The 56,499-nt window shown below is 42.9% G+C and carries 64 protein-coding genes (1 of these 64 only partly in view); 8 read left to right on the forward strand and 56 right to left on the reverse strand.

The features are described from left to right. Positions 1-349: 349 nt before the first annotated feature. From bshC to rpmB, 6 genes are all read right to left on the reverse strand, one after another. Positions 350-1,993 (reverse strand): bacillithiol biosynthesis cysteine-adding enzyme BshC, encoded by a 1,644-nt coding sequence (gene bshC / locus WC743_RS10225; protein WP_373011875.1) that lies wholly within the window; start codon positions 1,991-1,993, stop codon positions 350-352. A 193-nt stretch (positions 1,994-2,186) separates the two neighbouring features. After that, positions 2,187-3,521 (reverse strand): 30S ribosomal protein S12 methylthiotransferase RimO, encoded by a 1,335-nt coding sequence (gene rimO, locus WC743_RS10230; RefSeq protein WP_373011876.1) that lies wholly within the window; start codon positions 3,519-3,521, stop codon positions 2,187-2,189. A gap of 125 nt (positions 3,522-3,646) precedes the next feature. Next, positions 3,647-4,609 (reverse strand): signal recognition particle-docking protein FtsY, encoded by a 963-nt coding sequence (ftsY, locus tag WC743_RS10235; RefSeq protein WP_373011877.1) that lies wholly within the window; start codon positions 4,607-4,609, stop codon positions 3,647-3,649. A gap of 185 nt (positions 4,610-4,794) precedes the next feature. Further along, positions 4,795-4,959 (reverse strand): DUF4295 domain-containing protein, encoded by a 165-nt coding sequence (locus WC743_RS10240; protein WP_373011878.1) that lies wholly within the window; start codon positions 4,957-4,959, stop codon positions 4,795-4,797. 81 nt (positions 4,960-5,040) lie between these two features. After that, positions 5,041-5,223 carry a 50S ribosomal protein L33 gene (gene rpmG / locus WC743_RS10245; RefSeq protein ID WP_067063463.1) on the reverse strand — a complete coding sequence of 61 codons (183 nt, stop codon included), beginning with the start codon at positions 5,221-5,223 and terminating at the stop codon, positions 5,041-5,043. Positions 5,224-5,308: 85 nt separating this feature from the next. Then, positions 5,309-5,542, reverse strand: a complete 234-nt coding sequence (gene rpmB / locus WC743_RS10250) for a 50S ribosomal protein L28 (protein WP_373011879.1) — start codon at positions 5,540-5,542, stop codon at positions 5,309-5,311. Between the two features lie 291 nt (positions 5,543-5,833). Here rpmB and acs point away from each other — a divergent pair, with 291 nt between their 5' ends. Next, the gene (acs, locus tag WC743_RS10255; RefSeq protein WP_373011880.1) at positions 5,834-7,735 is read left to right on the forward strand and encodes an acetate--CoA ligase; all 1,902 of its coding nucleotides are present in this window, start codon (positions 5,834-5,836) and stop codon (positions 7,733-7,735) included. 134 nt (positions 7,736-7,869) lie between these two features. Next, positions 7,870-8,055: a CsbD family protein gene (locus WC743_RS10260; protein ID WP_373011881.1), complete on the forward strand. Its 186-nt coding sequence runs from the start codon at positions 7,870-7,872 to the stop codon at positions 8,053-8,055. Between the two features lie 88 nt (positions 8,056-8,143). Here the strand turns inward: WC743_RS10260 and WC743_RS10265 are convergent, their stop codons facing one another. Next, on the reverse strand, positions 8,144-9,001 hold the full coding sequence (locus WC743_RS10265; RefSeq protein WP_373011882.1) for an SDR family NAD(P)-dependent oxidoreductase: 858 nt from the start codon (positions 8,999-9,001) through the stop codon (positions 8,144-8,146). Between the two features lie 137 nt (positions 9,002-9,138). Beyond that, positions 9,139-9,726, reverse strand: a complete 588-nt coding sequence (locus WC743_RS10270) for a Crp/Fnr family transcriptional regulator (protein WP_373011884.1) — start codon at positions 9,724-9,726, stop codon at positions 9,139-9,141. A 125-nt stretch (positions 9,727-9,851) separates the two neighbouring features. Here WC743_RS10270 and WC743_RS10275 point away from each other — a divergent pair, with 125 nt between their 5' ends. From WC743_RS10275 to lpxB, 5 genes are read left to right on the forward strand one after another with little or no spacing between them, the layout of a single operon-like run. Further along, positions 9,852-11,213 (forward strand): alpha/beta hydrolase-fold protein, encoded by a 1,362-nt coding sequence (locus tag WC743_RS10275; protein WP_373011885.1) that lies wholly within the window; start codon positions 9,852-9,854, stop codon positions 11,211-11,213. Positions 11,214-11,251: 38 nt separating this feature from the next. Then, on the forward strand, positions 11,252-12,403 hold the full coding sequence (locus WC743_RS10280) for an acyltransferase family protein (protein WP_373011886.1): 1,152 nt from the start codon (positions 11,252-11,254) through the stop codon (positions 12,401-12,403). A gap of 48 nt (positions 12,404-12,451) precedes the next feature. Then, the gene (surE, locus tag WC743_RS10285) at positions 12,452-13,228 is read left to right on the forward strand and encodes a 5'/3'-nucleotidase SurE (RefSeq protein WP_373011887.1); all 777 of its coding nucleotides are present in this window, start codon (positions 12,452-12,454) and stop codon (positions 13,226-13,228) included. Continuing rightward, on the forward strand, positions 13,206-13,487 hold the full coding sequence (locus WC743_RS10290) for a hypothetical protein (RefSeq protein ID WP_373011888.1): 282 nt from the start codon (positions 13,206-13,208) through the stop codon (positions 13,485-13,487). The genes surE and WC743_RS10290 overlap by 23 nt, the downstream gene beginning before the upstream one ends. Continuing rightward, positions 13,484-14,596, forward strand: coding sequence for a lipid-A-disaccharide synthase (gene lpxB / locus WC743_RS10295; protein ID WP_373011889.1), 1,113 nt, complete (start codon positions 13,484-13,486; stop codon positions 14,594-14,596). Before WC743_RS10290 ends, lpxB begins: the two co-directional genes overlap by 4 nt. A gap of 75 nt (positions 14,597-14,671) precedes the next feature. Here lpxB and WC743_RS10300 read toward each other — a convergent pair whose 3' ends face one another. From WC743_RS10300 to WC743_RS10325, 6 genes are all read right to left on the reverse strand, one after another. Continuing rightward, positions 14,672-14,833, reverse strand: coding sequence for a hypothetical protein (locus WC743_RS10300; RefSeq protein ID WP_373011890.1), 162 nt, complete (start codon positions 14,831-14,833; stop codon positions 14,672-14,674). A gap of 45 nt (positions 14,834-14,878) precedes the next feature. Next, complete coding sequence (locus tag WC743_RS10305; RefSeq protein ID WP_373011891.1) at positions 14,879-15,022, reverse strand: hypothetical protein; 144 nt, start codon at positions 15,020-15,022, stop codon at positions 14,879-14,881. A 32-nt stretch (positions 15,023-15,054) separates the two neighbouring features. Beyond that, on the reverse strand, positions 15,055-15,246 hold the full coding sequence (locus WC743_RS10310; protein ID WP_373011892.1) for a hypothetical protein: 192 nt from the start codon (positions 15,244-15,246) through the stop codon (positions 15,055-15,057). A 389-nt stretch (positions 15,247-15,635) separates the two neighbouring features. Beyond that, complete coding sequence (locus tag WC743_RS10315) at positions 15,636-16,391, reverse strand: SDR family oxidoreductase (protein ID WP_373011893.1); 756 nt, start codon at positions 16,389-16,391, stop codon at positions 15,636-15,638. A gap of 70 nt (positions 16,392-16,461) precedes the next feature. After that, positions 16,462-17,034, reverse strand: a complete 573-nt coding sequence (locus WC743_RS10320; protein WP_373011894.1) for a Crp/Fnr family transcriptional regulator — start codon at positions 17,032-17,034, stop codon at positions 16,462-16,464. Continuing rightward, positions 17,031-17,687 (reverse strand): Crp/Fnr family transcriptional regulator, encoded by a 657-nt coding sequence (locus tag WC743_RS10325; RefSeq protein WP_373011895.1) that lies wholly within the window; start codon positions 17,685-17,687, stop codon positions 17,031-17,033. The genes WC743_RS10320 and WC743_RS10325 overlap by 4 nt, the downstream gene beginning before the upstream one ends. A 359-nt stretch (positions 17,688-18,046) precedes the next feature. On the opposite strand from WC743_RS10325, the gene WC743_RS10330 reads away from it, so the two are divergent. Further along, positions 18,047-19,324 (forward strand): tyrosine-type recombinase/integrase, encoded by a 1,278-nt coding sequence (locus WC743_RS10330; RefSeq protein WP_373011896.1) that lies wholly within the window; start codon positions 18,047-18,049, stop codon positions 19,322-19,324. A 50-nt stretch (positions 19,325-19,374) separates the two neighbouring features. Here WC743_RS10330 and WC743_RS10335 read toward each other — a convergent pair whose 3' ends face one another. The 42 genes from WC743_RS10335 to WC743_RS10540 all read right to left on the reverse strand — a co-directional run. Beyond that, positions 19,375-22,269 (reverse strand): TrlF family AAA-like ATPase, encoded by a 2,895-nt coding sequence (locus tag WC743_RS10335; protein WP_373011897.1) that lies wholly within the window; start codon positions 22,267-22,269, stop codon positions 19,375-19,377. Continuing rightward, the gene (locus WC743_RS10340; RefSeq protein ID WP_373011898.1) at positions 22,266-22,823 is read right to left on the reverse strand and encodes a hypothetical protein; all 558 of its coding nucleotides are present in this window, start codon (positions 22,821-22,823) and stop codon (positions 22,266-22,268) included. The genes WC743_RS10335 and WC743_RS10340 overlap by 4 nt, the downstream gene beginning before the upstream one ends. Before the next feature lie 89 nt (positions 22,824-22,912). Next, a complete protein-coding gene (locus tag WC743_RS10345) occupies positions 22,913-23,179 on the reverse strand; it encodes a helix-turn-helix domain-containing protein (protein ID WP_292945258.1) in 267 nt (88 codons plus the stop codon). A gap of 504 nt (positions 23,180-23,683) precedes the next feature. Next, on the reverse strand, positions 23,684-23,899 hold the full coding sequence (locus WC743_RS10350; RefSeq protein WP_292945253.1) for a GDCCVxC domain-containing (seleno)protein: 216 nt from the start codon (positions 23,897-23,899) through the stop codon (positions 23,684-23,686). A 15-nt stretch (positions 23,900-23,914) separates the two neighbouring features. Further along, on the reverse strand, positions 23,915-24,514 hold the full coding sequence (gene merTP / locus WC743_RS10355; protein ID WP_373011899.1) for a mercuric transport protein MerTP: 600 nt from the start codon (positions 24,512-24,514) through the stop codon (positions 23,915-23,917). Beyond that, the gene (locus WC743_RS10360; protein WP_373011901.1) at positions 24,511-24,873 is read right to left on the reverse strand and encodes an ArsR/SmtB family transcription factor; all 363 of its coding nucleotides are present in this window, start codon (positions 24,871-24,873) and stop codon (positions 24,511-24,513) included. Before WC743_RS10360 ends, merTP begins: the two co-directional genes overlap by 4 nt. Before the next feature lie 190 nt (positions 24,874-25,063). Then, the gene (locus WC743_RS10365; protein WP_373011902.1) at positions 25,064-25,342 is read right to left on the reverse strand and encodes a hypothetical protein; all 279 of its coding nucleotides are present in this window, start codon (positions 25,340-25,342) and stop codon (positions 25,064-25,066) included. Between the two features lie 57 nt (positions 25,343-25,399). Further along, positions 25,400-25,858 carry a PH domain-containing protein gene (locus WC743_RS10370; protein ID WP_292945242.1) on the reverse strand — a complete coding sequence of 153 codons (459 nt, stop codon included), beginning with the start codon at positions 25,856-25,858 and terminating at the stop codon, positions 25,400-25,402. Further along, positions 25,842-26,438 carry a hypothetical protein gene (locus tag WC743_RS10375; protein ID WP_373011903.1) on the reverse strand — a complete coding sequence of 199 codons (597 nt, stop codon included), beginning with the start codon at positions 26,436-26,438 and terminating at the stop codon, positions 25,842-25,844. The genes WC743_RS10370 and WC743_RS10375 overlap by 17 nt, the downstream gene beginning before the upstream one ends. Before the next feature lie 5 nt (positions 26,439-26,443). Next, a complete protein-coding gene (locus WC743_RS10380; RefSeq protein ID WP_373011904.1) occupies positions 26,444-27,214 on the reverse strand; it encodes a DUF4099 domain-containing protein in 771 nt (256 codons plus the stop codon). Between the two features lies 1 nt (position 27,215). Next, the gene (locus tag WC743_RS10385) at positions 27,216-28,394 is read right to left on the reverse strand and encodes a zincin-like metallopeptidase domain-containing protein (protein WP_373011905.1); all 1,179 of its coding nucleotides are present in this window, start codon (positions 28,392-28,394) and stop codon (positions 27,216-27,218) included. Next, a complete protein-coding gene (locus WC743_RS10390) occupies positions 28,339-28,815 on the reverse strand; it encodes a M23 family metallopeptidase (protein ID WP_373011906.1) in 477 nt (158 codons plus the stop codon). The genes WC743_RS10385 and WC743_RS10390 overlap by 56 nt, the downstream gene beginning before the upstream one ends. Beyond that, a complete protein-coding gene (locus tag WC743_RS10395) occupies positions 28,812-29,219 on the reverse strand; it encodes a hypothetical protein (protein ID WP_373011907.1) in 408 nt (135 codons plus the stop codon). Before WC743_RS10395 ends, WC743_RS10390 begins: the two co-directional genes overlap by 4 nt. A 19-nt stretch (positions 29,220-29,238) precedes the next feature. After that, positions 29,239-29,625: a hypothetical protein gene (locus WC743_RS10400; protein ID WP_373011908.1), complete on the reverse strand. Its 387-nt coding sequence runs from the start codon at positions 29,623-29,625 to the stop codon at positions 29,239-29,241. Between the two features lie 75 nt (positions 29,626-29,700). Further along, positions 29,701-30,120, reverse strand: coding sequence for a hypothetical protein (locus tag WC743_RS10405; RefSeq protein ID WP_373011909.1), 420 nt, complete (start codon positions 30,118-30,120; stop codon positions 29,701-29,703). Next, positions 30,117-32,117, reverse strand: coding sequence for a type IV secretion system DNA-binding domain-containing protein (locus WC743_RS10410; RefSeq protein ID WP_373011910.1), 2,001 nt, complete (start codon positions 32,115-32,117; stop codon positions 30,117-30,119). The genes WC743_RS10405 and WC743_RS10410 overlap by 4 nt, the downstream gene beginning before the upstream one ends. 126 nt (positions 32,118-32,243) lie before the next feature. After that, positions 32,244-32,864, reverse strand: coding sequence for a hypothetical protein (locus WC743_RS10415; protein ID WP_373011911.1), 621 nt, complete (start codon positions 32,862-32,864; stop codon positions 32,244-32,246). An 18-nt stretch (positions 32,865-32,882) separates the two neighbouring features. Further along, entirely contained in the window at positions 32,883-38,342 is a 5,460-nt protein-coding gene (locus tag WC743_RS10420; protein ID WP_373011912.1) for a helicase-related protein, read from the reverse strand. 1 nt (position 38,343) lies between these two features. Beyond that, positions 38,344-38,598 (reverse strand): hypothetical protein, encoded by a 255-nt coding sequence (locus WC743_RS10425; protein ID WP_373011913.1) that lies wholly within the window; start codon positions 38,596-38,598, stop codon positions 38,344-38,346. Then, positions 38,576-39,370: a DUF4138 domain-containing protein gene (locus tag WC743_RS10430; protein ID WP_373011914.1), complete on the reverse strand. Its 795-nt coding sequence runs from the start codon at positions 39,368-39,370 to the stop codon at positions 38,576-38,578. The genes WC743_RS10425 and WC743_RS10430 overlap by 23 nt, the downstream gene beginning before the upstream one ends. Positions 39,371-39,441: 71 nt before the next feature. Further along, positions 39,442-40,647, reverse strand: coding sequence for a conjugative transposon protein TraM (gene traM, locus WC743_RS10435; protein WP_373011915.1), 1,206 nt, complete (start codon positions 40,645-40,647; stop codon positions 39,442-39,444). A gap of 5 nt (positions 40,648-40,652) precedes the next feature. After that, positions 40,653-41,066: a hypothetical protein gene (locus WC743_RS10440; protein ID WP_373011916.1), complete on the reverse strand. Its 414-nt coding sequence runs from the start codon at positions 41,064-41,066 to the stop codon at positions 40,653-40,655. After that, a complete protein-coding gene (traK, locus tag WC743_RS10445; RefSeq protein WP_373011917.1) occupies positions 41,044-41,658 on the reverse strand; it encodes a conjugative transposon protein TraK in 615 nt (204 codons plus the stop codon). The genes WC743_RS10440 and traK overlap by 23 nt, the downstream gene beginning before the upstream one ends. Positions 41,659-41,740: 82 nt before the next feature. Then, on the reverse strand, positions 41,741-42,898 hold the full coding sequence (locus WC743_RS10450) for a plasmid transfer protein (protein ID WP_373011918.1): 1,158 nt from the start codon (positions 42,896-42,898) through the stop codon (positions 41,741-41,743). Beyond that, the gene (locus WC743_RS10455) at positions 42,895-43,677 is read right to left on the reverse strand and encodes a hypothetical protein (protein WP_373011919.1); all 783 of its coding nucleotides are present in this window, start codon (positions 43,675-43,677) and stop codon (positions 42,895-42,897) included. The genes WC743_RS10450 and WC743_RS10455 overlap by 4 nt, the downstream gene beginning before the upstream one ends. Before the next feature lie 58 nt (positions 43,678-43,735). Next, a complete protein-coding gene (locus WC743_RS10460) occupies positions 43,736-44,401 on the reverse strand; it encodes a hypothetical protein (RefSeq protein WP_373011920.1) in 666 nt (221 codons plus the stop codon). After that, positions 44,398-45,063, reverse strand: coding sequence for a hypothetical protein (locus tag WC743_RS10465; protein ID WP_373011921.1), 666 nt, complete (start codon positions 45,061-45,063; stop codon positions 44,398-44,400). Before WC743_RS10465 ends, WC743_RS10460 begins: the two co-directional genes overlap by 4 nt. 4 nt (positions 45,064-45,067) lie before the next feature. After that, complete coding sequence (locus tag WC743_RS10470; RefSeq protein ID WP_373011922.1) at positions 45,068-45,598, reverse strand: MT-A70 family methyltransferase; 531 nt, start codon at positions 45,596-45,598, stop codon at positions 45,068-45,070. Continuing rightward, positions 45,595-46,272, reverse strand: coding sequence for a hypothetical protein (locus WC743_RS10475; protein ID WP_373011923.1), 678 nt, complete (start codon positions 46,270-46,272; stop codon positions 45,595-45,597). The genes WC743_RS10470 and WC743_RS10475 overlap by 4 nt, the downstream gene beginning before the upstream one ends. Then, the gene (locus WC743_RS10480) at positions 46,269-48,692 is read right to left on the reverse strand and encodes a TraG family conjugative transposon ATPase (protein WP_373011924.1); all 2,424 of its coding nucleotides are present in this window, start codon (positions 48,690-48,692) and stop codon (positions 46,269-46,271) included. Before WC743_RS10480 ends, WC743_RS10475 begins: the two co-directional genes overlap by 4 nt. After that, entirely contained in the window at positions 48,670-48,957 is a 288-nt protein-coding gene (locus WC743_RS10485; RefSeq protein WP_373011926.1) for a plasmid transfer protein, read from the reverse strand. Before WC743_RS10485 ends, WC743_RS10480 begins: the two co-directional genes overlap by 23 nt. Before the next feature lie 2 nt (positions 48,958-48,959). Continuing rightward, the gene (locus WC743_RS10490; protein ID WP_373011927.1) at positions 48,960-49,265 is read right to left on the reverse strand and encodes a DUF4134 domain-containing protein; all 306 of its coding nucleotides are present in this window, start codon (positions 49,263-49,265) and stop codon (positions 48,960-48,962) included. Between the two features lie 225 nt (positions 49,266-49,490). Then, complete coding sequence (locus tag WC743_RS10495) at positions 49,491-49,781, reverse strand: DUF4134 family protein (RefSeq protein WP_292945167.1); 291 nt, start codon at positions 49,779-49,781, stop codon at positions 49,491-49,493. A 3-nt stretch (positions 49,782-49,784) separates the two neighbouring features. After that, positions 49,785-50,069 (reverse strand): hypothetical protein, encoded by a 285-nt coding sequence (locus tag WC743_RS10500; RefSeq protein WP_292945164.1) that lies wholly within the window; start codon positions 50,067-50,069, stop codon positions 49,785-49,787. Further along, the gene (locus tag WC743_RS10505; protein ID WP_373011928.1) at positions 50,066-50,482 is read right to left on the reverse strand and encodes a hypothetical protein; all 417 of its coding nucleotides are present in this window, start codon (positions 50,480-50,482) and stop codon (positions 50,066-50,068) included. Before WC743_RS10505 ends, WC743_RS10500 begins: the two co-directional genes overlap by 4 nt. Beyond that, the gene (locus WC743_RS10510; RefSeq protein ID WP_373011929.1) at positions 50,479-50,841 is read right to left on the reverse strand and encodes a hypothetical protein; all 363 of its coding nucleotides are present in this window, start codon (positions 50,839-50,841) and stop codon (positions 50,479-50,481) included. Before WC743_RS10510 ends, WC743_RS10505 begins: the two co-directional genes overlap by 4 nt. After that, the gene (locus WC743_RS10515; protein ID WP_373011930.1) at positions 50,829-51,455 is read right to left on the reverse strand and encodes a ParA family protein; all 627 of its coding nucleotides are present in this window, start codon (positions 51,453-51,455) and stop codon (positions 50,829-50,831) included. The genes WC743_RS10510 and WC743_RS10515 overlap by 13 nt, the downstream gene beginning before the upstream one ends. Positions 51,456-51,494: 39 nt before the next feature. Next, positions 51,495-52,487: a relaxase/mobilization nuclease domain-containing protein gene (locus WC743_RS10520; protein WP_373011931.1), complete on the reverse strand. Its 993-nt coding sequence runs from the start codon at positions 52,485-52,487 to the stop codon at positions 51,495-51,497. A gap of 321 nt (positions 52,488-52,808) precedes the next feature. Further along, positions 52,809-53,219: a plasmid mobilization relaxosome protein MobC gene (gene mobC / locus WC743_RS10525; protein ID WP_292945151.1), complete on the reverse strand. Its 411-nt coding sequence runs from the start codon at positions 53,217-53,219 to the stop codon at positions 52,809-52,811. A gap of 376 nt (positions 53,220-53,595) precedes the next feature. After that, complete coding sequence (locus WC743_RS10530) at positions 53,596-54,537, reverse strand: toprim domain-containing protein (protein WP_373011932.1); 942 nt, start codon at positions 54,535-54,537, stop codon at positions 53,596-53,598. A gap of 531 nt (positions 54,538-55,068) precedes the next feature. Beyond that, positions 55,069-55,743 (reverse strand): hypothetical protein, encoded by a 675-nt coding sequence (locus tag WC743_RS10535; protein ID WP_373011933.1) that lies wholly within the window; start codon positions 55,741-55,743, stop codon positions 55,069-55,071. A 130-nt stretch (positions 55,744-55,873) separates the two neighbouring features. Then, positions 55,874-56,499, reverse strand: partial view of a response regulator transcription factor gene (locus tag WC743_RS10540; RefSeq protein ID WP_373011934.1) — the 3' portion only. Its footprint extends 289 nt past the window's final position; 626 of the gene's 915 nt are visible here — the last part of the coding sequence; its start codon lies off the right edge, out of view; the stop codon is at positions 55,874-55,876.

Consider the following 56,499-nt stretch of genomic DNA (forward strand, 5'->3'; position numbering starts at 1 on the left):
ACCGCAACCGGGAAACGGCGCAGAGCTATGACCGGCTGGGGCTGGCCGAATACGCCGCCATGGAAGCGTTCGTGAGGTATCATTATTAAAAGATAAACCGCGTAGAGGCGCAATATTTTGCGCCTCTACTTAAATAAAAATAAAAACCATGTCATTGCGAGCGATAGCGTGGCAATCCCGTCGCAGGACAAGCGGTCATGCACTGGCTACGGGATTATTAATGAGTTTGATTTTCCTTATGGAATTAATGAGCTCCCTACGGTCGGTTGTCCACGTCGCTGCGCTCCTCGCAATGATATGGTTTAATAAAAATGACACGGTTTAATAAGACGTGGGTACTTGGTGACTTTTACTCCGTCAGCACCGTGAATTTAAATTCAAGCGGTTCAAAATTGCGGATGAGTTCGTCTATAAACAGTTGGCCCCATTTTACGTAGCTGAGGCCAAAGTTTTCGGTACGTTCCTGCAGGCTATCTTTAGGGAAAATGTCGGCTTTGATGTGTTCTATCTGCTCCAGACGGGTATGGTAATTTCGCTTTTCGGCTTTTACCAGTTTCTTTTGCAAGTTATCCATTGCATGCTTTAAACGTGCCTGTACCGCCGTTGCCGATGGTTCCAGCGTCCTGTCAATTTTATGGGCGCGGAGCTTTATCTTTTCAAACACACACTCAATTTCACGCCATTCTTCGTTAAGGGTAAGATCATGGCTGCTATGTTTTTTTATCCAGTGGTTCTTGATCTCGTCTGTACTTTTAAAAATATCAACCGGGCCTAATTCCATACTGTTGATTTTGGCGGCAGTTTCTTTTTTAATGATGAGGCCGGAGTTACGCAGGATAAGGATAGGGAAATCGATGTTATAATGGTCGAAATTTGATTTCAATTCCAGCCAGTAAACTACTTCGGCACCACCGCCTATATAGGCAATATTGGGCAAAATACATTCCTGGTACAGCGGCCGCATCACCACGTTAGGGCTAAAGCGTTCAGGTGCATTTTTTATTTCCTGTTTCAGTTCTTGTTCCGTAAAACTGATGTCGGTATTCATTACACTGTAGCGATCATTCTCAAAAACCAATCGCTCGCGCAGATTATCTATCAGGTAAAAAAAGTTGATCTCGCGCGGGTTAACCTGTATATGTACACCCAACTGTCGCAATTGCTCATTAGCAGCACTGATATTTTTGAAACTGTTTTGCTCAATAATATCGCGCTCCATAATAGGGGCAAACTGCTGTTTAAGGCGATGGTCGTCGGCATCAATAATAACCAGTCCGTATCTGCCAAAAAGGGCATTTACCAGATAGCGGGTAGCATCGGCCAGTTTATCAAATTTGGTATAGGCGGTTTCAACCATTTCACCCAGTTCATCGGCATGGCCATCAATACCCAAAACACCTTTGTACTGGTTTATTGCCTGGCGCATAGTATCTGGGTTGATACGCCCGGTAGCGCCCGAAGCCTCGTACCACCAATGCACTTTTTTACCGCCAATGTTGGTGTAGTTGATCTCGGCAAAATCATGATCTTCTGATGCCATCCAGTAAACCGGCACAAAATTTTTATCGGGAAAAGAATCTTTTAGCTGGCGGCATAGTTTTATGGCCGTAACTATCTTGTAAATAAAATAGAGCGGGCCGGTAAATATATTCAGCTGATGGCCGGTAGTAACGGTGTAAGTATTATCAGATTTTAACAGATCTATTTTTTGCCTTATAAAATCAGAAGCATCTAATTCAATTTGGGATGAGCTTTCAATGTCTGATTTTCCATTTCTCCGGTTTCCGGACTCATGGAAATACTGGCTTTGCAGAACTTGCACCAAAAGTGCCCTGTCGGCAACAACCTTTTTGTTCTCAAACAATTCAGCAAAGCCTTTAAGGGTGGGGCGGTAGCTATAAAACGATCTTAATTCCGGAATATTCTCCAGGTAATCTATTACGGTTTGGGAAAAGTACCCGGTGTCTTTATAGTCAATACAGGCTGCGTCCATTTTATTTACGATTGTAGATTAATGACTAAAGACAAAGTCGTTAAGATATGTCTCGCAAAGACGCAAAGGCGCTAAGTTTTCAAATAATGATTCTTTGCGTCTTCGCGAGAGTTAAATAACTTAGCTTAAGCATTTACATGTCGAATTTAGATTTTATAATCTAAAAACAAATAGGGAGCTGTTAAGATTGGGTTTATTTTACAATTTGTCCATAAAGATCAAAGTCCTCGGCGCTGTTAATTTTAACGTTAACAAAACTGCCAACAGCCGCATAATCAATAGCCGCATCAATCAGCACCTCGTTATCCACCTCGGGCGAATCATATTCGGTACGGCCAACAAAGTAACCACCGTCTTTTTTATCAATCAGCACCTTATAGGTGTTGCCAATTTTTTCCTGGTTCTTATCAAAAGAGATGCCCTGTTGTATCTCCATTATGGCATCGGCGCGTTCCTGTTTTACTTCTTCAGGTACATCATCAACCAAAGAATGGGCATGTGTTTTTTCTTCATGCGAGTAGGTGAAACAGCCCAGGCGGTCAAATTTGGTATCTTCAACCCATTGTGCCATTTCTTCAAAATCCTGTTGCGTTTCGCCGGGGTAACCGGTTATCAGCGTGGTACGCATGGCAATGCCCGGTACTTTATCGCGGATCTGGTTCACTACATCAATGGTTTTTTGTTTTGTTAAACCACGGCGCATTGATTTAAGCATATTATCGCTGATGTGCTGCAAAGGCATATCCATATACTTGCAAATGTTATCGCGCTCATTCATCACATCCAAAACCTCCATTGGGAAGCCGGCAGGGTAGGCGTATTGCAGCCTGATCCATTCTACACCGTTTACATCAGATATGCGGCGAAGCAATTCGTCTAAATTACGTTTTCCGTATAGGTCAAGGCCATAATAAGTAAGGTCTTGTGCTATCAGTATCAATTCTTTAGTGCCGTTCTTAACCAGGCTTTCGGCGTTCTTAACCAGTTGGTCAATAGGCGTACTCACGTGCTTGCCACGCATTAAAGGGATAGCGCAAAAAGAACACGGACGGTTACAGCCTTCGGCAATTTTAAAGTATGCAAAATGCGACGGGGTAGTTAACAGGCGCTCACCAATTAATTCGTGGCGATAATCGGCACCTATATTGGTAAGGATATTTTGCAGATCGTTAGTGCCAAAGTAAGCATCAACATTAGTGATCTCGGCTTCCAGCTCGGGTTTATAACGCTCGCTTAAGCAACCGGTAACAATTACTTTCCCAACTTTGCCTTGCTCTTTTAGCTCGCTATACTGCAAAATGGTATCAATAGATTCCTGTTTGGCATTATCAATAAAGCCGCAGGTATTTATCACAATGATATCGTTACTACGCAACTTATCTGTTTCATGCACCACATCATAGGCATTGCCTTTAAGCTGGCCCATGAGCACTTCACTGTCGTAAATATTTTTTGAACAGCCCAAAGTCACCACATTTACGCGTGGTTTAAGAATCTTTTTTGGCTGATAAATTTCTTTTGTTTTCATTGTATTTCCCAACGCGTCATTGCGAGGAACGAAGCAATCTCAAAACTATGCATATTGGCTATGCTTATCGGAGATTGCTTCGTTCCTCGCAATGACGCTTTATTAACGGAAGCCTGGCACTCTTTCTATTTAAACAGGCTATCAACAAACGCTTGCCTGTCAAAAAGCTGTAAATGGTCCATGCCTTCGCCTACACCTATATATTTTACCGGTATTTTAAACTGGTCTGATATTCCTATAACTACACCGCCTTTTGCCGTACCATCAAGCTTGGTTAGGGCCAGGGCATTAACCGCGGTGGCTTCTGTAAACTGTTTGCACTGCTCAATAGCGTTTTGCCCGGTTGATGCATCAAGCACCAACAGTATTTCATGTGGTGCGCCGGGGATTACCTTTTGCATCACATTTTTAATTTTGGTAAGCTCGTTCATTAAGCCTACCTTATTATGTAAACGGCCGGCGGTATCAATAATTGCCACATCGTCGCCATTGGCCACTGCCGAACGCAGCGTATCAAAGGCTACCGATGCCGGGTCTGATCCCATTGGCTGGGCTACTACCTTTACATCAACACGCTTACCCCAAAGCTGCAACTGATCTACCGCTGCTGCACGGAAGGTATCTGCTGCACCTAATACTACCTTGTTGCCCGCCTGTTTTAATTTATGGGCCAGCTTACCAATGGTTGTGGTTTTACCCACGCCATTTACGCCAACTACCATTATTACATAAGGCTTTTGGGTACCATATTCAAACGTGCGGAAATCGTTGCTGTTATTTTCGGCAAGCAGCTGTTGTATCTCATCCTTTAAAAGGGTGTTCAGCTCAGATGTGCTTACGTATTTATCTTTTGCAACGCGTGCCTGGATGCGTTCAATTATCTTTAAGGTGGTGCTTACACCAACGTCAGATGTTACCAGTACTTCTTCCAGGTCGTCAAGCACATCATCATCAACGGTTGATTTACCGGCGATAACTTTGGTGATCTTTGAAAAGAAATTGTCCTTGGTTTTTTCCAGGCCGGTATCAAGCGCCTGCTGTTCTTGCTGCGTGTTTTCTTTTTTCTTGAAAAAATCAAATAATCCCATAAGTGATCAGAATTCTCAGAATTTTTGAATTTTCTGAATTAATTTATGATGTTCAGAACTACATGCAATGAGTTGACAGCCATTTTGTCAATTCTAAAATCCTGTAAATTCTGTTTCAGACTAAATCTAACAAAAAAAGCCCTCTCGTTTAAACAAGACGGCTTTAATATTTTCAGCAAAAGTAATTACAGGGTTTTACCTGCAAGAGCATCCTTGATGTTGTCGTTAGCTACGATCAACTCTTTGAATGAGTAAGCACCGGTACGTGCTGATTTGCTCATTGTTATTACTTTTGAAAATTCTTTTCCTTTACCTGCTACTTTCAGGGTTGCAACTACTTTCTTTGCCATGTTGTTTAATTATTGAATTAGTGATAGTGTAAATTAGTGATTTAGGAAATTCTTAAACCGCTGATAAACCTTAACCAATTGTTATTTAATTTCTTTATGAACAGTTACTTTTCTTAAAACCGGGTTGAATTTTTTCATTTCCAGTCTCTCAGTAGTGTTCTTTTTGTTTTTGGTAGTAATATAGCGAGACATACCCGGCATGCCGCTGGTTTTATGCTCTGTGCATTCTAATATTACCTGAACCCTGTTACCTTTCTTAGCCATCTTATATATTGTTTTGAGTTTTGGGTTTTGAGTTGCCGGTTTTAAAAATTAAAACCCGTAGCTCATTGCTCAAAACTAATTTTTATTAAATAGATCCTTTTTTAACAAACTTGTTGATACAAGCAGTAATACCGCGTTTGCTGATAGTTTTAACAGCAGAAGTAGATACTTTCAAAGTGATCCATTTATCTTCTTCAGGGATATAAAACTTTTTCAGCTGTAAGTTTGGATAAAACTTACGTTTGGTTTTAGCATTTGAATTAGAAACGCTATTACCGTTCATGTAGCCTTTTCCTGTTAAATCACAAATTCTTGACATGACAAATATTTTTTAAATCTTCACTCTTTTCCTAAAAAGAGTTTGCAAATATCAGGTTTTTAAAGCAAACAGGCAATAGTGTTTTCAAATATTTTTCAAAAAGATTTAATAACACAAAAATATAGGTTTTTGGATGATAAAACTGGCCCGGCAACCCACCTTTTCATACCCGGAAACCGGCTTTATAAGCACGCCTGTAATGTTCAAATAAACATTATCAACCTAAAATAGTATTTAATTATAACGCCTTATAGGAAAATTACTAATTTACACCATCATTTATAACCTATTATGCAAGTTAAATCAATTGAAGAATACAACCAGGTTTACCGCAAAAGTGTAGAGCAGCCAGAAGAGTTTTGGGCAGAAATTGCGGATAACTTTTTATGGAAAAAAAAGTGGGATAAAGTACTGGAATGGAATTTTAAAGAGCCCAGCATCAAATGGTTCCAGGGGGCAAAACTAAACATTACCGAGAATTGCATTGACCGCCACCTGGAAAAGAACGGCGATACCCCGGCCATTATCTGGGAACCAAACGACCCAAGTGAAGATCATCATATATTAACGTATAAGCAGCTGCATAGTAAAGTTTGCCAGTTTGCAAACGTGTTAAAAAACAACGGCGCCAAAAAAGGCGACCGGATATGTATTTACATGCCAATGGTACCTGAGCTGGCCATAGCTGTATTGGCATGTGCAAGGATAGGGGCTATTCATTCTGTAGTTTTCGGCGGGTTTTCGGCACAATCAATTGCAGACAGGATAAAAGACGCGGAATGTAATATAGTAGTTACTGCCGATGGGAGTTTTAGGGGGACAAAAGAAGTGCCTTTAAAATCAGTTATTGATGATGCACTGGTACAATGCCCATCTATAAAAAAAGTAATTGTGTTAACCCGCAGCCATACACCTGTATCAATGATAAAGGGCCGCGATGTATGGTGGGAAGATGAGATCAAAAAAGTGGAGACCCAGGGCAACCCTGATTGCCCTGCCGAAGAAATGGACGCGGAGGATATGCTGTTCATCCTATATACATCAGGCTCTACCGGTAAGCCTAAAGGTGTAGTGCATACCTGTGGCGGCTATATGGTTTACACGGGTTACACATTCAGTAACGCGTTCCAATACCAACAGGGAGAGGTTTATTTTTGTACGGCTGATATTGGCTGGATCACGGGCCACTCCTATATCGCTTATGGTCCGCTGAGCCAGGGGGCAACATGTGTATTGTTTGAGGGCATCCCTACCTGGCCTAATGCCGGGCGCTTATGGGATATTGTAGAAAAGCATAAAGTAAACATACTATATACCGCCCCAACAGCTATTCGCTCGTTAATGAGCTTTGGTGATGATGTGCTTAAAAACAAGGATTTTAGCTCGCTGAAAAAATTAGGTTCGGTAGGCGAACCTATTAATGAAGAAGCGTGGCACTGGTTTGATGAAAAAATTGGCCAGGGTAAATGCCCTATTGTTGATACCTGGTGGCAAACCGAAACCGGTGGCTTTATGATATCGCCAATTGCGGGTGTTACCAAAACCAAGCCAGGGTATGCAACCCTGCCTTTACCAGGTGTGCAACCTATTTTGGTTGATGAGAGCGGTAAAGAACTTGAGGGCAACGGTGTAAGCGGAAACCTCTGTATCAAATTCCCGTGGCCGGGTATGCTGCGTACCACTTATGGCGATCATGAGCGTTGCCGCACTACCTATTTTACCGCCTATCCAAACCTGTATTTTACAGGCGATGGCTGCCTGCGCGATGAAGATGGTTACTATCGTATAACCGGCCGTGTAGATGATGTGCTGAATGTATCTGGCCACCGTATTGGTACTGCCGAGGTAGAGAATGCCATAAATATGCACAGCACCGTGGTAGAATCTGCCGTGGTAGGTTACCCGCATGATATTAAGGGACAAGGGGTATACGCCTTTGTGGTATGCCCTAATCAGCATGATGACCCTGAACTTACACGCAAGGATATTATGATGACGGTAGCCCGTATTATAGGTGCCATAGCCAGGCCGGATAAGATCCAGTTTGTAAGCGGCCTGCCCAAAACCCGGTCAGGCAAAATCATGCGCAGGATCTTGAGAAAGATTGCTGAAGGCGATACCTCGAACTTAGGCGATACATCTACCTTGCTGGATCCGGGAGTGGTTGAGGAAATTAAGGCAGGAGCTTTGTAAGAGAATCAAGAACTAAGAATCAAGAGACAAGAAGCTACAATTTTTCCTGTCTTGATTCCTGATTCTTGAATCTTAAGAAAACCAAACAAGTCCCGGTCTGTTATTCTATTACATCTAAATAGGAGAAACATATTATGGACAAATTAGAATTAAAAGGTGGTTGGAATGAGCTGAAAGGGAAAATAAAACAAGCCTATGGCGATTTAACCGATGACGATCTGAAATACGAAGAAGGTAAAGATGACGAAACATTGGGCCGCCTGCAGCAAAAAACGGGCAAAACCCGCGAACAGCTGGTAAAATGGATAAACAGCTTATAACAACAAAAAGCCTCAATTTAATTGAGGCTTTTTGTTTTAAAATATTTTGTCTAAGGAACTGCGTTCATAGGCTTAAAAGCCTCTCAAATTAAAACCCATAATTAGCTCTCCATTTTGCCTTGATATCTGCACGGGCTTTTATAAACTCATGGTCGGTGCCCCGAGCTATGGCATCAATAGGATAACGCAAAGGGAGTTCGCCTTTTTCCATTTCAATCAGTTTTAATACACCATCGGCAATTACCTGCGGATCCATTTTATATTCGGCCATTTTACCAAACATAGCAGCACCCATAGCATTAAACTGATCAGTCGCGGCATTGCCGTAGGCGGCTATAATATCTTCTTTATCGGCATTTATCCCTGTTTTAACACCTGTATTCATTTCTGTTGGATACACTCCCGGCTGAATGCTTACATTGTCTATTCCATAATCTTTAAGTTCATCCTGCAAGCCTTCGGTAATAGCTTCCACCCCAAATTTAGAAGTTAAGTAAGGTATCATAAACGGAACAGTGAAGCCGCTTGCGCCAGATGTAATATTAATAACCAAGCCATTTTTTTCGGCACGCATTGATGGCAGCACAGCTTGATATGTACGTAATACGCTATACAGGTTTACATCCATCATTTTTTGGAACTGCGCTACCGAATAACCTTCCAGCAAACCATAACCCGCCATTGCTGCATTGTTTACCAGCACATCTATTTTACCGTATTTATTAACAGAATTATGGATGGCCGTATTTACCGACTCATCATCTGTGATCTCAATTTCGGTTACTTCAACATTAGGTAATGCGTTAAGCTCTTTTGCTACACCTTCGTTTTTACCGGTGGTGCCGCGCATGCCTGCAATTATTATATGGCCTGCTTTTGAAAGGGTTTCTACCATTAGTTTACCAAAACCTGTGCTGGTACCGGTAATAAAAATTATCTTTTTCATGTTATTGACTTTTGTGCGGATTATTGTTTTTTGTTCGCATCAAAGGTGCAGTAACCGCATGGCGTGGTAAATGACATATAGCAAGAAATGCGCTTGATATTTATCAAGCGAAAAAGTTATAATATACTGTAAATATGTTATTTAAGTATGTTGTTTTTGCGGATGCGGCTCAGCGTCTCCGGCGAAATGCCCAGGTAAGAGGCAATCATTGTTTGCGGAAAACGCTGAAAAAATATCGGGTGGGTTTTAAAAAGGTCAAGATATTTCTCTTCGGCAGTAAGGCTTATGGCGGCAGTTATTCGTTTTTGGGCGGCAATATGCCCGCGCTTGTCCAGGGCAGTAGTGACCTTATTCATCCCCGGAAAGCGCTCTTTCAGTTCAGTTAAATTTGCCAGTGTTACCTGCAAAACCTCGGTTTCTTCCCAGGCATCAATATTATAAATGGTGGGGGTTAAAAGCTCAAAGCTTTCGCGATCTGCCATCCACCAGTTCTCAATTCCAAAACGTACAATATGCTCGTTACCTTTTTCGTCTACCGTATATTGCCGCATGGCGCCTTTTACTATGAAGGACAGGTACTTGCATACGTCGCCCTCCTGCAATAAGTATTGTTTTTTCCTGATCTTTTTTGGAACAAATGCCCGCCTCACAAGTTCAAACTCATCGTCGGTCATGGTATCGCCGGTGTATTGGTCAATATATTTACGGAAAGACGGGTACATCATTATATTACTGAGCGAAAGTAAGAAGTATATTTTATATTGCTAATTTACAATTTCAGGCTAAGGTAATATCATTATGCAACGCCGGGATAAATACCACGTCTTTTCTATTGCACCAAAATCTTACCATGAAACGAATTTTATTTAACGTATTCATTATTCTGTCCGGCTTATTTTGTCAGTCTGAATTATTTGCCCAAAGCAAAGCGCCTGAATTATTAGCCACAAACAACCCGGATATCCTGCTCAAACAGATTAAAGCAAACATGAAAATTGATGCGGATTCTACCCTGATGCTTTTAAGCAACTGGTCAGACTATGAACCTGTTAAGGACGTGGGGCGCGATTATAAATTTTATTATACCGATGCTGATTATGGTAAGATACCGCTTCGTGTATATATCCCGGCAAACTATCAAAATACAAGGAAAACGCCCTGCGTATTGCAATTACATGGTGCCGTAGGGCAAAGTAAATTCAGCGATATTGATAGCCTTGCAGATAGTGATGAGGGAATACTTACGGACCCGCTGAAAGCTAACAACTACATTATTATACAACCATTGGGCGATAAAAGCAAAGGCTTTACCTGGGGCGGTAACAAATGGCTTGGGAGTGGGCAGGCCTATCACTTTAACCTTACGTATAAAAAACTGACTGAAATTATTACTGCGCTTAAGCAGGTTTTAAATATTGATGATAACCGGGTGTATGCGTTCGGGCATTCTGATGGTTCTGACGGAGCCATTGGCCTGGCGGTTTATAAGCCCGATCAGTTTGCCGGGGTGGTGGCTTATAATACCATGTTTAAGAATTTATTCACGCATGATTATTATATCCGGAACGTTCAAAACCGGCCACTTTACGAGGTACATTCAGATAAAGATAAACTACGCAGAATAGGAATGAACCGGCAGATCATCGATTCGATAAAGAAATTTGATAAAAGGATAACCTACAAAGAATATACAGGCTACGAGCATTGGGATAAGCATTTAGGTATTGATGCACCCTATGCAGATAAATTCATGAAAGGGGTTATACGCAACCCATACCAAAGTAATATCTACCTGGAAACCACACAAAATAGCCCCTATAATTCGTGCGACTGGTTAACTATTACCAAACCCGACACAAGCCGTAAAAGTGCAGCCTGGTATAACGTTTTTGACGTTAGATATAAGGAATATTTAGAAACGAGGCAGCTTTGGATTGAAGGGAACTATTATGAGCCATTAAAAAGCGCCGTAGTACAGGCGAGCTATAAGGATAATGTATTTACCCTGCAAACATCAGCAACTAACGAAGTCGAATTGAAAATAAGCGCCGAAATGGTAGACCTAAATAAGCCAATAACTGTAATGGCTAATGGCAAACAAGTATTTAAAGAAAAAGTTAAAGCTGATAAAAGCTTTTTATTGAATGGCTTTCAAAAAACATTTGACAGACAGGCCTTGTGGGTGAATTCCATAAAAATAAAGATTGATTAAAAGTTTCGCCTATTTTTATCAGATCAATACCAATCACAATGTCAACCCCTGAATCTCAACCAGCCCTTATTCAACCCAAAAACAAGATCAATTATTTAGATCACCTCAAGGTGGTGTTAACTGTTCTTGTAATACTGCATCATGCTTTTATTACCTATGGCGCACCCGGCGGCTGGTATTATTCGCAAAAGACCACGCTGGCAGGGGCAATAGTGCCTATGACCATGTTTGTGGCAGTTAACCAGGCATTTTTTATGGGGTTCTTTTTTTTCCTTTCAGCATTATTCATTCCTTCATCCTATGATAAAAAGGGCCCTGTTAAGTTCGTTACCGACCGGCTGCTTCGGCTTGGCATACCGTTGGTCTTCTACTCGCTTATCCTGTCGCCTTTTTTAAGTTTCATGGTGTATTATGTTGCTGAAGGGCATCATATTACTTACCTGCAGTATTTAGGTGGGTTTGATGGCTGGATAAGTTTTGGCGTGTTATGGTTTGTAGCTGCATTGCTGATATTTACCTTATTATATGTGTTGTTCCGCATAATCGTGAAAAGGCAAAGCCGGATAAAGTCATTACCATCCGGAACTGTTATCCTGTTGTTTGCTGCGGGTATTGGCGTAATAAGTTATTTTGTACGAATTGTTTTTCCGGTGGGATGGGTGCTAAAGCCACTTGGCTTTCAGTTAGGGCATTTTCCGCAATACATAGCCATGTTTATACTGGGATTGATAGCATCACGCAGTAAGTGGTTGAATCAGGCAGATTATAGCATGGGTAAAAGAATGAGGACTATTGCTTTGTGCCTGGTGTTTATTGGCTTCCCGCTATTTTTTGTGATCCAAAAAGCGTTGAATTTTCCTGTGGAGTACTTTAATGTAGGGGGCCACTGGCAATCATTATGGTACGCGGTATGGGAGCAACTGGTGGGCTTTAGTATAGTTACAGCCTTGCTTTGCATCGGCAAAACCCGCTGGGGCGGGGCTTCGGCTTTTATGAGCAAACTGTCGCGCTGCACATTCGCGGTTTATATTTTTCATCCCCTGGTGCTGATAGCGTTATCGGTCGCCTTACATAGTTGGACTATTGAACCTGCACTGAAATTATTGATCGTAGCACCACTGGCCGTTACATTCAGTTTTTTATTAGGGATGATAATAGTGAGGATACCGGGAGTGAATAAGATAATTTAGTGCCTGATTGAACAGGCAGCTTAATTCAATTATATCTATTTTTGCCTGATGACAAAACTTAAGCAGCCCACCATATTAGTAGTAAACGATGATGGCATAACCGCCGAAGGTATTAAGGCCCTGATGCATGTAATGAAGGAGCTTGGCAGGGTAGTGGTAGTAGCGCCAGATAGTCCGCAATCGGGCATGGGGCACGCCATAACTATTGGTAAGCCATTGCGTTTAGATAAAGTTGAGGTGTATGAAGGTATTGAAATGTATAGTTGCAGCGGTACCCCGGTTGATTGTGTAAAGCTGGCCGTTAACTCGGTTTTAAAAGGTGTAAAGCCCGATCTTTGTGTATCGGGCATAAATCACGGGTTAAATAACTCTATCAACGTATTGTACTCCGGCACCATGTCGGCAGCTGTTGAGGGAGCTATTGAGGGCATCCCGTCAATAGGTTTTTCTTTAGATGATTATACGTTGCAGGCCAATTTTGAGCATTGCTTAAAATATGTAAAGGAAATTGCCCAACAGGTTTTGGCCAACGGCTTGCCGGTTGGTACAGTGTTAAATGTGAACTTCCCCGCAGGGAGTAATATAAAAGGTATAAAGGTTTGCCGCCAGGCAAACGCTAAATGGGCAGAAGAGTTTGATATGCGGCATGACCCATACAAACGCCCTTATTACTGGCTAACAGGTGTTTTCCAGAATAATGATCACGGCGAGGATACCGATGTTTGGGCGCTTGATCATAACTACGTATCGGTAGTGCCGGTTCAGTTTGATATGACCGCTCATCACGCTATCCCTGTATTAAATGGCTGGAAGTTTAATGTTTAAAAAGGATAGCTTACCATTGGGGATGCTTTATGGCTGCATTGCGCCTGCCATTGCCTGGGTAGTTTTTGGCTACATTTTGCATGACGAAGTTGTATTATTAGATAAGCCTGCTATGCCTTATCTGGTAGCTATTGTGTTAAACCTGTTGCTGTTAAGATATGTTTTTAAAAAAGATATGGGTAAAACAGCTAATGGTATAATGATAGTTACCTTTACTTTTATGCTGTTAGTGTTTATGTTTAAAATGCATATCAGATGAAGTATTACCTGGTAGCCGGCGAAGCATCCGGCGATTTGCATGGGGCCAACCTGATGAAAGCCTTAAAAGAGCTTGACGGGCAGGCAGAGTTCCGCTTTTTTGGCGGTGACCTGATGCAGGCTGAGGGTGGTACACTGGTAAAGCACTATGCCGATATGGCTTTTATGGGTTTTGTAGAGGTAGTTTTAAACCTGAATACAATTCTTAAAAACCTAAGCCTTTGTAAAAAGGATATTGTAGCCTACCGGCCTGATGTTTTAATACTGATTGATTTCCCCGGCTTTAACTTAAAAATAGCAGAGTTTGCCAAAACACAGGGCTTGCTGGTTTGCTATTATATCTCACCCAAAGTTTGGGCCTGGAACCAGAAGCGAGTACTTAAAATAAAGAAAGTAGTAGACCACCTCTTTTGTATCCTGCCTTTTGAGGTTGATTTTTATAAAAGCTGGGGCATGGAAATTGACTATGTAGGTAACCCACTTTTAGATGCTGTTGATGCCTTTAAGCCCGATCCCAATTTTCTGCAAAACAATAGCCTCGCCGGTAAAAGGATAATAGCCTTGTTGCCCGGTAGCCGTAAGCAGGAGATAAGCCGCTTATTGCCGGATATGCTGGCTGTTACCCATCAGTTCCCGCATCACCAGTTTGTGGTTGCAGGCGCACCGTCATTTAATATTGAATATTATCAGCAATTCCTCCTTAATAAAAGCATTCCTGTGATATTTAACGCTACGTACGATCTTTTGAACGTAGCCGAAGCTGCTGTTGTTGCATCGGGCACAGCTACTTTAGAAACCGCTTTATTTAACGTGCCGCAAGTAGTGGTTTATAAAGGTAACGCCATAACCATTGGCATTGCGAGGATGCTGATAAAGATCAAATTTATATCACTGGTAAATTTGATAATGGATAGCCAGGTAGTAAAAGAGCTGATACAGCAGGATTGCAATCCCCCCGGGATAATTGCGGAGCTGGACAGGTTAGTAAACGATAAAGCTTATCGCCAAAAAATGCTTGCTGATTATGATGTGCTCGATGAAAAGATGGGCACACCCGGGGCATCAGTCAAAACTGCCGCCCTGATAGTAAAATATGCTTCAAAAAAATAAGGCCCGCTACCAAATAGCGGGCCTTGCCTTTCTCAAAGGAATGTTTCAGATATAGATGTAATAGAAATATAATGATCAGGCAGCTTTTAACTGTTGTTGTGCAGTTGCCTGTTTGTTGCTTGTTGAAAATTGGTTACGTTCCCTGAAAGACTTCAGATCTTCCATTAGCAAGTTTTTTAATTCGTTATCAAAACGGGTAACTAATTTGCTGGTAGCTGTTTTTGTATAAGTCTTCATAAGTAGATAATTTGTTGTGAGCTTCTGTAAATGTTTTAGCTGTTACTAAGCTGCATTTAAGTTTTGGCTGTTCATTAACTGATTTTTAATCGCTTTAACAGCTTTTAAATCGGTCATTAAAATGTTTTTCAACTCTTTATCAAAACGAGCTACTAATTTACTTACTGATTGTTTTTGATAGGCTTTCATAGTTAATATTTTTAAATGTTTTAATAGTTTGGTTAGTTTTTGTCTTCTTCTTCTTCTTTATTGTCTTCCTGGTTCTCGCTAAGGTTATCATGTCTGCGTTTTGCTTCTTTGTATTGCCTAGCCAGTTGTTCCCTGTCTCTTTCATCAGAGGTGTTTTCTGGTGCTAATGGGTTTTCCCATTCTTTCTCTTCGCCAGGTTTTTCAGTTTTCTTTCCGATTACCATTTTATCTCTGTTTGATATGTGTTATTCCAATTCAGTGCCAAAAAAGCTATCGCCGCCAAAAAAAATTACATTCCGTTCAATATTTTTTTACACAATAAACATAAAGCGCCAAAAATCAACCTCTTATGTTTTTTTTAACATAGTTATGGATTGAAAATGTACAAGAAAAATATACAACGTGTTGTAAAGGGTGGTCAATATTGTGTACGTTTTTGTTTAGAGTGTTCGCTTTTTATTGAAATGCTGACAAATAGCGGCCTCACAGATCTAACGTGTTTATGTTTTATAAGAAAAGAAAAAGGCTTTACGATCTTCCGTAAAGCCTTAATAATCATTATGAGATACCTAATATCCTAATTACAGCTACTAAGCTCCGATTTGCCCAGCCCTTACCGCTGATTCTGAGGGATAGCAATCCATTCCGCGTAGTTTGTTGGGCCCAGGTAAACGGCTCTTTCGGGCGCTAAGGTATCGGCATCAAGTGGCGCGCCAGAATATAAGGCGTTGGCATCAGGCCCTATTTCATAGTTTTTACTGGTAGCCTGTGCATATTCTTTGACCCATGCAGTAATATTGAATTTCTCGGGTCCGCCTATTTCCAGGATGGTATTGGCTGGTTGGGCAACTGCTGTTTGCGCTACGAAGGCAGCCACGTCTTTACTTGCGATAGGCTGAATGTTAGCATCGGGTAAGCGTACTTTCCCATCTACTATACTCATTTGAAGAATACTCCCTGCAAATTCAAAGAATTGTGTGGCGTGAACGATAGTATAAGGAATGCCCGATGCTTTGATCATATCTTCCTGCACTTGTTTGGCCCGGAAATAACCACTTGCCTGTAATTTTTGCGTTCCTACTACCGACAAGGCAATATGGTGTTGCACACCTGCTGCTTTTTCGGCCGTCAGCAGGTTTTCGTTAGAGGTTTTGAAAAAGTTCATTACGGCCGTATCTTCAAAAGAAGGCGAATTGGATACATCCACCACCACATGCGCGCCCTGTAAAACTTCAGACAAACCTTCGCCGGTGAGGGTGTTTACACCGTTATTAGGTGAAGCAGCAACAATTTCGTGCTCTGTTTGCTGCAATAAGTTAACTACCTGGCTACCAATAAGGCCGGTACCGCCGATAACTACTATTTTCATTTTGTAAATTTTTTAAGTGATTTGATAATACAAAGATGAGCAGCGTTATACCGGAAAAACTTAAGCTGGTTTAAGAAATATAGGTATCCTTTAAGGTTTGTAAAGTTTCGGGCGAAACACCCATATAGGAGGCAAAAATGGGATCTGGAATCCTTTGGATCAGTGCGGGATAAGTGTTACGGAAATGGCGGTAAAAATCTTTTTTGGATAGGGTGGCAAATGTTTTTTGTTTGAACAGGGCCGCTCCATAGGCACGCTCATGAATTTTATTGAAATACAAGGCCATGAAAGGGAATTGCAACAGCAGGGTTTCATAATTTGTCCTGCTGAGGCAGGTAATTTCCGAATCTTCCATAGCGGCAATGGCATACACAGCAGGTTTGCTATCACAGAAGGTTTTGTAGTCTGTTAGCCACCAGTTTTCGAGTGCAAAATGGACAACCTGTTTTTGATTATTGTGGTTATAAAATAAGTACAGGCATCCTTTATTGACAAAGTAAATGCTGTCGCAAATTTCTTTCTCATTTAACAGCAGGGCATCTTTTTTTATTGATATTGTTTGAAAGAAATGGGCCATTTGTTCCTGCGGTATCGTAAAGCCGGGAAGGAGTTGTTGAATATGGAGGTGTAACTGTTCGGTCATACGTGTTTATTTTCCACCCTTTTTTTGCGCAATTCGCTCAAATATTCTGGTGTAAAACCCAAAAAAGAGGCCAGTATTTTTTGTGGGATGCGCTGTAAGAGTTCGGGGTATTTGGATTCGAAGAGCTCGTAAAATTCGTTTTTGGGCATTCTTGATATCATCCGTACGCGATGCAGGGATGCGGCATAGGCGCGCTCATACACCAGTCGGAAATATTTTTCCATTAAAGGGATCTCCTCCAGTAATAAAGCATAGTTTTTGGTCGTAAGAACCAGTACTTCTGTGGCTTCGAGTGCCTGAATGGTATACACTGATCTTCGCCCAAACCGGAAAGCATCAAGATCAGTCATCCACCAGTTTTCCAATGCAAGTTGCAGCGTTTGTTCCAAGCCATTATCATCGGTAAAAAACAAACGGAGGCAGCCCTTTACCACAAAAAAGTAGGAGGTACAAAGTTTGCCTTCTTCCTGTAACAGGTCTTTTTTCCGGGAGCATCGGGTATCAAAAAACGACAGGACATTTTCTTCGTTTATCTCCCGGCTGGCCGTCATTTTCTGGATATGTTGTATCAGCGGATGCATGTAAGGCAAAAATACAATATATTGCATAAACCACACTTCATTGGTCCATCCCGCCATATTTAAAATGACCACTACCGCTATCTGTTATCAATGACTTATTTCGAAGATGAAGGTTGTTAAATGGGGTCTTTAAAATACAGGCAATGAAACTAAATGGAAATGACAGGAAGTGTTGTCTATAAAAAAAGTCAGGCTTTTAGAACCTAATCTAAAAGCCTGATATTATTAAGTGGAGAATATCGGAGTCGAACCGATGACCTCTTGCATGCCATCAGTGATTTTAGAAATTATCAATAGTTATAACTTTCATCCAACTACCTAAATAACAGTATATTATGTTGTTTTTTCGTATTTTAATTCTTGTTTTTACAAGCGCACTTAAGTACTTTTGTGTTACCTGAGTGTTACCCGGGCAAAAGTAAAAAATTAAAATGAAAATAGGCATAACATCATTTCTTTGGATTTATAAAGAAATTCAGGAAAATGAAAAGAATCAAATTGCAGGTGAGCATGAGGTTAGAATCAAAATGACCCACAACAGAGTGCGGACTTATATGGCAACCGGCTTTAGTTCGTCTGTCGAGAACTGGGATAGCGAAAAAGCTTATCCATTGACCAGTCACCCCAGATATAAAGAATTAGCCGCGAGAATTGACGTAATGTTGGAAGACATTGGCTTTGAAATAAAGCTTGCGGAGAAAGGAGGACGGAATATCACTCCTATAGAAATCAAAACAACCCTTAACAGCAAGGAAAGAATAATCGCTGTAGCAGATAAGCCAAATAAAATTATGGCTTATACGAAAATGATAGAGGATAATTATCGGGGAGTTGATAATCATGGCTATGCGGATGTTTTTTATAATTTTAATCTTACTTTAAAAAAGCTGTTGAAGGAAAAGGATAAGATGTTTCTTGCTTTTACTAAAGCCGACCATGAAGCTTATGAGAAACAATTAACCGGTAAAGCAGAGTCAACAATCAGTAATTATTTAAGGACATATTATAGAATTTGGAATCTGGCCATTCTTGACGGGCTTTGTACAAAAGACCATCACCCTAAGCAATATATTAAGTTCAAAGCATACAAGAAAATACGGACCAAGAAAAGGTCTATCAAAGCTGATTATTGGCAAAGACTCCTGAATTTAAAACCTGCCAAGGAAACCAGGATCTACAAATCTCATTTGATAATGCAATTCATGTATTATGCTCGTGGAATGAACTTTAATGATATAGTGAGGCTAAAGTGGGATGATATTCAAAACAATGGCTTGACATACAAACGGACAAAAAATAAAAGACATTATGATTTTGAACTTCATCCTGTCGCGTTGGAGATTCTTGAAATTTTTAAAAAACTGCCAAATCAATCAGATGCTGGTTATGTATTCCCATTTATTTTGAAGGAACATGATACCTCGAAAAAAATTGATGCCAGAATTGATTCCGCATTAAAGGACTTTAACGAAGATTCAAAAGCGATGGCTTCAGCAATCGGCTGGCATAAAAAATTCACATCAAATGCGCTTCGTCATGGCTTTGCTAGCCACTTAAATGAAGCTGATGTCGATATCAAAATAATTCAGGAAGCTATGGGCCATGAAACCGAAAAGCAAACAAGGACTTATCTTGACGATATCGAAGACAGTATTATTACTAATGCAATAAATTCAGCTTTAATTGTTAAAAAAAGCAGCCTAAAATAAATTACCTTCTAACTTGAAATGTCATGTTTTGTCAGCGGAGATGTTAATCATTACTTTAAATTGTACTTTAATTCTCTTTCCATAAACGCATCACTGCCACCTTCCAAAATATCACATACGTGCTCTTTAACTCCCATTTGATTTAGTATACCAATTGCTGAAGTATTTTCAAATGAGTTCTCCAGAGAGCCCGTTATATATTCAAATCGATATTTTTCATTGTCCTTACTGTTATCCTGACCATTCTGATTTGCTATTATAATATTTTCAGCATCGGTAGGAACCACCAAATTCGCGTTATGGGTAACAATAATGATCTGTCGTGTTATCTTTTTTTCTTTTATAAACTCTTTTAATTCCTTGTATACCGTGCGGTTATCCAAGTTATCTTCTGGCTGATCAATTAAAATCGGATATGCGGCATTACTAAGATGCAAAATTAAAAAGAGCAAAATCATTCCCTTTTTTCCGGGAGACATTTTAAGGATGCTTTCTTGATTTTGAGACAATTCATATTTGACTATAAAAAAGTCCTGAAATAATTTTTTGGCAACAGTCGGCACGTCACCTCCTGCATTAAATTTGATACCGCTTGACTCATGGTCTAATATTTTTTCAAAAAACAACTCTATGCTTTGAAGATGGGTTGCTTCATCATAGATAAAGTCATTGTCGCCGTTAATGAAAGTACCAATCTTACTACTTAAATAGCCCTGGCTATTAATTAAACTAATAATGTTTTCACGAAATTTTGAAATATTGAAAACGACTTTTGATGATAGGATAATGCCTTTTTCAATGCTTATATTACTAAAATCAGGGTTGGAATTTACGGTATCGGCAATAGCTTTATAAGATTCAAAGATATTTTCGTATGCCTTTAAAAAATCTTTTTTTGCCGTTACCTGGCTATCCAATAAAGTGCTTCTTGTCGTCTCGAAACCCGCAATTTCATCCAACACAAGTTGCTCCTGGCTTATTACCTCATTGAGCTCATCAAGTTTCTCCTGGTTTTTAATTCTTTGAAGATAGGGAGATACCAAACCCCTAAAGTAGGCCAGCCTCTCATCGTTTAGAACCAAAAGATCATCTACCTTTTCTATTCTTCGCCTTGCCTTGGCAATCAATTCATCTAATAGGTCATTGATGCGCTTATTATCACTTAAAATCTCTTTGCTGATGAATTCACCAAGGAAACTTACTCTGAGAAATTTAGCAACCGTGTTAATATGAATATTATTTAAAGATGGTCCAAGATTAGTTTTTAATGTTGTTAGATGGTTTACATAATCACTTTCATACGTTTGTTTAAAGCCGGTGAGGTTTGTAAAACGGGAATTATAAATGCTTTGCAAAGTCCTTAGTTCCTGATATCTCGTTTCCTCCTCAGGCGTAAACCCCGAGCTTTTGCGAAGCGCGTCAATTTCTTCAATTTTTTGCCTAATATTTTCTTCCCTTGCTTTTTTGTCGCCCTTAGAGCGGATACTCGCTGCGTTTGCTTTTAACTGTTCCCTAATCTGAAAATAAGTTTCAATCGCCGCCGTCAACTTTACTTTGTTTTCAGTTACAATTACTACTTGAGCGTCATAGAGCACCTTAAATTCGGGTTTTTGCTCCAGGATTTCCTGAATCAATTTCCGAAGCTCAGATTGGCCGCCTTTCTCAGCCAGGTAATTGATATACATCTGCGGTACGTAGGTGATCTGGCGAGACTTTTCCTGTGTGTTATTTTTTAGTGTAAAGGTTTCTCCATCTTTCCACTTTACCTCAAAATCAAATTCCGGTTCTTTTTCAAAATCATAGGCCAGATCCAATTTAGAATCCGCAATTTTATGACTAACCTGTTTAGAGTCAATCGTTTTAGCGATATAATAAAGTAAGATGGATTTTCCAGACGACTTACCTCCAATAATAGCGTTCAGTTTATCGTTAACCTCAATCTTAGCTTGGGGAAAAGTTATGTCGGTTGCCTTACCAATAAATCTAACGTTGTCAATTACCAAGTAATCCTGTTTATCTTCCGGCCGCTCTTTTTCAATACGTACTCTCGACGTAGGCTCATATAAAATCTGTTTGAAGCCGTTAAAAGTAGGGTCTGCTTTGATCCATTGATAGTTGCCATCTTTATCTGCTTTACCATATTCATTGAGACATCTGGCGTCAGAGGCCGTAGTAAAAATGGCTTTAGATTTAAATAGGGAGGGATTGGTGGCAATATAATTAGCTACTTTTTCTATACTTTCCTTATTGTTACTTTGCAGGACAACGGCAGGCAAATGATTGAAGATATTAGATAACAAAGTCCTATCTGTTCTCGGGCGCTCCTGAAAAAGCCCATTGTCTGAATTGCAATGTGGATAAATGAAGATACCATCGGAGACTTGTATTTCCTTTATAACATCCTGTGGTGCTTTATTACAAACATTTAAAACATTACCTGTTTTGGGTGCATCTACTCCAATTTTTGAAAGGAATGTCTTCACACCTTCTGAAAAGGTTGTTTTACTATATGGAGGTGCGGCGAAATAAACCAGCATATGAATACCGCTAACATTAATTTCAACACCACACAATACCTGACATGTTGCATTTTTCGCTTTTGAAGCGAATTCATCCAACAACATTTCGTCATGATAATTGTGATCTGTAATACCAATTAAGCCAAGATGTGGTTTATAAATTTCAAGAAAGGCAAAGACTGTGCTGACATGATTTACGCAACGCTCCTTTTTAGGAATTGTGTCGTTACCGAAATAGCCTTTACTATCATAAAATAAAGCATTGCTTTCACCGCCAACCCTGCTAACGAAGCTCCCCCATTTTTCGGCATCAAGTTCTTTAAGTTGCTCATAATAGGATGCCAGTGATTTGTAGCCATCGTCAAGAATAGTTTGAATCTGAAGATCCCAGATTCTCCATGCAGCACCTTTCTGATAAGGGTTCATATGACGCCATCCTCCTTAAGACCCTGAATTATAATGAGCATCGATTCCCGGAACTGATCATAAAAATTAATAGCATCCATTTTTGATTGAAAATTGCTATCATTTAGCTTATTAAATATATTAATGATGACTTTCTCAAGCAGTGAAGCATTCCACGAAACAGTAGACATATAGATATTGGCAATAGGAAAGTAATTGCCTTCAGACTTTAGCGCGGTACTATAATCATTTAATATCTTGCCAAACAAGTATCCGCGAATGACCATTCCTTGTCCGAGATCAGGAAAATACCCTCCCCATTTGCTGATATTTCTAAAACTATTTAGTAAACCATTCGAAATATAAATGAATCCTGATCTAATCAGTTCACCTTCTTTTGTGGGCTGATGCAATTCCTTTTCAATTTCCTGCAATTGCATTTTTAGGGAGGCGTTCCGCTCATGTTCTAAAACTAATTCCTGAGCTTCATTCGGAAATTTAGGCAAAAATGATATTCGGTAATCGCTCACCTGTATATCGCTCAATAAGTTGAAGTAATCACCAATTCTCGTCATTTATAATCAATAAGGTTATAAAGTAAAGATATCAAAAAAATCAGCCGATTTGCCTTTACTTACTTTTCTGAATATTGCAGATTATACGCCTATAACTTAGTATATTTTGATTTAGTTAAGTAGTCATCAATTTCCTCGGCACTATAGAGGCAAGTGCCTCCTAATTTCCTAAAGGGGATTTGACCTCGGTTGCGCAGATGTTGAAGGGTAACTTCAGAAATACCCAGCAGCTCCATTACTTCATGGGTTTTAAGCCATTTTTTTGGATGTTTGGTGTTAAGTAGGTTTTCAATATCGGTCATTAGCTGCACCCGGAATTTCTCCAAGTCGTCAGCCGTTAATACCTGTATTCCCATAATATTTTAATAAAAAATTTATAGAGGTGCTCCCGATTTACAGGAGCACCCGCAATGAACTTGCGTTTATTGCCTCAATGGAGTTTGAGGTTTTAGAAGTTTTTACCGACTATGTTTTGATCGAGTTTCATCGCTCGATTGTTGCTGGTGGAGAATATTATTTTCAATCAGTCAACAGGATCGAGATGTAGTTCATTTGGTATTTCAAGAACCACGACATCTTCCGGCAATTCCATTAAATCATCCGGTGGCATGTAAAGTTCATGTGTTTCGGTATTAAAGCAAGCTAAAGCAGCTTTATATCATAAGGCCCATCTATCATGGCCAAACACCAATGAAATTTAACGAACTAAAAGGACGGAAAAGGTAATAGATTAAAAAGTCTGAAACCTAAGCTGCCAAACTGTAGATAGCGCCCAGGCTTGTTCCATGAGAACGCAGAGGAAACTTATTTTTATACTATGATCCTGTGTGGGATTTAGTTTTATAGAATGCAGCATATAGTTAGCGACAGCATGAAGTACCTTGTTGTATAGGGGGACATTTTACCGTTCCATAACTGCAAAATACACAGCAGTCACCAGCAAGTGGTTTTAAGTTTGAGTGACACATTTCACATTCATAAAAGTACTGGCAGGAATCTGTAGGCATTGTTTCTTCCTTTTTATGACCGCATTTCGGACAGGTTAGCACAGATTGTAACTGAATTTCTTTGACCATGGTATTTCTTTGAGTTTATTTAACAGCGGTAACCTGATAACCTATTTGGGCAATTTTGTTTTTCAGGCTGTCTGCTGATGTTTTTTTAGGATCGTAATTAACCGAAGTCTGCGCTTTCTCAAAGGAGGTAGACACTTTAACTACACCCGGAACTTTGGATAATACCCCATCGATATGTTTGGTACAGTCAGCACATCCCATGCCTCTAACGGTCAGTTGCACCCATTTCAAATCGCTTTGTTGAATGGTTAGTGCAGAAGATTGTTTTGGTGCACCATACAAGACTGATGAATAGTAAGGGAAGGCTATCAATATGGCGGATAACACAGTAACAATCAGTAAAAACTTTTTTGATTGCCAAAAGGAAACGGGTTTCACATCACAACAATCATTAGTTTGCGCTTTTGAGTTATACTGCCGATACCATGCAAATGCGAAGACGAGAACCGTAAAACCAATTAGGTAAGGTCTTGCGGGTTCAATCCATGAAAAAGATGAAGCTAAACCGCTAACGCCTCCTAATAGAGCAACCATCGGCGTAATACAGCACAACGATGCTGCTAAAGCAGCAAGTAAACCTGGTATCCAACTTTTATTTGTATTAGTGGTAATCATATTGATTCTGTTGTTAAAGGAGTTTGCAATAGATTAAACAAAGGCAGCAATTGACTTGTATTGCAAAGCGAGTAGAAAATGGTCTGGCCGCTTTTACGGAATTTTATAATATTGCCATCCTTAAGTTTGCGAAGATGCTGGGATATGGCAGGAATAGTCATACCCAATATGTCACTCAGGTCGCAAGGGCAAAGCTCATTTTCCTGTTGTAACAGGAAAAGTATTTTTAGTCGAACCTCATTACCTGATAGCGACAAGACTTGAGCAAGCTCAGTGAAAATAGGTTGCTTTATTTGAAGTGATGCTTTGCAGATATTAATCTGCGCTGCATCTGCAAATATTCGGCTACATATACTCATAATTGAATTAAAATACAAATATAAGTATTTAAGCAATTACTTAAATAAGATTATACCCTTTTCTTATTTAAGATATAATCTTATTTCCATGTGGCTTTATTTTTAGAGGAAACCTTATCACAATTAACCGGCAGATCGCCGGTATTTTGATTTTGCAAATTAATAAAAAATTAAACTAATCGACGGGTTTTCAATAATGCCTGTTAAAGGCCGAGTTGCGCATGTATTCATTGAACCTGCGCTGGTACTCCCGTTCTTCATTCATTCTTTTATAAAGAACATTACACCTCCAAGCACAGGCACCGCAAGCTATGAAAGCAACAGCTAAACAGGTTAATGTTTCCTTCCTTGCCTCCGCCCTTTGAGCTTCAGTCATTTCAGCCTTAGTATGCTTCCTTCCAACAGCGCCAAAAAAGGCAAACATGGAAATAATACAGGCTAATAAAATGTTACGTATGATGGCTTTCATGGCGTTAAATCAATTAATTAAAATTACTAATTAAATTAGTAACTTCCAAGTGCTTAGTTAATTTAATTCGTAAATATTATTGTTTTTACGGGCGTTCAAAACCCTATCACGAATGGTATCAAGGATGCCGGATTCAGGAATACCCTCAAAGCGGATAACCTTATTTTCTTCATCTGTACTTTTTAAGGTGAGGTACATCAGTTTGCATATTTGCAACATAAATGGCTGGGTAATAATGTAATCTTTCACCCTAAACATTTCCACCTGGTCAATGCGTTTAAAGAATATTCCCTTTGTGATCAGGATGTATTCTGCACTAACCAGATATTTATAACTACGGATGTATAGCAGCCGGTACCAGGCCACCCCGCATACTGCAAGGCTAAACAGTATAAAATAAGGAGAGAGGTACCAGGCCAGCATCAGAAACGTCAGCGCTAACAGGATAAGCGGGAATGCTTTGAAAAAGGCGAACAGCATGGCCGGCCTCAATAAAATATCATCGTTCTGCGTCATATTGTAATTGTTCTAAAAAGGTTAATGATCGAGCCGGCTTGGCGGTTCGGAAACGGGGACGTACGCCAAAAGATTCCTGGAAGGCATGAAGGGAAATTTGCTCCTGCGTAAAAATCTGCAGACACTTACCACGATAAATATGGATCTCGTTATCTTTAGATATTATCCTGAGCGATATACCTTTGATGGCAGCAGCCAATTTGATATCGGTAATATGCCCGATTATATCTTTGCCAAATACCAGGGTAATTTTGCGACTGGGATAATTCTGCATGATCCAGTCTCCTTGTTCAACATGCAGCCTGTTGCCGATAGCTACAAACGCCAGTTGCTCCAGCCGTGGAAAACGATGGCGGTTAAGCGTGATAAACGCCATCGCTTCCATAACTGAATAAGTAATGATCAGATGTGTTGCATTTGGCAGCCCGGCCACCCAAAGGTTTTGGGTGGAGGGCACGATATGATAGCCAGTACCATAGCGTTCAAACTGATCGCCATAGCTAAAGGTTAGTTCGGTTGCTGCCCCAAAAAAGGCCTGGATCTCCAAAGAAATGCCAAGCCCTGTTAAAAGGGGATTCATAGTGCTTACCGCCCTTTTCGGGATTGCGAACGCTCAAACTCGTGCGGTTTGAATCCGTGCTGGTTCTCAATATCCTTAATCGCCTGGTAATAACCGGGGCTCAATTTCGCAGCTGCTGCCGGATCACGTTTCTTATTGAACAGGGCATTCAGCCCTTTAAACACCATATAGGATAAACCACCGTCCATCAGGATGGATGCCACCAGGGCCAGTTTATTGGAACGGATGCCGTGCTTATCTGTTGCCGAATAGCTGAAGCGGGTCCCATCCGGTATCTGTACTTCCTTGCCCTTCCGGTATTGCTCCTTTTGAGCCTGGGTAAGAAATTCATTATTGACCATATCAGGAGCCAGGATTTTCTCCGTATCCGAAACAATAAACTCTTTTGTTTCCGGATCGTACTCGACCAGCATTTCCTTTTTTTGGCCATGGTTATCGAGTGCGATCCGCAGCACGCTGCCTACTTCACCCTTTTGTAATTGCAGGGCTTCATTATTGGTCAACAGGTCGGGGATTTCGGCATCGCGGTAAATCGGGTGGATCAAGAGATCTAACTGTCCCTTTTCATTTGGTTTCAGTGATATCTTTGCATTGATGGATTTAATTTTGATCGTATCCGTTTCCAGGTCATGCAATTCCATTAAGCTTGTGCGGCGACCTGAAAGCAGAGCTTTCAGGTCATCGACGTTTAACAAGAGCTGACCGCCTGAAGCCAGCCCGATAGTCTCCAGGTCCTTGACCGGGAGATCATTCTCGTGAAATGTTATCGGGTTCATGTTAACGGCCTATTTTCTGATTTTGCCCCTGTTCCTGGGATTGATCCTGTTCTTCTTCTAAAACCAGTTCCGGTTCACGGGGTTTGGTTTTTGCCTCCAGCAAAGATTTGTAAAGCCCGTATTCCGGTTTTAGAACCTTGCGGGTACCTTCGGCATCTTCTACTTTGATGCTTTTGGTTTTATAGGTTTCCAGTACCTTATAGGTGGTATCTATATAAGCGATCTCATCACCTTTATTAAATCCTATGGTTTCGGCACCCTGTTTTTGTTCCCGTTTTTGAGAAACGCCCAAAAGCAGGTTGGCTATTTTTTGTGCGTCACGGGATGCTTTTACAATTTCAAAAGGTTCGTCCTTTAGGATCTTGGCAAAGTTGTTCATGTAGGCAGCTTGCTGCCCAAAGTTATGGCCGACCTTTAATTCACCACCGATCAGGATACCGGCAATGGCGGCGCGCATTTCTTCGCGCGCATAATCAAGTGAACCAAATTTACCCTCCATCGGACGGTTAAGACGGCTTTCATGGCCACTCCAGTGCGCCAGTTGGTGAATGGCAGCCTGCAGGTATTTGGTTTCGTTCTCAAAATGTTCCGGCTCGGGCATGATGATTGCGTCGCGAACCTTGTCATAGTAAGCCTCCTGACCACCATGAATGATTACCGCTTTGCTATCATCGATCAATTTTGCGGCCCTATCGATGGGTGATAAGGTTTGGCCTTCATTTTGTTTGGCCAAAAACTCTTCCAATGGTTCGAGGTCTTTCAGCTGGCTGCCATTGAAAAGGAAAGCCTGGCCCCGCTGCGGTTTATCAAATTCTACCTTTTTGGTTTGGGTAACACCCGCATCATCCTTGATGACCTTACCCTCTGCGGTGCGGATAGCCTGAATGTCGCTGGTTTTTGGGAACTCGATCAGGGTACCGGTTTCATCCTTTTTTACCCAATTCCCTGCATAACGCGCGGCGTCAGCCGACATCCAGCGTGGGTCTTCATGGCGCTGCATACCGAGGATCAGCGCATTCATGGCGCTATAGCCTTTCCCGGTTGTCGGATTGATCGGTTTAACAAAGGCAGGCATGCCATTTTCTTTAACCGGTTTTTGAAACAGGGAGTTACCCTCTTTGATTTCAGCGATCAGCTTGTCTGAAAGCTGGATCGGCAGTGGTTTGAAATTTTTGCTCATTTTCTTGTTTTTTAAGCAGTTCGTATAAAAATTTGATTGGATTGATGTTTTTATGCCTGTAGCAAATGCTCAAGTGCAGATGCTCGCCGGTCACGTGCCCGGTAGCTCCGGTGATGCCGATAGGCTCACCGGCGGTTACGCTATCGGTGGGTATTACAAAAATTTGGCTGAGGTGACCGTATATGGATTCGACCGCGCCATGAGCCAGCCGAATGTTTATGCCCAGGCCATTATCATAGCCAGTCGATCTGACCAGACCGCTAAGGATAGCATAAACGGTATCATGGCGGGCTTTGAGATCGACACCCTCATGCATGGCGTATTTGCCGGTAAGCGGGTGGATTCGGTAACCGTATCCGGAATTTATTTTTAGATGTTTAAGGGGCAGGCAGACCAGGCAGAAGCTGATCAGTAGTTTCATCGGCTATATGATTTCGCCAATTCCTGTTTTTGAGCAGGGCTGATAGAATCCAGTACTTTTTCCTGTAAACCGGGATGATCGTTAGCGATAGCTAATGCGGAGTATAAAGCCTGGGAAGTGCCCCTGTCCTGCAAAAGCATGATCTTGTACATAGCCTTAAAGTCATCGAGTGGCATGGACGAGCCGTTGCTGGTCAGGTCATTGAAGATCTCCTGTTTATCTTTCAGCATCATGACCTGCGCAGCAGGGTAAAATGCTTCCCCGCCCGCAGGGAACCGTACGTAATTTTCTGTTTCAGACCTGGCGTAGGTTAACACGCCGATCTGGCCCCGTTTTGCTTCAGGGTCAATTTCTAAATCCGGCTTCACCAAAACGAGTGTGCCGGCTAAAGTTTGATTTTCCATGATGTTTATTGTTAAATGTTTACCTGCCAACTTTTCGTGTTGGCGTTAATTCGATGACCTCGTTCAACCGGATGGTAGCTTCGCGATGAAGTTCCGGATCGTCCTGTATGAGGATATAGGCCTTTTTCAGTTGGTCGGGCGATCCGGATTCCTGCAGCAATACCAGTGTTTGCAGATTTTGAGCTACCGGCGGCCATTGCACGGACTTGAATTTTTCCGCCAATTCCTTTAACTCTTCGGTGGTTTTCAAGACAAACAGTGTTTTAGCGCTGAAGGAATCTACCTCCTCGTCCTCAAATCCCACTCCTATTTTATCAGCCTCAAAGTCTGTAAATTTAATGAGGCCGATTTTGCCACAATGGTCAGAAGTCCAGAGTACCGGGCTGACCATGACCATTAATCCCATTGTTTCTTCCTGTTTCATGTTGATTGCTTTAAATGTTTGTTTGAATTTATAAATGGCTGTTCGTCATGTAAGGGCTTATCTTTTCAAACCCCTGGTTTGATCTATTCCAAGAAACTGGTCTAATCCAATGGTCACTGCATCACGAATGTTGCCGTTCTTTTTTACCAGTTCCATTGCGGTTCGAATATGTTTTTCCGTTCCATGATCCAGTAAGAGCGCGATGTTTTTCAAGTCTTTAAAATCATCAACTGATAGCCTGAGCGCATTTTCATGCATATAATCATAGATGTCGCCGGGTTCTTTGAAGGTGAGCAGGGCATCAGCGCCGTAAAAGCCGACTTCATGGTCGTCAAAACCCACATAAAATTCATCGGTATTGAGAATTGCGGCTGTTATAAAACCGATCTCGCCCTGTTTATTTGCCGGGTCATCTTTCAGGTCAGGGTGTACCAACAAATAGTGGGGCAACTGTATTTCGTTTGCTTCTTCTTTCATTTTCTCATGGTGGCTTTAACTGGTGTAACCGGTGCTGGCGGTTTGAATGCCAATACCATTTCCTGTATTTCCTGGCTGATATGGTTAAAGTTCTGCCGGAGTTTTTCATCGAGCTTCCCGCCGAAATCATAAAAGGATGGCAATGGCTTGTAGCCTTTTTCTTCCCGCTTGATGGCATCCATATCGAGATTGATCCGGCAATTAACAGCAGAGGTTTCAAATTGCCCGGTAAACTTTTCCTGCGCATCGGCAGCGATGACACCAACCATCTCACCGGAATTAAGCGATGCGATCTTACCTGCCGGAATTAGTGCTTCCAGTTTTTCATTCAAGGATGTAGAAGTTTTATTGCGGTCGATGGACAGGCCTTCACCGATCTGTTTGGATTTACCAAAGAGGCGCTCCAACCATTCCAACGTGTCTTTATTTCTGACCGAACCGGAAAGCACAGTACCTACTACAGCCGTTATCGTCGCAGCGGTATCTTTTCCGTATTGCTGGTTGAACTGTGGCAACTCCTGTAAACCCATCAACACGGCTACCTTATTCGACCTGGCAGTTGCTATTAGGTTTTCCACGCGGTGAACGAATAAGGTGGGTACTTCATCCACGATCAGTGCAGAAGGCAAATTGCCTTTGGTATTGATCAGCTTGGTAAGGCGGTTGATGATGATGGAATAGCAGGCCGAATTAATATTTTGGGTATTCGGGTCATTTGCCAGTACGAGCATCCCCGGATTTTCTTTTGCTGATATTTTCAGGTCAAAATCATTGCCGGAGAATACCCAATAGGTTTCCTTTGTGGCCAAACGGCTGATAAAGATCTTCAGCGTACCGATCTGCCCCTCTAACTGGTCGAACGCTTTTGCATTATAAGCGGTCATAAAAGGTGACAGCAACGAACGCAGTTCCGGCTCTGAGGTCAGGGCATTAAATATTTCCTCGTAAGAGCGGTTCAGCAAAGCCAATACATGGGGGAAGCTGGAATAGATGCCGCCTTTGTATTTGCTCATGAAATAAACACAGGATGCCAAGAAGTTAATAGCAGATTGCGTAAAGAACTGGTCGCTGCCACCGGAGCGGTCACCTTTTTTTAATGCCTCTACCAATGCCTCGGCTGTTTCCGCTGCATCGGCCAATGACTTGATATAATCCGCCCGCCAGGGGTTGATCCTGCGGCTTCTTTCAATATCGTTGAGATTGATAACATGAAAGGCAAAGCCTTTTAGTTTACCGTTCTGCTTGGCCAGAAGGTAATGGTAGTAAGCGATATGCCCAAGGTCGGGGAACTTGAAATCATACAGACATACCGCGAACTCTTTAGCGATCAACTGACGGATAAAGGGATTAACGATACTAAACGATTTACCCGAACCGGGTGTACCGATCACCATGGTGCCCCGAAATACATTGCAGATATTGATCCACCCGTTTCTTACCTTTCCCTTGTAATAAAAAAGCATGGGGATATTGACCGAATAAGGGGTATCCACCCGCTTGACCGGCTGCATGAAGCTTTCTGCTTCTGTATTCCATTTATCCTTGCCCAGGCCTGATTTGATAAACTTGGAGATGTTGTCCATAGACATGCTCACCATAAGCGCACCGGCAAAAGAGCAAATGAGGTAAAGCAGGTTATACCAGCTCGTATAGGCAAATGCTACCGGGGAGGCACGACCCGCAAATACAAGGCTGCCGAAGAATAAAAACAGACCGATGGCAAGCGGATAGATGATATGCTTTTTAGGGTCGAGGTCTGTTTTCTTTTTTGCCAGCGTACCGATGCTGACCAGGCAGATGAGGCCAAATGTGGTCAGCTTACTATAAACCAGGCCGGAATAAATGACCAGGTGGCTGATCTTATCCAGTGGCGTAAAAAAAATGCCCCAGAAAGGGGCATCGTGGTAAATAAAAATGGCAGCTTCTAATCCTATGGATATATAGATAGCGCATTGCAGAAACCCATGGAGTTTTTGCTGCTCTCTGGTTTCTTCCATAATATAATTTGATTTTTAATGGCATGAAAGGAGGGCTTCGCCGTTCTTCCATATCAGGAATGTTATAAAATAAAAAGGCCACCGGCTTTTGCGGGTGGCTTGTAGAGATCGCTCAATCAATAGTGGTTAGCGCTGGTTACGCTTTAAATACCCGTTTATAATTTTATGCACTTTAGCCCCTCCTTTGATCGGAGCAAAAACGATATTTTCCGGCCATATCGGTGCTTTTGATGCAGCAGAGATCTCATGAGGAAAAGCGGTATTATGATAAATTAGATTTATAAAGAAGCCCTTGGTTTTTTTACGGGAAGTAATCTCGTTGAAACTAATCGAGTTCCAGCAGTTATTCACTTCATAAAAGCAACTGTACTTTTTATCTACAAAAAAATACCTGCCTGCTATTTCAGCCAAAGGCAGCTTGATGTCTGATCCCACCCGCCATTGCGGATTGAGTTCATCGAGCTTTGCCGCCTCACCCGCAGGATCCAAAGCGCTAAAGGAGTGAAAGCAATAGACTTGAATGTTTTCAGGAGGTATCCCTGCAAAGGGGCCACTATAACAATTCCTGATCAACGGATCATACCATAACTCAATGTGATCTTTAAAAGAACGGGCTTCCCCCATATCTATCTTGTTTTCAGTATCTCCAACCTCAATTAGATATTGCCATTGAGCATCAACAAAAAAGGATGTTTCGCCAAGTTGGATTACCGGCCTTGACCTGGTATAGACACTAATCTGTTCCATAGTTAAAATTTAAGATGGTTAACGTTTAAAACCAGCAGGGACCAGCTCAATTGAATCATCGACATCTTCAATGGTCATTTGATCTGCCTGTACCTGTTTTTCCCTTTCAGCTATTTTTTGATTGATCTCCATATCGAGTTTCTCCACTTCCTTTTTTAAGGAAGCCAATTCATACTCCTGGTCAAAGGGCCTAAGCGACAACTCACGTACTTCAGGAATTTGTTTGTTGATACCATCCAATTCCTTTTCGTATCGCTCCGCCATGCCAACAACCCTGTTGATCGCATCCAAAAAATACCTTGCCGCGTGTTTAGGGTTATCAATATTTGGGGCACCGCCATTTTGCATATATTTAATGCCTGTTGACCGGCTCTCTGCATATAGGGAAGTAACATGAGTGATCCTGCTGGAGAAACCTTCCTCAACAGTTTGCAGCTTACGCCTGATAAAAAGATCAAAACCGTACAATACACCTAAATGAAGGTCAGGCTGGCTATAATCAGCAGGCGACCAGTTTTTATATAAACCGATCAGGTGATTACCAATAGCAACGGTATCCGCCAGTTCTATATCTTTTAATTTAAGCGGGTTCTGCTTGGCACCGTCCTCATCGAATTTCAGGACCTTCTTATAGTTCACCTCATCTTTTCGAACCAGTTCCAAAGTGGATCGGGTTTCCTGGCTTTTCTTTTCCAGGTCTTCCAGAAGGTAGCGGCTGCGGGAGACTTCCTTAAAGTGAGCACCTTTATACCCTTCCAGTTCGGCAACTTTTTTTTCAAGGCGTGTCTTTTCCAATAAGGAGGTATCGCCTGATAGAATAGCGATATACTCAGAGAAACTCATGCCGCTCTGTTCATCCATGGCCCCTTCATCCAGCGTACGCACGGACAATTCATTGTTCTTCATCTGGCTAATGAAAATCTGCTTGTTCTTCAGCAGGTTGAACTTGTAATTATCCAGTGACTGTTCTACCGCGTAAATAAAGTTCCTAACCTTATTGCCATAAAACATTTTGGCCAACCAGTTACCCTGGCGGGCACCACGGCCATCGCGTTGTTCGAGTTCAGAAGGTTTCCAGGGGATATCCAAATGGTGCATGGCAACGATGCGTTCCTGAACATTGAGACCTGTTCCGGCTTTTTCGGTGCTGCCAATCAGGATCCGAATCTCCCCGGTGTTCATTTTTTTAAAAAGCTCTTTTCGCTGTTTATCGGTTGCCCAGTTGTGTATAAAGGTGATCTGGTTAGCCGGGATGTTAAAATCGTTGATCAGCTTATCACGCAGGGCATCATAGACATTAAATTCATCGGGTTTCGGTGTGCCGATATCGCTGAAAATGATCTGCGTCCCCTTATGCGGGGTACTTTCATGATAGATCTCCGCTACGTTCCGGGCGCAAACATTAATCTTGTTGCCAGGGTGGTCACCAAATTTATCAGGGTCAATCAAACGCATGTCCACCGCCATTTTCTTGGCATAGTTGGTGGCGATCAGCATCCGGCCTTTATCCTCATCTTTCGTCAGGGGTCGCCTGCCGATAACGGTGGCATCACCTGTCTTGGCAAATTGCATCAGGCGCTTAATGAAGTCCTGCTGTTCAGGCGTTGGCTTGATATTGACCAGCGTTTCCTCTATTTCCGGCTTATCCAAATTGATGTGTTTGGCCGTTTTATAATCGGTGATCTGGTTATAAAAAAGCGCGAGTTCCGGCACTTTAATAAAGTGGCGAAAACGTTCCTTCGCCCTGATCTCATTGGTAACGGTAAATTCAAAATCTACTGTTTTGCGCGCATAGACTGCCGCCCATGCATCAAAATTGCTGATATGCTGCCTTTCCAGTTCCCGCGGCCGGAGGTATTTAAAGATCAGGTACATTTCCGTCAGGCTGTTAGAAATAGGGGTGCCGGAAAGAAAGGTCGCGCACAGGTCTGTATCAAAGCGATCCTGTAACGTACGAATGGCAAATAGCATATTCAGCGCTTTCTGACTGCCGGCCATGTTCCCCAAACCTGCAACTTTGGTATGCCTTGTGGTAAAGGTGAGGTTCTTAAACTTATGGGATTCATCAATGAACAAATGGTCGATAGCCATTTCCCGGAAATTGATACCGGTATCCTTTCGGTTTTCTATAGCATCGATCACGCCTTTTAGCTTGGCTTCCAGGTTTTCCTTCCTGATCTCTAAGCCTTTCAGCTTCTCTTTGGTGATCTCTTCACCCTGGTCCTGTAGGGCCAGTAGATCAAGTTCCGTATTGTCTAGCTCGATCTCTAAGATCTGCCGCTGAATTTCCGGGTCCTGCGGAATTTTGCCAAACTGGTCGTGGGTTAAAATGATGCAGTCCCAGTTGTTGTTTTTGATCTCGTGAAAAATGCGTTTCCTTTTTGCCGGCTCAAAATCATTTTCGCCCGGAGCCAATATTTTGGCTTTTGGATAAGCCAGCCGAAACGTATCCGTGATCTGCTGTACATTGGCCTTTAAAGCCAATATCATCGGTTTATGTACGATCCCCAACCGTTTCATTTCCATGGCGGCGATGATCATGGCAAGGGTCTTACCGAGCCCAACTTCATGGTCGATCAACCCACCATTATTTTGAATGACCCGCCAGGCCGCATTTCGCTGTGAGGGATAAAGGTCTAAGATCTTTAAAGCTTTAAAATCAAGACCCGGAAAGGTCAGGTGGCTGCCATCATACTCACGCAGCGCGTAACAGTTGTACGTGTCATTATATAACTTCTCTAAGTACTTCTTGTCCTTGTTTGGCAGTTCGAGCAACCAAAGCAGGTAGCGTGCCCTGATGTTATCAACTTTCCTGTGCGCATTTTGTATGGCTTCGGTGTCCGGTACCCGTACCACTTTACCAAACTGTTCCACCGGGTAGGTAAAATGAGGATTGGTGTTAAGAAGTGCATATTCCAGTAAAGTCCGGCCGGTGACCTTGTTGCTTTCCTTCGGGGTGACCGAAAACTCTTCATTGGTGATCGTATTGCCTTTTTTGGCATAGCTGACCTTATAGTCGTCAATGGATGCCAGGTAAGTTATTTTAGTATCCAGTTTAAACAGATCGGTTGCAAAACGCTGGTAATACGCTACCGGCACCCAGCGTTCCCCAAGGTTAAAATCAAGCCTCTCAAAGGGTATGCGTTCAGGCTGTACACGCCGGATAGCTGCCAGGCTTCTTGCAAACTGAAGATTTTGCGGTTCTTCCCCGGCCAGCCTTTCTGCCGCCTGAAGTTTTTGAATCACGTTACCGGAAAGGTAATTATCGGTTGTTTCCCAGTTCAGTGTTTCCGGGTTTTGCAGGATCTGCTTATCCAGTTGCAGGATGATCTCATCGTCTGTTAATCCGGTGATCTGCCCGATGATAGTCAGATCAACACGGCCCGTGTCGTTCAGGCAACGTGCCAGTGCTTCGGTGGGATCATCTGTTTTCAGCATTTCCTTTTGCTGGAACAGCGGTCCGTAAAATATATCGGAGCGAACAAATTTGTCACCCTCTCGGATTTCGAGGGAGGACAGCATTTTAAAACCTAATGCCGCATCATTTAAGATACGGTTCCTGTTGGCATTTTTATTCAGTTCACCATATTTGGCAACGAAATTCTCATAATAAAAATTGAGTGATTTACGCAGTTCGGGGAACTGGATCTCATGCTCATTTTCATAACCGGATAATTCAAGGTATATATCCCGCAGGGCCAGGTAATCCTCATAAAAAGGCAATTCGGGCTGCGGATCAAGCGCGTCGAATTTGGCCTCAAAATTATGAGGTTCGCCGATCAGGCCAAGCTTGCCACCAAAAATGACCAGGGAGTCCTTAACATAAAATGGCTTCAGGTCTGTAAATGCTTTTGGCTTGTCAGGTTGTAATTTAAAAGCCGGTTCCAGGCTGGTATCGCCTTCATAGCGGTAATCATGTCCAAAATGTTTTAGTTTAACCGATAGCGCATCCAGTTCCTGTCCAAGGGTAACACCTGTCATCCATTTTCCGGTAAAAGAGATCTCGGATAAGTTGCTGTACAGTTTATAGGCATACCTGTTATTTGATTTGGCACGGGCGGTCAATAACACAATGCTGTCATGCAGGGGTTTGGCAGTTGTTCGTAAAACGCTGATCTGCCGTACGGAACCTGCATCCACAAATTGCTTGTCCAAATCATCAAGGTAGGCCAATGCTTTGTTATCCTGATCAGTTTGAACAGGCGTGTCGAACAAGCCTAACTGGCCAAAACTCAGCTCTTTTTTATCGGCTGATTTTGGCGGTTGTGGTACCGGTAAAAAGGTAAACTGTTTAAGCTGCGTTGCCTTATTGTCAAAGGAAATGGCTTCCCATTTGGTATAGTTAAAATTGGTAAACCCGGCAACCAGCAACTCCTGAAGTGAAGGTACGATATCCATCATGTCGCCATTTTGCCAGGCAACGCGTGAAGCCTTGCCGCGTGCATTGGTTCCCTCAATAATTTCGTCTGCGAATACCAGTTCATTTTTATCCGCTAACCAGGCGTTCAAGTGATATTTACCAAAAGAATTTTCCACTTCTATGGTATCGATCAGCAGGCTTTCTGCTTCGGTAAGTGTTTCCTTAAGATCATTTTTCTGAACCAGGATCAGGTGCATGCCAACTTCGACGTTTGCATTTTCCTTCATCAGGTTGGTCGGCAGCACAGCCACACTTAACAGGTCAGCGGAGGTAAACAGGTATTTACGCGCCGTTTCATTAGATGGGTTATTGAGGAATGCCTCTGTAACGATATAGGCTAAAATACCACCATCCCTGATCTTGTCCAACCCCTTGGCGAAGAAGTAGGTATGCACTTTTGAAGAAATTCCGCTTTTGTTATAGGCCGGGTCGTGGACCGCGATCTTACCAAAAGGGATATTGCTGATAACCACATCTGATTGCGCTTTTTCTGTCGCGGCGGTTTCTTCCAGTTTTTTGATCTGAACATCCACGGGTACCGGAGAAACCGAACATAAGGCGGAAAGTATCTTACCCGTCAGGATATCTTTTTCCACCGCGTTGACCTGCTCCAATCCTTCAAATGCGGCCACAGCTTCCTCTATAAATACGCCGGCCCCAGCACTTGGCTCATATAATCGTTTGGGTAAAATACGGGCCTCCTTCATGGCAGCATAGATTGCCCTGGGGATATAATCGGGGGTATAATAAGCCGTTTGTGAACTGCTTTTCAAGGCATCTATCGTTGCCTTATAATCCTTTGATGGTAGTTTCTCCTGCAAGAGGCCATGCAGTTCCATCACTTGTGGGTAGAGCTTGAGATCAGACTTTGATGCTCCCAAATTCTCCCAGGTCCAAATGTCCCCGGGTGGAAACAGTACTGCTTTTAAACCGCCAAAACCGGCATATTTCTTCAGGGCGGCTAATTCTGTTTCGGTGAGCTGCTGGCCAGTAAAGTCCAGCGCGATGCGGATGGCCGAAATATTATCTACCATCTTCCTTACCGGATTAAATGCCATACTAAACCTCCTGTAAATAATTTGCTATGGTGCCGATCACTTCATATTTTAAAAAGCGGTCGTCCTCGTCCAGGCCCTTGATAAGCGGGTCGCAGAGTTCGAGGATATTCGTAAGCTCGTAGTGGAGAATCCCGTGGTTGGAGAAGCGCAGGTAGGCCCTGAAAAATTCTTCTTCCAACACAAGCTTTACGTAATCGTAGGCTATGGAATCAGTCATGATAATGGTAATAGGATTAGTTTGGGAGCGTATCCGCATCCAGTATGTCCTGGTAGGAAATACTCAGGGTAACGATACGGCCGGAAAGCTGCTTTTCGCTTAGCTCTGCATGCAATACCTTGATACCGGGAAAGGACATCTTTTTAAATACAAAGATGTTCCTGTAATTTTTGGCAAAGGTTGGCGGGCTTAGCAGTACAAAAACGGGTTTAACTTCAACCGACTGGTTATTGGCCGCTTTGGTAACTTTCTTGTCATCCACCTTAAACCGGAAATCAGCAATGTCATATTTCAGGTTGGTTTTATTGCGATAGCTGATATCAAGAAAAATATAGTCCCCAACCGTGTAAACATGGTTTAATTGACCTTTTATACCAAAGGCTTTCACCTTTTCCATGCGTTTATCGGGGCTTTTGGCGATGAGGCTTAGGGCTAAACCTTTCAGCTGGTTCTGAGACAGGCCGATACCGGAAATATCCAGCGGGTGCATATCATCAGGAACAATATCGATCTCCGTCGGTACGCCCGGATAGCCGGGTAAAAGGCGGTATTGTGCAATAAATTTTTCACCGGCAACAGTAACCACGGATCCTAAATAGGTTTTGAGGGAATCCCGCAGTTTTAAACGCAATACGTTTTTGAGTGGCAGATCGCCAATGAGGTCCTTGGTGGAAATATCCACATATTGTATAGGCTCAGGCGAGACAAAATGTATGGTGAGGTTTTCCGGCAGGTAAACTACGGGCAGTTTTTCCTGGGCATATAGAGATGGGGCGCAGAGCACCAATAGGTAGCATAAGATCTTTTTCATGTTTGTTAGTTTTTAATTATCCAGAACCGGCAGTGCTTAGCGCTGCGTTTTAATAGGATTTTGGGAGGCGTTTATTTTTTATCATCGCTCAGAATAGCTTCGCCGCTTTGAGCGTTTTGCAAAGCATCCGGGTCGATTAAATAGAGGTATGAATTGTATTTAAGCTTCGCCTTGTTTTTGCGGATGAGGTCTGCAATGGCAGATGAGGTTGATTGAAAGACCTTGCTTAGCGAGCTCATGATAAACTGGCTATTCCCAGAACTGCCGTCTATGGTTACACCCTGCATGGAGTTGCTCCCCAGGTCTTTCGTGAAATCGCGGAATGCGGATGACGGCACATACAGGCCGGGCAAACCGTCCATATCATAGATATCCAGCTTAACCGGAAGGATTTTCCCATCATATAAAATGGAAGAAATGGTCAGCGTAACGCGCTGTTCGGTGAAACCATTGATCTGTGCGAAAAGGTAAGTGCCTTTTTTGACCAGGTTATTACCTGCCTTAATATCTTCCAATAGTTTCAACCGTAAGCGTGAACCTGCATACCCGGTCACGTTTTCATCGATCACCGCGCTTATAAAGGCGGGGTCCTTTTCCGGCAAAACGGTGTTAAAGTCTGCGGAAACCGCATCAGCCTTTGCAACCGAAAGCTTTATTTGGTTTTGCCTGGCCTTAGCTATCATATCAGCAGCCTGTTTTTTCTTTAGCTCATCCTTGTAAGCGGGGTCATTCTGTTTATTGATGCTATCCATAATGGCCATTTGCGCCCTGAAAACATCCATTGGGTCTTTTTCCTTGACAACTGCGGCGACCGGATGTGAAGGATTGGCCAGTCTTCTGTTCATGGACTCAATCGCTTTGGCCACCTGCCGGTCCTGGGATAAGCCTGTTAGCGGTTCCTGCTTGTTATTGGTATGATTTCCTGTACCAAATTTCAACCTCATGGCTTGCTGAATGGAATCAAGCTTATTCTTTTGCTGTTCCGAATAATCGTTGTTAAAGGCGGGGTTACTGGAATTTTCGCGGGGGATCACATTTACGGCTGTCAGGCCATCGGCCTCTTTGTAGGTACTGCGATAAGCATCGAGTTTATCCGCTAACTGCTTTTTGCGCACATCAGCCGAAACCTGGCCTACAGACCCGTTCAGCCCTATGGTTTCTTTAACGGTGGCCTTTGGTTTTGAAAAACCACTGCTCCAGACATAAAAGAAAAGGCACAAAAAGGGTAAAAAGACGAGCGGCAGCACATATTTGGGCTGCTTAAAATCAATTTTCATAAGTTCTATTTTAGTGATTGGTGAATTTTGGACAGGCGGGAAAGAGCGCTATCCAGTAAGGTACTATCATGGGCAGAAAGCTGGCTTTTAGCGGTCAGGCTATCCACCAGCTTTTTAAGGTTCATGGTTTCGCGGATATTCCCGGTGGCCTGTAAGATCTGGCTAAATCCATCCTCCACAGGGTTGACTTTTTTAACTACAGCTACCCCGGTTTTATCGGGTTTCCGAAAGACGGTAAATGACAACACAAATGATAAAGCCAAAAGGAAGATCATGCAGCCCCAAAAAAACTTTGGATAGGCAGCCACCAGCCTTTTGGCCGCGTTCCCGGCAATCGCAAAATAAGTGCCAAATTCCTTATGTATTTCGCTGTACAGGGTATCCCTGGGATCCCTGTTAGAATGTATTCTTTTCCACATCTTGCAGGTCTTTATTTTCAAGGGTTTTCCAGTTCAGGATCAGTACGCCGTGCGGGTTGTTATCACTGCGCGGGATATCTTTCAGGTAACCTTCGGTGATCAGGGAGCGAACAACCGTAGAGCTTCGGCGGTCAATTTTGAGTTTACCGTAATAGCGAAAATAGTGTTTGGGCATATCCACCGAGATGGAATCCGTCTGTAGGGTCAGTACAGAGCTGGAAGAAAGGATCGAGTTGAAAAACCCATTCTCCTTCAGGTTATTATACTGCTGCATCCCCGATTCATCTACGAGGTACATGGCCTTTTTCATTTGGTACTCCATATAATTATCATCCGGCGTTAAGGAAAAGAAAAGGGAATGAAAAAGGTCAACATCTGCCCTGTATTCAGCAGGGCGGTTCATCTGTACATCAGTTTGTTTGGCCAGAATGGGGATATTATTATCCAGGATATAAATGCTTTTTTGTGCATTTGAAACCATCTTATATGCATAAAGGCAATTCATGCCGACGATGGCCAGCGAGGTAAGCAGGCTGCCGGCCGCGATGAATGTCGCCAGCCTGATTTTGGCTTCAATATTTTTGATGATCATGATTATTGGCGTTAAATAAAAAAGGCCGGCCCGCAATCGCGGGTCAGCCTGACATTAAAGGGAAAAGGAAAACAAGAAGATCTTAGAAGAAACTGCCCGTGGCCTTGCGGGCCATACTCGCAACGGTTCCGGCACTACGGCCAAAAGTAGAGGTGGCCGAACTGATACCGGAGGTGGAGATGATCCACGTTGAGATACTGGGAACGGTGAACATACAAATTGCGCCGATCAGGAAAACAATGATCACCGTTCCAAATGAAAGGATGCCGTTTCCGGCAAACCATGCCATTTTTTCCAGGTTGGCACTCATCCCGTTTTCGCCCACAAGCTCTTTGTATTTACTGATCTCCGAGGTCAGTGCATATTCCTGCATCAGGCCCGTCAGGTACATGATCAGATAGCCGATGCCGCTGTATAAGTTGACAGAAATAAAACGGGCGATCCAGGTGCTGAAACTATCGCGGAAGGCCGGCAGGATGCTTACGGCGACTGCAAAAGGGCCCAGAATAATCAGGATAGAGGAGTAAATAATTTGTATCATAAAGATGATATAAACTGCCAAACGCAAGATCCATATCCCCAGCAATTCCAGCAATTGCGTAAAGAGCAATTGCATTCCCACAGTAAGCCGGTTCTTTAATTCCAATAAGGGTGAGACCACGCTGCTGATACCTTCTTTTACCGTGCTGGTTACGGAATCCCATGCTTGTCCGTACCAGGTATCGCTTTCCTTTTCCGCCACCTCCGTTTGTGCCTGGTAAGTATAAAGCGAGTTGGCAACGGCCAGCATCAGGCTGGAGCGGTTTAACCTTAAGTTATTGACGATCGTCTGTTCACTGTTAAACATCTGCTCCGTTTGATTGGTTACCAAATCGGTTGGGAAGGCGATCATTTTAACGAATGGGCCCCACCACAAAATTACCATGGCCAAACCAAAGGGCCGCATTAATGGCATGATCTCCAATTGCTTGTCACCAACCATCATTTCATAGGACTTGATCGCAAAAAAAATGATCATAAAAATAGCGGCAAGCGCTTTAGCATCGGTAATAAAGAGGTCAAAATGTGTCCATATGGAATCTTTCAGGCCTTTTAAAAACACCATGACACCGGCCTCGTAAACTCCGTCACCCTGTAGGAATTGCAGTGTTTTGGTATTATCCGGATTTGGGTTGGATTGGGCGAACAAAATTGTTGTACAGAGACAGAGCAGAATAGCTAAGGATAATTTCTTTTTCATTGCAGGTGTTGTAAAACTTGTTTGGCGATCTGGATGTCCGTTTGCGGCGTCCAGTTGCTGACTACCACCTGACCAGCTTGTAGCTTTTGCTGCTGTGCGGCCATATTTATGGTGGTTTGCGCGGATGAAGTACGAATGGCCCAGACGCCGGCAAGCCTGCGGTATTCCATCAGGTACCGGTGATAAGCCAGGATGCGTGCGCCACGATCCATAGTGGTTGAATGTGCGGCATCGACCCGTTCTTTCAGCATATCCAGTTCATTTTTGTACCAGCCATATAAACCTTCAGCAACCAATTTAGTACTGACCTGCGGGGAAAGGCCGGCTAAAATGGAAGCCATTGAATTATTCAGCACAGGTTTCAATTCATTTTTGTAGTACAATTGCCATAAGGGATCGACATCCGAAACAAGGCCGGTTTGATTGGCAATTTCAGATAAGGCCGTATTCCGCACAGTATCGGATTGAAGTTTATATTTATTATCCGTGGTATTCATGACCCCGACCAATGCCAGGCGCTGGGTTTGCGGGCCGGTAGCACTGAGGGGACGCAAATCCTTTTTATGATAACTCGGATGAAACAAGCCCCAGGTCAGCCAGTAATATGGGTTGAGACTGAGAAAGCCTGCCTTAGGTTCAAATTTATTTTTGTCCCATTGCAGGTAAACCATGCGTTCCTGCTGGTAGCGAACGGCCTTATCCTGCGCGGGCACCTGCCCGGAACAATGCTGTATCAGGGAAAAAAGTATAAATGGTAATGGTATTAAGAAGTTTTTCATGATTCTTTATGATTTTAAATCGTACTCAGGAATTCATCCGGCTATCCCGAATGGATAATTATTGCCTTAAGTATTTTGCGTTTTGAATGATCTGATCAACGATCCGGATATCCTGACTGATGAAATTGGCAAATGGATTTAAAGAAGCTATAACACCCCGTTCCTTTGCCCAATACATGGCTTTCCAGGTACCATAGGCTAAGCCATCCAATATTTGCAGCTGGGTGATCACCTTGCGTAATAACTGGTCACGGGCGTTATAGTCGGCGAGTACGTTATTGCCCTCCTTGAGCACATAACCCGAAACATCCGTCACCAAAGCCAAAGACCTCGTTCGCATTTCAGCGGCCATGTTCCCGGCAAATACCAACAGATAGGGTTCGCTTCTTGCCATTGCCAATGCCTGGTTGATATAACCGGTCATATCAGCAATGATCACTGCAATGTTTTTAACGGCAAGTCCATCCTTTAAAGCGGAATTAACATTGGAAAGCCCTTGATAGATCATGGTTTGGGCCAGTACTACGGAACCAACATTGGTATTCAGATCGTTGATATTATTATTGATCTTTCCGAGATACTGGTCATGGGTAACCTCTGCGCCACTTCTGACCGATGCATTTTGGGTAACTGCAACAAGGTGCTGATAGTCGATCACGTATTCCTGGGCCTGTACCCATTGAAAACACAGAAGCAGCAAGCCGGTTATACATAAGTTTTTCATTTCAGGTATTTGGCATTTTGAATGATCTCGCGGCCAATAGACTTATCGGCGTCAATGAAATTCTGAAAAGGGTTTGCGGCCCTTAACAGGGAGGCGATACTGGAATACTGCATCATATTGAGCATATTGCCTGACAAGTCCTGGATATTGCTTAGTTCGGCGATCACATAATCAAAGAGCATCTTTCGGTCGGCAGCTTTCATTTGGTTTACATCGCCAAGCGCCAGGGTGAGCCCGGTCACGTAGGCAACCAGGCTCCTTGCCTGGCTGGTAAATTGAAGGGCCGATTGATAACCGATAGCAATTAAAGCAGGGTTTTGCTGAACTAAGCGGATGATCTGCGCCTGGTTGTTAATGATGCGGCTTACCATTGGTGTTGCATAAATACCGATGTCCGCGATATTTATTGCGGTGCCGAGTGTATTATACCGCTGTTGCAAAGTGCGGTACATGTTTTTCGTTTTCGTTAATAAGGTAAGGTTGGCCTGCTCATTTGCAGTAGCAATCGCCTGTTGATTTTTGGCCTTTACCTGCAGTTTGTTTTCGGATTCAGATTCATCAACTAACTGGTGCAGGGCGGGAATGTTCAGTATTTTATGCTGCGCAAAGGAGGTTGTTGCACCTATAAGCAATAGGGTAATTAATAGCTTTACAGTCTTCATGATATTATTTGATTTTTTCATCATTTTGATGAAATACCGTCCAGCCGGGCCTGTCGGTATATCCGTAAACCTGAAGCTTGCTTGCCCAGGGAAATTCCTCCTCCAATAGTTCGTAGGCGCTTTCAGGCTTTTCAGACCGGGACCTGACCGTTCCGGGGAAATGTGAATCCGCCATTTTGGTATAATGATCAGACAGTTTTGGCATATTCCCTTTATGATAGACCTGGAGGAATTCAACGGTCTTTTTATCGCTGCCCATTTTCCATTTCGGCCTTACCCACATAAATGAGCCATGGGAAGTATAACCCTGGCGGGCCATATACTCCCTGTAGTCCGAAGTGAATTTCCCCGGCACCCAAACAAAGACTAAATGATCTCCCCGTGTGGAATTCCTGAGTATTTGCTGAATGAATTCAAAGGCCTTAATAGATCTGTTCAATTTCGGAGGTATGTTATCGGGAAGGATGATACTCCGTGTTCTGAAACGATTAAAATGTTTCCATGGCGGGCAAACCATGATGAGATCGAAATTCATGGTTTAAGGTATTTAGCGTTGGATAATACGTCATTGGCGATCCGCACATCCTGGTTCTGCCATTCCGACCAGGGGTTCAATGACCGAAATATGCCGTTGATCTTAGCCCAGTACATGGCCCTGTCCATACCATAGGCGATACCGCGCAGGATGCGCATTTCATCAGCGATGTGGTTAAGCATTTTGCCGCGCTCGCCGGAATCCATCAGATTATTGCCACCTTTAAGAACAAAGGCGCTGACATCTGCAGCAAGGATGGTTGCCCGCGCTTTAAAATCACGGGCACCCTGTTCGGCAAAAAGCAATAAAACCGGGTCGGATTTCGCCAACATGACAGAGGACTCCACATCCTTAATAATGTCAGTACCGCATTCAGCGATCTCTTTAATAGTGGCCAGGTTATTAATGACCGAGGCTACCTGGCTCAGCCCCTGATAGATCCTATTTTGCAGGTCGTTAACGATCACCAACTGACCGGTTACGGCCAGCTGGCCTTTCTGGATGAGGTCAAGTTTGTTATTGGTCGTATTCAGCTGCCCGTTGATCACACCCGCATTTACGGCGATGGCAGCGGATACGGCAGGGTCAATCGTCAGGGTCTGCGCATAGGCATTGCAAATACCCAGGCAAAGGATAATAGCTAATATTGATTTTTTAAAAAGGTTAATTTTCATGGCTGCTGTTTTTGGTTAACCTGTGAGATGAAAGCAGGTAAAGATTTCCCGCTTTCTTTGAAATCGCTGATAAAGGCATCAAGGCCATCAGGATAAGAGCCGAATCGGCTGGTGTAGCTTTCCACGGCTGACTTTTCCGGTTTTTCTGTCGTATAGGTCAGGTATTGCTGCAAGGACACTTCTACGCCGTAAACCTCCCCGACAGCGCCACGCCGGATATAGACTTCTTTAAACCGGCCACGATTTTCTGTATTGTCAAGCTGGTTAATGGTAAATATCTTCCGCCTTTCGGTTTCATTGATAGAAAGCAAGGCAGCGATATCATTGTAATTATCCTTGAACTTCGTTTGGTCCAGCAGGCAGATGGTATCGGAATTATTGATGATACTATCCTTTACTACCGCATTTCCGATAATGTCCCCAAGTTCCTGGGTAACGACAATGGCCTCGCCCCAAAATTTCCGGACAGTTTTATAGAGGTACAGGAGGTAGCCTGCCATAAGCGGGCTGGCGATGGCCTTCCATGCTTCTTCGACCACCAAAGCTTTGCGCCTGTTCGACCGGTACCGCATTTTCTGGATGAACACATCCATAATCGATAACGTGACGAGTGGAAAGAGGGTCTTGTTCTCCTTGATCGAATCAATTTCATATACAATGAATCGCTCGGTAAACAGTGATTTATCGGTGTCCTCATTCAGTAACCGGGCAAACTCGCCGCCTTTGTAAAACTTTTTAAGGACATATTTAAACTCGTCAAAATCAAAAACGATCTTTTCTTCGGTTTTGATTTCAGGGACCTTTGTTAAGGCGAAGTCATAAAAGGTATTGAAGCTTAAATCGCCATTATCAGTAAAGAACTGGCTGTAATAAGCTGATATCACGTTGGCGATCACATCGCGTTCCACCGGGCTTAAATTTCCTTCTGCTCCTTTCCAGGTTACCCCGATCAGGGTACAGAGAAAATCTTTCTTTTCTATGTTGTATTCCGCCTCGGTGATACGAAACGGGTTCATGGTTATTGGGTTTTTATCTGTATAGGTGATATATTTCCCTTTATAATAGGCACACAAGCCCGAGTAAGAGTGGCCGGTATCCACGATGACCATATCCATATTATAGAGCATGTACTGCTCTATAAGGGCATTCATAAAGAAGCTTTTGCCGGAACCGCTCGGCCCAAGTACAAATTTGTTGCGGTTGTTGATGCGTCCAGTACGCATGGGCAGATCGGCTGGGTCCATCCCTACGGGGATACCCTGGCGGTCTGTAAACCTTAACAGGAAATCAGAAGGTTCATCCCTCGGCAGTGATTCCTTAAAGAAAAAGCAAACGGCTGCATCGCAGGTGGTAAGAAACCAATCATATTCCTTTAACTCTACGCTGTTTCCCGGCAGCGCGGTGCGAAATAGTTCTAGCTGGTTATAGGCATTTTTGCTGGGGATGATCCCTAATTGAAAAAGAGAACTTTCAATGAAATTTACCGCCTTTTGAATGGCAGTAATCGGTGCGGCCACCAGGATATTAAAATGGCAATTGACCAGCAATTGGCTTTCGCGGGCGACATCATTCAGCAGCAGGTCGATATCCTCCACGCATAATTGATTGGCGGGATCGGGTATACCGGCATGTCTTTTCTTTTTTTGCTCCAGCTTACGGAGGGTCGTTACCTGGTTTGGTATTTCGATAACCTGGTTATAAACGATCACATCCACACCGGGCACCTTAAAGAGAAAAGACATGAAATCCACGGGAAAGCCGCGCATGCTTTCCTTATCGTTTAATTCAATATGAGATGATACATCGGGCGGCAGATCAATGCTGTCAATGTTAACCAGGCTGATGCAGCGGACCGATCTTTCGCCCATCCTGATCTCCGTTTCCGAGGGGGCAAGATTATCAAGGACAATATTGGGGCTGCCAAAGTCCATGCTCAGCACCTGCAAAACCAATTGGTTTAATTGCCCTTCGTTGAGCGCATTGGCGGAGGGCAGCACATCCAGTACTTTTCCAATGGCCTGCCTGAAGTCCCGCAGTACACGGCCATCATAAACATAAAACGCGCCTTTTTTTACTTGGCGCGTGATGGTTAAATAAGTGGCGACCTGCATACATTCCCGCCCGTTAAAATGAGCGTTGTACTGTTTTTGCAGGTATTCCGTGGCAGGCGGGCCTTTATAAGGAGACCGGCTGATGATATCCTGCTTTTGCAGCAGGTAACCATCGCCTAATATTTTGACGAAATTAATAAGCAGGTGGTGAAATTCCTCGTAACCTGCCGGATAAGCGGAGTAACGGATAACGGGGTTTACCAGTTGGATGACAACAGAACATTCGCCGTTAAGGCCAATGAGCAAATCGTATTCCCCGCCTTTATCCACCCCCGCATAGGGGATGTTAAACAAGCTTTTTACGGCCATAATGATTAAGGATGTAAGTGTTTGAGGTACGGCTTTTGGAATGAAGGCCGCCTTTTTGTTTGCTGGCGGTAAAGAGTAGTCCGCCGACAACAAACCCGATCAGTACCATGGCGCCGAGCCACATATTGACCAGTGACATGGTTAAAGCCCCAAAAACAAGCCCGGTTAGCAGGGAGGCGATTCCCCAATAAATGAACTTGCCTTTGAAGCCCTTGAATATAAGGGGCCGTTGCAGCCCCTTATAAACAGGATACTTCCTGGCCATGATTACAAGCCGAAGAAAGCTTTGATCACCAAAGCAGAAACCACGAGGAAGACACAACTGCCACCCCATCCCATCAACTCTTTGTTGATATCCTGGTCACCCGAATTCCACTTGGAATAAACGCGGATGGCACCAACGATACCAACGATACCGCCGATCACCAAAGTAATATTGGTTACGGGGGCTACGTAGGTTTTAAGGGTAGTTGTTGCAGTGTTCAGTCCGTTAACACCGCTTTGTGCGAACACGGGAATGGACAGGGCCAGCAATACGGCTGAAGCCCATAACTTTTTTGTTTTTGAAAACATTTAAGTGGAGAAAAAATAAAGGCGGAGATCTTTTAGAGCCAGCGGGGAAGCAGGCCGGTTATGCTAAAAAGAGCGTTCAGATCACGAACAACGCCCCGGTTATTTCACCCAAGAGATGGCAGAATAAAGGCTGCCGATTAAATCCAAGAAGGATTTAAAATTGAAGAATTAAGGACAGGAATCTTTTAGTGCTTCGCGGGATGAAGCATTTGGAAAAACAGGCATTCAAATTCCGAACAATGCCCGCAAAAAAGGACCCGACAGGATCATAAAGAAAGATGCAAAAAACCAGGCGGCAACGGCCGAATCTATCCGGTCCTTACCCATCTGCCAGTTATGGTAAATTCTGAGCCCGCCTAACAGGCCGAATAAACAGGCGAGGACCAAACAAAAATCAACGGCAGAAAAAAAGGATGATGATAGATCTTGTTTAGCCTGCTGCATCTCTGCGATGCCGGGTTGAGCGAATGCCGCTGCTTTGAAAAAACAGCAACATGCTAACAGGAAAAATTTCATTCATTAGAAGCTAACGGATTTGATGTACTCGACCGATTCCTCTCGGGCGAGATTGAAAAGCTGTTTAAGGCTCACACCACCGGAAAAAGCAATAGAAGATTCCTTACCGGAACCTGTTATTTCTTCCACAAGTGATTTTACAGGGTGGATATCCTCGACAAAAGTAAGTTCATGTTTATCGTTGGCGGTTCCACCGCGGTTTGAACGCAGAAAATCCCAGAATATCAGGGCCGCGTAATAGCTGGTATAGATGCCAAGCATCCAAAGAGCGAATTTAATCCAGGTCATAGTGTTGTATTTTGTAAGTATTGTTTGATGATGGTTTTGAGTTCGGGATTGGACTCAAACAGGTATTTAACCGCGAATGCGACAAATTTGGTAATATCAGTACCCGTAGCCACTTTAAACTTGTTCAGCAAATCCACTGTCTGCGGATCAAACCGAACGTGCACCATTTGGGTATGATTACTGTTATCATAGGCATACAACGATCTGGCTATAGTATTATGTTTGAGAACCGTACCCGTCCCACTTTTTCTTTCTATAGCCAGTTCTACAGGGGAGGGCTGATCACTTGCAGGCGGCTCTTCGTTCGATTTCGCCGCCGGTTGCTTTTGTTGTCTGCGGTCACAAAGGACGACTATTGTGTAATAGGCTGCGTAGGTACAAAACAATCCGAGTAAAAATTTCAATCGTGTCATAAGTATGATTTTTGAATAAATTGTTTAATGATCGTTTTTAATTCGGGATGCGCCCCGATAAACTGCCTGACGGCATAAGCAACGAATTTGGTAGCGTCCACACCAGTTGCTATTTTAAACTGGTTCAGGAAATCTACCGTTTGCTGATCAAACCGAAAATGTACCATCGTTTTATGGTCGCTATTATCGTATTCGGTCAGCACCTGAAGTATTGGCGCACCCTCCGAATTATTCTTCAGCAGCTTTTCAGTTTTGACAGCTTTTTTTCCGGTACTTTTCGGTTTACTGCCTTCTTGTTTTTCACTGGGCTTAACCATTTGCTCACGCAACTGGTCGGCTAATGATTTCATTTTTTCCATAGGCGATCGGCAAATATGTCTTCAAAAACAGGAGTGATAATCCCATAGAGGGACAGCGGCGTCTGGAAGGTGGTAATCCTTTGAAAATCGATACGATCCGGAATGGCCTTAGTGATCTTGCCGAATTTGGAGAGCTGTTCGTTCACCTCGCTCATAATCTCAAACTTTACATTGGCTTTGATGCGGTTTGGAATAAACACCACCTCTACATTGGGATTAACCTTTTTAAGGACGACTGAGAAAAGCACTGTTGACTCAAAGGTGAACTCATCATAAGCAAAGGGGCAGATGACCAGATCAGCGGATTTAAAAACCGGTATCAGGCCGTCATCGTCCAGCTTGCCGGGCAGATCTATTAAAATTGCGTCTTTCTTATTTTTTGTCAGAACAGGAATTAAAGGGGGAAAGCTTTCCAGGTTAGCCGGTAACACATCATACGGCTCCTCGTTTTCCAACACCTTTGCCTTTTCAAATTTCTGCGATATGGATTGTTGATAGTCCATATCTATAATAGTAACCGGCCAGTCTTTAGCCAGGCTCAGGTAGTTTCCTGATAAGACAGTAAGCGTACTTTTTCCTACGCCGCCTTTTTGATTGCCGAATAAACAGATCATAAGTTTTCAATGGAGTAATAATTTTTATGGCCTAACCGCTTAACGGGTATTGGTCCGGGCCTTCTTTTGTCTCCGGCGCTTCATGCCAAGCACTTGCTGATCATCTACATCGTCGGCAATCATAATAGGTTGAATGTGAATCGGCTCCGGGGAATATTCAGAATAATAGGTTATGGCATTCTCGTTTAAATAATCATGCAGGTCAATTGTTGGCGGATAATTTAATTGTTCAATGTTGATTTTGTCGTTCAACAGCATTTTAAGATGGAGTATTTCACTTCCTTTAAAAACCTGTTTGGTGCTATGGTCGATGACCGTATAGCCGTAGGGCACTTTTCCTTCAGGTGAGTGAAATACAAGATCAAGCCCGTAAAGCGATTTCATCTGCCCGACAAAGTCAGCGTTACTTTTGTGATTATTAAACAATGCTTTGAGGTCAGCTATTCTTGCTTTGTCGGGCTTATAGGATTGTATGCCCTTTTGAAGCTTTTGCTCGTCCAGGTAATCCCGGCCAAGAAAACCCTGATTTTCCAGGATCAGATAGAATTGTGCTTTTGTACTAAACCGGTATTGAAGGGCGAAATCGTAGCCCAATACCTTGTTGATATTCCGGACAGCCCGTATCTGTTCGTAATCCCGGTCGATCTGTTTTCCGTCCTTACCCACGCGCGAACTCACAATATGAACGTGGTTATTATCTGTGTCTTTATGAAAGACAATAAGATATGGCTGGTCACCATATTTCATTTCTTTCATCCACATGACCGCGGCTTTTGTGAGTTCCTGTTTACTGTAATTACGGCCGGCAGCCGAAATGACGGCATGGAACTGCGTATTTTTGATGCCTTTATTTTGTGCTGAAACCATCAGCAGATAGTTTACCAGGTCCTGAGGGCGTGGATTATGGAGTGCCTGGGTAGCGCCAAAGTTGGCGATCAGCATTAGCTCGCCTGTATTCCGGTCAACTTTATTTGTATTGTACTTTACACCTGCAAATGTCCTGGAAGGTTTTTCAAGAATGTGCGCTATCATGGATTATAGTACAATAAAAAAACTACCTACCGATCCTTTTACCTGCAAATCAGCAGATCCTTAAAGTTATTAATCAGGGGATCCTGGTAGCGGGTGATCCCGATAGCAACCGATCCGCATCTACTTAGATCGACTAATCCAATAGTCTACGAATCTGAAAATCTACCGATCTACTAATCACTAAATCTTGCGATCAAGCGATCTCACGAGAGGTAATCTTACAATCTCCTAATCTGCTAATCCACAGATCTCACGATCTGCTAATCCCGCGATCTGCCTGGCATCAAGTCGACAATCGTCTTACCGTCAGAATGGCAAGGGTCAAAGGCCCATTGCCCTGATTATTTTCCGAAGTGAAACCTCAAATTTTTGCTGAACCTGGATGTACTCGTCAAACAGTTGATTGAATTGGGTAATGATCGCCGGATTTAATGCACCTTGCAATCTAAGTGTGTTCGCATGTTTGGCTAACTGGTTGATATTATTACCAATCCGGGCCATTTCGGCACCCGCGCTATCAATGTATTTGATAAGCTCCCGGGAATTGATCACGGTTTTTTTTGCATCGGATAAAATACGCATCCTGATCAGGTCTGTTTTAGAAAGGGCCAGTGCTTTTTCAAGACCAGCTATTTCCATATACTCTTCTTCTGTAAACCTGACGTTAATGAACTTAGTTCTTTTACCCTCCTTTAATTTCGGTCGCCCATTCAGCTTCTTTAAGTCAGCCATAGTAAAAACGAGTTGCGAAGTTTTTTTATCTCCCCCCTGGAAGGGCAAGAGACTTTTTGTGAAACAAAAAGACATCTTGCCGTTGCAAAAGCAACGGAATTATCCATAAGCAAATTGGTGATTCAACCATGAAACCGTAGATTGGGTGGCTCTGTCGCGGTCAGTAATACGATGACATCGTTAGATTTGATGATGCTCCGGTAATGTTGCCCTAAACGATCAAAATTAATCGAGACATCCCTGGGATTAATAGTTGTGCCATATGGTAGGTCACATAATATCAGATGATGGAGTATCAGGAAACTAAGCCATGACCTCCAGGCTGTCGCCCTCAATTACAATATTCGGTATTGAACAAGCGTTAAACTCATGAACCCTACCTTTCAAAGGGAATTCTAACGTTTGCAAAGAAATCTACTTGAGTTTTTTGCAGCATCTCAGGCACTTTTAGCTGTGCCTTGATCTTATCGTTATAATCGTTAAAGCCCTCATAAATCGCCGAACGGTCAGTCGCATAGGGTAGTGCTTTGATAAAATCACGGCTGGCCGCCTTACCCGCCTTATCCCGGTCAAAATAGATATCAAGCGATGAAAAGGCTTTTGCCCTGACGATTCCTTGGTGTAATAAAGTTAAGGTGTTAAGCACAATAATGCTGTGGTCAGCGTCCTGGTTTTCAAAACGCCAGCTTAGGAAATCTATAAAACCTTCAAAAATAGCTGCTTTTTTGGGGTGACCGGGTATAATGGTTATTCCTTTGTGGCCCATGCACCCTTTAAAGTAACGGTTCCGTACTTCCCATGAGTTATTTTCGTTAAGCCAGCCCGCTGCGAAATAATGCTTGCGGACATCACTATCATCTTCGATATAGTAATATACTTCGCTTAGGTAGAATTTTGCTACATCGTAAACACCACGGCTTTTAAGGTAATCTGTTATGGCCGGATGAACACCTAGAGGTTTTACCCGTTCGACGACATGATGAACTTTCATGGGTTTTCGAGGACGTGGCACTCTATGCTGAACCTTGTCCAGTGAACAAACCTGCTGTATCTTTTTAATGACCTCGTTAAAACCAAGGTTTTTCCAGTAGGCCAGGCCAAAATCAATGATGTTGCCGCCTTTCCCTGCGCCATGATCAAACCATACGCCCAGGTCATCATTCACACTAAAAGATGGCAGGGTATCGGTGTCCCTAAGCATGCTGATGTACATTTTTTCCCGTCCGCGTTTGGGAACGGGCTGGTAGCCCAAACGGCTTAGCAGGTCAACCAGGGAGGCCTGCTCTTTGAGCTCTTTCGCTGTTAATAAATTAGCCATAAATGATTATTTTGAAGTAAAAAAAGTAGCCGGAGGTAAGCGGTGCTTTAGAAAAGTCATACTTGCCGGCAAAAAATAAAAGACGAATACAAAAAAATTATGAAAATAGTCCAGGAATATTTTTCTGAGTACCGGCAGCGGGTATCGATCCCGATAATTCATTTCTGCCGGTATATATAAAGAGTCGGAATTACTCGCGTCGGATCCTACGATCCGGGCCCTCGCCTGCCTTCGCGCTTTCGGGTATTGCGGCTTTACGCTCACCTTCGCGAAATTTCCGGTTGTTGGCCGGATAATGTTTCATTCCTGTATGTCAAATAACGTCCGTTGCCATCTCATTTTGATTGTAGTATCAATGATTTGGTGAGAGCAAAACAACAGCGTTTTGGGATGGCCAAAAAGTTCAACTTTTTATTGCACCCCTGTTGCACCCCTTGCGCCCTATTGATAATTAGATATTTACCAATGTATATTTTATAAAAAAAAGGCCAGCGATTTCCCGTTGACCTTTCCTGTCGATGTAGTGGTTAATTAATACCCCTTGATTGTGGCAATTAATTTTTCAAGGGCTTCGATGGCAACTTCTTTATCATGCTGTTCCATATGGTAGGTGCTTTTTCGCATGCTGTTCCAGGAGATACGTTTGGATTTTTCGGTGGAGAGAAAGGGAACAATTGAACGGAAGATCAGACTTAGCGAGCTTGCAATAATCAGCCGGGTGTCGTCGGCAGCTTTTAAAATGATGCCGATCTGGTCGACGCTCAGCTTACAGAATATTTTAGTGAGCACATTTCCCTCAGCGGCAGGGCTATCTTTTCCATCGCCGGTAACAATCAAGCCAAAGCGCTTGATAATGGCAGCTTTCAAATCCTGTATAGCCATCAGGATATTTTCGCCGGTAACCGTTAAGGGCTGATCGTCCGGATAGGCGGCGAGGTTTACCATGGCCTGGCGTTCCAGTAAAAGGAGCGCATCATAATAATGGTTGACAACAACGTTTAATTTTCTGGAAGATAATAGGAAAAATGTGCCCGCTTTTAACTGACGAAACACTTCCTGGAGGTCTTCCCGGAATCGCAATTCAATCGTAGTCAATTGCTGGACCTGTATAGCAGCAACATCAGTTTGCTGCGGGTTGAGGGTAAAATCGACGATCTCGTCTAACCACGCATATGGGTATTTATTTGTGAATAATGCCTTTTCCATAACCACGCTCCATTCTAGCTCATTGCAAAAATTATTATTTGTTCCGCAAATTTGGGCAGAAAAGGGGCTGACTAACAATAGGTAAATTCCCTCATTTGACATAATAAGTAGAAACCACTATACTAAAATATCAGGCATTAAATAGCTTATGCAGCAGGGCAATCTTGTTATTAGCCTCTGTCTTTTCGAAGATGTGCTGGATATGGTTTTCAACAGTTTTGCCTGCGATGAAGAGCTTGGTTGAAATCTCTTTGTAGGTTAATCCCTGACGAACGAGCAGCACAATCTCGATCTCCCGGCTGGTCAATTTATAATAGCGGCACATTTCCTCAAAGACTTGTGTGCCCTCACCAACCCTTGCCAGTTCCAACAAACGAGTATACTCCAGACGGGCATTTTTAATGGAACGCCAGATAACAAGGATGGTTATACCGATTATTCCTGTATTGGTACACACGACTTCTACCAATTGACTGCTTTCGACCAGCCCAAAAAACGATAACGACGCCCAGGGTGTTATGGCGCAATACATAGCTATTTCCTCCAGGTATTGATGCGCGTTGCGTTCCTGCTTGTGTTTACGCCTGATCGCGCGAAACATGACATATAGCAGAACCATGGCATAAATGAAAGGTACGATCATCCCATATTTTAGGTTGAGATGGCCTTTTATGGCGAAGTCAACGATAAAAAAAATAATATAAGGCAAAAAAAGAAACAGGGGTACTCCAAAATAAGCATGCCAGCGAAGGGAAG

Source organism: Mucilaginibacter sp. (assembly GCF_041660805.1).
Lineage (GTDB): Bacteria > Bacteroidota > Bacteroidia > Sphingobacteriales > Sphingobacteriaceae > Mucilaginibacter.

Coding starts and splice junctions, on each gene's coding strand:
- WC743_RS10290 (WP_373011888.1), top strand. CDS start 13,206: ATGGCTGGAAGTTTAATGTTTAAAAAGGATAGCTTACCATTGGGGATG.
- WC743_RS10455 (WP_373011919.1), bottom strand. CDS start 43,677: ATGAAAAACTTCTTAATACCATTACCATTTATACTTTTTTCCCTGATA.
- WC743_RS10320 (WP_373011894.1), bottom strand. CDS start 17,034: ATGACCGAACAGTTACACCTCCATATTCAACAACTCCTTCCCGGCTTT.
- WC743_RS10385 (WP_373011905.1), bottom strand. CDS start 28,394: ATGAGCAAAAATTTCAAACCACTGCCGATCCAGCTTTCAGACAAGCTG.
- mobC (WP_292945151.1), bottom strand. CDS start 53,219: ATGGCTGACTTAAAGAAGCTGAATGGGCGACCGAAATTAAAGGAGGGT.
- WC743_RS10480 (WP_373011924.1), bottom strand. CDS start 48,692: ATGGCCGTAAAAAGCTTGTTTAACATCCCCTATGCGGGGGTGGATAAA.
- WC743_RS10370 (WP_292945242.1), bottom strand. CDS start 25,858: ATGACGCAGAACGATGATATTTTATTGAGGCCGGCCATGCTGTTCGCC.
- WC743_RS10360 (WP_373011901.1), bottom strand. CDS start 24,873: ATGAGTATATGTAGCCGAATATTTGCAGATGCAGCGCAGATTAATATC.
- merTP (WP_373011899.1), bottom strand. CDS start 24,514: ATGATTACCACTAATACAAATAAAAGTTGGATACCAGGTTTACTTGCT.
- WC743_RS10520 (WP_373011931.1), bottom strand. CDS start 52,487: ATGATAGCGCACATTCTTGAAAAACCTTCCAGGACATTTGCAGGTGTA.
- WC743_RS10415 (WP_373011911.1), bottom strand. CDS start 32,864: ATGGAACAGATTAGTGTCTATACCAGGTCAAGGCCGGTAATCCAACTT.
- WC743_RS10485 (WP_373011926.1), bottom strand. CDS start 48,957: ATGGCCAGGAAGTATCCTGTTTATAAGGGGCTGCAACGGCCCCTTATA.
- ftsY (WP_373011877.1), bottom strand. CDS start 4,609: ATGGGATTATTTGATTTTTTCAAGAAAAAAGAAAACACGCAGCAAGAA.
- WC743_RS10310 (WP_373011892.1), bottom strand. CDS start 15,246: ATGGTAATCGGAAAGAAAACTGAAAAACCTGGCGAAGAGAAAGAATGG.
- WC743_RS10505 (WP_373011928.1), bottom strand. CDS start 50,482: ATGACACGATTGAAATTTTTACTCGGATTGTTTTGTACCTACGCAGCC.
- WC743_RS10500 (WP_292945164.1), bottom strand. CDS start 50,069: ATGACCTGGATTAAATTCGCTCTTTGGATGCTTGGCATCTATACCAGC.
- WC743_RS10300 (WP_373011890.1), bottom strand. CDS start 14,833: ATGAAGACTTATACAAAAACAGCTACCAGCAAATTAGTTACCCGTTTT.
- WC743_RS10365 (WP_373011902.1), bottom strand. CDS start 25,342: ATGAAAGCCATCATACGTAACATTTTATTAGCCTGTATTATTTCCATG.
- surE (WP_373011887.1), top strand. CDS start 12,452: ATGACAAAACTTAAGCAGCCCACCATATTAGTAGTAAACGATGATGGC.
- lpxB (WP_373011889.1), top strand. CDS start 13,484: ATGAAGTATTACCTGGTAGCCGGCGAAGCATCCGGCGATTTGCATGGG.
- WC743_RS10280 (WP_373011886.1), top strand. CDS start 11,252: ATGTCAACCCCTGAATCTCAACCAGCCCTTATTCAACCCAAAAACAAG.
- WC743_RS10345 (WP_292945258.1), bottom strand. CDS start 23,179: ATGGGAATACAGGTATTAACGGCTGACGACTTGGAGAAATTCCGGGTG.
- rpmG (WP_067063463.1), bottom strand. CDS start 5,223: ATGGCTAAGAAAGGTAACAGGGTTCAGGTAATATTAGAATGCACAGAG.
- WC743_RS10405 (WP_373011909.1), bottom strand. CDS start 30,120: ATGAAAGAAGAAGCAAACGAAATACAGTTGCCCCACTATTTGTTGGTA.
- WC743_RS10490 (WP_373011927.1), bottom strand. CDS start 49,265: ATGTTTTCAAAAACAAAAAAGTTATGGGCTTCAGCCGTATTGCTGGCC.
- rimO (WP_373011876.1), bottom strand. CDS start 3,521: ATGAAAACAAAAGAAATTTATCAGCCAAAAAAGATTCTTAAACCACGC.
- WC743_RS10510 (WP_373011929.1), bottom strand. CDS start 50,841: ATGGAAAAAATGAAATCATTAGCCGACCAGTTGCGTGAGCAAATGGTT.
- WC743_RS10315 (WP_373011893.1), bottom strand. CDS start 16,391: ATGAAAATAGTAGTTATCGGCGGTACCGGCCTTATTGGTAGCCAGGTA.
- WC743_RS10450 (WP_373011918.1), bottom strand. CDS start 42,898: ATGAAAAAGAAATTATCCTTAGCTATTCTGCTCTGTCTCTGTACAACA.
- WC743_RS10515 (WP_373011930.1), bottom strand. CDS start 51,455: ATGATCTGTTTATTCGGCAATCAAAAAGGCGGCGTAGGAAAAAGTACG.
- WC743_RS10470 (WP_373011922.1), bottom strand. CDS start 45,598: ATGAATTTCGATCTCATCATGGTTTGCCCGCCATGGAAACATTTTAAT.
- WC743_RS10350 (WP_292945253.1), bottom strand. CDS start 23,899: ATGGTCAAAGAAATTCAGTTACAATCTGTGCTAACCTGTCCGAAATGC.
- WC743_RS10475 (WP_373011923.1), bottom strand. CDS start 46,272: ATGAAAATTAACCTTTTTAAAAAATCAATATTAGCTATTATCCTTTGC.
- WC743_RS10265 (WP_373011882.1), bottom strand. CDS start 9,001: ATGAAAAAGATAATTTTTATTACCGGTACCAGCACAGGTTTTGGTAAA.
- rpmB (WP_373011879.1), bottom strand. CDS start 5,542: ATGTCAAGAATTTGTGATTTAACAGGAAAAGGCTACATGAACGGTAAT.
- WC743_RS10400 (WP_373011908.1), bottom strand. CDS start 29,625: ATGGGATTAATGGTCATGGTCAGCCCGGTACTCTGGACTTCTGACCAT.
- WC743_RS10275 (WP_373011885.1), top strand. CDS start 9,852: ATGAAACGAATTTTATTTAACGTATTCATTATTCTGTCCGGCTTATTT.
- WC743_RS10340 (WP_373011898.1), bottom strand. CDS start 22,823: ATGACGAGAATTGGTGATTACTTCAACTTATTGAGCGATATACAGGTG.
- WC743_RS10395 (WP_373011907.1), bottom strand. CDS start 29,219: ATGGAAAATCAAACTTTAGCCGGCACACTCGTTTTGGTGAAGCCGGAT.
- WC743_RS10390 (WP_373011906.1), bottom strand. CDS start 28,815: ATGAAACTACTGATCAGCTTCTGCCTGGTCTGCCTGCCCCTTAAACAT.
- WC743_RS10430 (WP_373011914.1), bottom strand. CDS start 39,370: ATGAAAAAGATCTTATGCTACCTATTGGTGCTCTGCGCCCCATCTCTA.
- WC743_RS10465 (WP_373011921.1), bottom strand. CDS start 45,063: ATGAAGACTGTAAAGCTATTAATTACCCTATTGCTTATAGGTGCAACA.
- WC743_RS10270 (WP_373011884.1), bottom strand. CDS start 9,726: ATGATGTACCCGTCTTTCCGTAAATATATTGACCAATACACCGGCGAT.
- WC743_RS10335 (WP_373011897.1), bottom strand. CDS start 22,269: ATGAACCCTTATCAGAAAGGTGCTGCATGGAGAATCTGGGATCTTCAG.
- WC743_RS10530 (WP_373011932.1), bottom strand. CDS start 54,537: ATGGCTAATTTATTAACAGCGAAAGAGCTCAAAGAGCAGGCCTCCCTG.
- bshC (WP_373011875.1), bottom strand. CDS start 1,993: ATGGACGCAGCCTGTATTGACTATAAAGACACCGGGTACTTTTCCCAA.
- WC743_RS10420 (WP_373011912.1), bottom strand. CDS start 38,342: ATGGCATTTAATCCGGTAAGGAAGATGGTAGATAATATTTCGGCCATC.
- WC743_RS10460 (WP_373011920.1), bottom strand. CDS start 44,401: ATGAAAAACTTATGTATAACCGGCTTGCTGCTTCTGTGTTTTCAATGG.
- WC743_RS10410 (WP_373011910.1), bottom strand. CDS start 32,117: ATGGAAGAAACCAGAGAGCAGCAAAAACTCCATGGGTTTCTGCAATGC.
- WC743_RS10375 (WP_373011903.1), bottom strand. CDS start 26,438: ATGAATCCCCTTTTAACAGGGCTTGGCATTTCTTTGGAGATCCAGGCC.
- traK (WP_373011917.1), bottom strand. CDS start 41,658: ATGATCATCAAAAATATTGAAGCCAAAATCAGGCTGGCGACATTCATC.
- WC743_RS10330 (WP_373011896.1), top strand. CDS start 18,047: ATGAAAATAGGCATAACATCATTTCTTTGGATTTATAAAGAAATTCAG.
- WC743_RS10495 (WP_292945167.1), bottom strand. CDS start 49,781: ATGAAATTTTTCCTGTTAGCATGTTGCTGTTTTTTCAAAGCAGCGGCA.
- WC743_RS10240 (WP_373011878.1), bottom strand. CDS start 4,959: ATGGCAAAGAAAGTAGTTGCAACCCTGAAAGTAGCAGGTAAAGGAAAA.
- WC743_RS10380 (WP_373011904.1), bottom strand. CDS start 27,214: ATGAACCCGATAACATTTCACGAGAATGATCTCCCGGTCAAGGACCTG.
- WC743_RS10425 (WP_373011913.1), bottom strand. CDS start 38,598: ATGCGGATACGCTCCCAAACTAATCCTATTACCATTATCATGACTGAT.
- acs (WP_373011880.1), top strand. CDS start 5,834: ATGCAAGTTAAATCAATTGAAGAATACAACCAGGTTTACCGCAAAAGT.
- WC743_RS10535 (WP_373011933.1), bottom strand. CDS start 55,743: ATGGAAAAGGCATTATTCACAAATAAATACCCATATGCGTGGTTAGAC.
- WC743_RS10305 (WP_373011891.1), bottom strand. CDS start 15,022: ATGAAAGCCTATCAAAAACAATCAGTAAGTAAATTAGTAGCTCGTTTT.
- WC743_RS10440 (WP_373011916.1), bottom strand. CDS start 41,066: ATGTGGAAAAGAATACATTCTAACAGGGATCCCAGGGATACCCTGTAC.
- WC743_RS10260 (WP_373011881.1), top strand. CDS start 7,870: ATGGACAAATTAGAATTAAAAGGTGGTTGGAATGAGCTGAAAGGGAAA.
- traM (WP_373011915.1), bottom strand. CDS start 40,647: ATGAAAATTGATTTTAAGCAGCCCAAATATGTGCTGCCGCTCGTCTTT.